54 protein-coding genes and 3 pseudogenes (1 of these 57 only partly in view) are annotated in these 56304 nt (G+C 68.6%); 33 read left to right on the forward strand and 24 right to left on the reverse strand.

The genetic code is table 11. From position 1 onward, the window contains the following. Nucleotides 1–152: 152 nt before the first annotated feature. The 3 genes from ACFSXZ_RS29320 to ACFSXZ_RS29330 all read right to left on the reverse strand — a co-directional run bounded on the left by ACFSXZ_RS29320 (nt 153) and on the right by ACFSXZ_RS29330 (nt 1685). Nucleotides 153–428 (reverse strand): hypothetical protein, encoded by a 276-nt coding sequence (locus ACFSXZ_RS29320; RefSeq protein ID WP_378268492.1) that lies wholly within the window; start codon nt 426–428, stop codon nt 153–155. Nucleotides 429–516: 88 nt separating this feature from the next. Continuing rightward, entirely contained in the window at nt 517–939 is a 423-nt protein-coding gene (locus tag ACFSXZ_RS29325; RefSeq protein ID WP_378268494.1) for a pyridoxamine 5'-phosphate oxidase family protein, read from the reverse strand. Continuing rightward, nucleotides 939–1685, reverse strand: coding sequence for a sigma 54 modulation/S30EA ribosomal C-terminal domain-containing protein (locus tag ACFSXZ_RS29330; RefSeq protein ID WP_378268496.1), 747 nt, complete (start codon nt 1683–1685; stop codon nt 939–941). The genes ACFSXZ_RS29325 and ACFSXZ_RS29330 overlap by 1 nt, the downstream gene beginning before the upstream one ends. A 279-nt stretch (nt 1686–1964) precedes the next feature. Between ACFSXZ_RS29330 and ACFSXZ_RS29335 the strand changes: the two genes are divergently transcribed. The 7 genes from ACFSXZ_RS29335 to ACFSXZ_RS29365 all read left to right on the forward strand — a co-directional run bounded on the left by ACFSXZ_RS29335 (nt 1965) and on the right by ACFSXZ_RS29365 (nt 9484). Continuing rightward, nucleotides 1965–2336, forward strand: coding sequence for an ArsR/SmtB family transcription factor (locus tag ACFSXZ_RS29335; RefSeq protein WP_378268498.1), 372 nt, complete (start codon nt 1965–1967; stop codon nt 2334–2336). Between the two features lie 91 nt (nt 2337–2427). Further along, the gene (locus tag ACFSXZ_RS29340) at nt 2428–2904 is read left to right on the forward strand and encodes an NADH-quinone oxidoreductase subunit B family protein (RefSeq protein ID WP_378268500.1); all 477 of its coding nucleotides are present in this window, start codon (nt 2428–2430) and stop codon (nt 2902–2904) included. After that, nucleotides 2901–4901 carry a proton-conducting transporter transmembrane domain-containing protein gene (locus tag ACFSXZ_RS29345; RefSeq protein ID WP_378268501.1) on the forward strand — a complete coding sequence of 667 codons (2001 nt, stop codon included), beginning with the start codon at nt 2901–2903 and terminating at the stop codon, nt 4899–4901. Before ACFSXZ_RS29340 ends, ACFSXZ_RS29345 begins: the two co-directional genes overlap by 4 nt. Beyond that, nucleotides 4898–5848: a respiratory chain complex I subunit 1 family protein gene (locus tag ACFSXZ_RS29350; RefSeq protein WP_378268503.1), complete on the forward strand. Its 951-nt coding sequence runs from the start codon at nt 4898–4900 to the stop codon at nt 5846–5848. Before ACFSXZ_RS29345 ends, ACFSXZ_RS29350 begins: the two co-directional genes overlap by 4 nt. Nucleotides 5849–5859: 11 nt before the next feature. Continuing rightward, nucleotides 5860–6522 (forward strand): hypothetical protein, encoded by a 663-nt coding sequence (locus ACFSXZ_RS29355; RefSeq protein ID WP_378268504.1) that lies wholly within the window; start codon nt 5860–5862, stop codon nt 6520–6522. After that, nucleotides 6522–7988 carry a proton-conducting transporter transmembrane domain-containing protein gene (locus tag ACFSXZ_RS29360; RefSeq protein ID WP_378268506.1) on the forward strand — a complete coding sequence of 489 codons (1467 nt, stop codon included), beginning with the start codon at nt 6522–6524 and terminating at the stop codon, nt 7986–7988. The genes ACFSXZ_RS29355 and ACFSXZ_RS29360 overlap by 1 nt, the downstream gene beginning before the upstream one ends. Further along, nucleotides 7985–9484, forward strand: a complete 1500-nt coding sequence (locus ACFSXZ_RS29365) for a hydrogenase large subunit (protein ID WP_378268507.1) — start codon at nt 7985–7987, stop codon at nt 9482–9484. The genes ACFSXZ_RS29360 and ACFSXZ_RS29365 overlap by 4 nt, the downstream gene beginning before the upstream one ends. A 39-nt stretch (nt 9485–9523) precedes the next feature. On the opposite strand, the gene ACFSXZ_RS29370 is transcribed toward ACFSXZ_RS29365, so the two are convergent. Further along, on the reverse strand, nt 9524–10969 hold the full coding sequence (locus ACFSXZ_RS29370) for an amidohydrolase family protein (RefSeq protein WP_378268509.1): 1446 nt from the start codon (nt 10967–10969) through the stop codon (nt 9524–9526). Between the two features lie 148 nt (nt 10970–11117). Here ACFSXZ_RS29370 and ACFSXZ_RS29375 point away from each other — a divergent pair, with 148 nt between their 5' ends. Further along, complete coding sequence (locus tag ACFSXZ_RS29375) at nt 11118–11882, forward strand: IclR family transcriptional regulator (RefSeq protein WP_378268510.1); 765 nt, start codon at nt 11118–11120, stop codon at nt 11880–11882. Nucleotides 11883–11937: 55 nt separating this feature from the next. Here ACFSXZ_RS29375 and ACFSXZ_RS29380 read toward each other — a convergent pair whose 3' ends face one another. Further along, nucleotides 11938–12408, reverse strand: coding sequence for a MarR family winged helix-turn-helix transcriptional regulator (locus ACFSXZ_RS29380; protein ID WP_378268511.1), 471 nt, complete (start codon nt 12406–12408; stop codon nt 11938–11940). An 87-nt stretch (nt 12409–12495) separates the two neighbouring features. Here ACFSXZ_RS29380 and ACFSXZ_RS29385 point away from each other — a divergent pair, with 87 nt between their 5' ends. Then, complete coding sequence (locus tag ACFSXZ_RS29385; RefSeq protein WP_378268513.1) at nt 12496–13386, forward strand: alpha/beta fold hydrolase; 891 nt, start codon at nt 12496–12498, stop codon at nt 13384–13386. Here ACFSXZ_RS29385 and ACFSXZ_RS29390 read toward each other — a convergent pair. Further along, nucleotides 13383–14921 (reverse strand): nitrilase-related carbon-nitrogen hydrolase, encoded by a 1539-nt coding sequence (locus ACFSXZ_RS29390; RefSeq protein WP_378268515.1) that lies wholly within the window; start codon nt 14919–14921, stop codon nt 13383–13385. The genes ACFSXZ_RS29385 and ACFSXZ_RS29390 overlap by 4 nt on opposite strands. Nucleotides 14922–15049: 128 nt before the next feature. On the opposite strand from ACFSXZ_RS29390, the gene ACFSXZ_RS29395 reads away from it, so the two are divergent. Further along, nucleotides 15050–16069 (forward strand): AraC family transcriptional regulator, encoded by a 1020-nt coding sequence (locus ACFSXZ_RS29395; RefSeq protein WP_378268516.1) that lies wholly within the window; start codon nt 15050–15052, stop codon nt 16067–16069. A gap of 409 nt (nt 16070–16478) precedes the next feature. On the opposite strand, the pseudogene ACFSXZ_RS29400 reads toward ACFSXZ_RS29395, so the two are convergent. Together ACFSXZ_RS29400 and ACFSXZ_RS29405 are read right to left on the reverse strand one after the other, a co-directional pair. Further along, nucleotides 16479–16682: pseudogene (locus tag ACFSXZ_RS29400) on the reverse strand (hypothetical protein); the annotation flags it as partial. A gap of 64 nt (nt 16683–16746) precedes the next feature. Further along, nucleotides 16747–17811, reverse strand: coding sequence for a helix-turn-helix domain-containing protein (locus ACFSXZ_RS29405; protein WP_378268518.1), 1065 nt, complete (start codon nt 17809–17811; stop codon nt 16747–16749). Between the two features lie 312 nt (nt 17812–18123). Here ACFSXZ_RS29405 and ACFSXZ_RS29410 point away from each other — a divergent pair, with 312 nt between their 5' ends. After that, nucleotides 18124–19803: an alkaline phosphatase PhoX gene (locus tag ACFSXZ_RS29410; RefSeq protein WP_378268520.1), complete on the forward strand. Its 1680-nt coding sequence runs from the start codon at nt 18124–18126 to the stop codon at nt 19801–19803. 85 nt (nt 19804–19888) lie between these two features. Here the strand turns inward: ACFSXZ_RS29410 and ACFSXZ_RS29415 are convergent, their stop codons facing one another. Both ACFSXZ_RS29415 and ACFSXZ_RS29420 read right to left on the reverse strand, forming a co-directional pair. Next, nucleotides 19889–20728 carry an SDR family NAD(P)-dependent oxidoreductase gene (locus tag ACFSXZ_RS29415; RefSeq protein WP_378268522.1) on the reverse strand — a complete coding sequence of 280 codons (840 nt, stop codon included), beginning with the start codon at nt 20726–20728 and terminating at the stop codon, nt 19889–19891. Beyond that, entirely contained in the window at nt 20725–21411 is a 687-nt protein-coding gene (locus ACFSXZ_RS29420; protein ID WP_378268523.1) for an NAD(P)-dependent oxidoreductase, read from the reverse strand. Before ACFSXZ_RS29420 ends, ACFSXZ_RS29415 begins: the two co-directional genes overlap by 4 nt. 62 nt (nt 21412–21473) lie before the next feature. On the opposite strand from ACFSXZ_RS29420, the gene ACFSXZ_RS29425 reads away from it, so the two are divergent. Both ACFSXZ_RS29425 and ACFSXZ_RS29430 read left to right on the forward strand, forming a co-directional pair. Then, nucleotides 21474–22052: a TetR/AcrR family transcriptional regulator gene (locus tag ACFSXZ_RS29425; RefSeq protein WP_378268525.1), complete on the forward strand. Its 579-nt coding sequence runs from the start codon at nt 21474–21476 to the stop codon at nt 22050–22052. A gap of 185 nt (nt 22053–22237) precedes the next feature. After that, nucleotides 22238–22969, forward strand: a complete 732-nt coding sequence (locus tag ACFSXZ_RS29430; RefSeq protein WP_378268527.1) for a DJ-1/PfpI family protein — start codon at nt 22238–22240, stop codon at nt 22967–22969. A gap of 38 nt (nt 22970–23007) precedes the next feature. Here ACFSXZ_RS29430 and ACFSXZ_RS29435 read toward each other — a convergent pair whose 3' ends face one another. Then, a complete protein-coding gene (locus ACFSXZ_RS29435) occupies nt 23008–23700 on the reverse strand; it encodes a serine hydrolase (protein ID WP_378268528.1) in 693 nt (230 codons plus the stop codon). A 121-nt stretch (nt 23701–23821) separates the two neighbouring features. Beyond that, entirely contained in the window at nt 23822–24892 is a 1071-nt protein-coding gene (locus ACFSXZ_RS29440) for an aldo/keto reductase (RefSeq protein WP_378268530.1), read from the reverse strand. 243 nt (nt 24893–25135) lie between these two features. Here ACFSXZ_RS29440 and ACFSXZ_RS29445 point away from each other — a divergent pair, with 243 nt between their 5' ends. The 5 genes and pseudogenes from ACFSXZ_RS29445 to ACFSXZ_RS29465 all read left to right on the forward strand — a co-directional run bounded on the left by ACFSXZ_RS29445 (nt 25136) and on the right by ACFSXZ_RS29465 (nt 28304). Beyond that, the gene (locus ACFSXZ_RS29445; protein WP_378268532.1) at nt 25136–25630 is read left to right on the forward strand and encodes an Lrp/AsnC family transcriptional regulator; all 495 of its coding nucleotides are present in this window, start codon (nt 25136–25138) and stop codon (nt 25628–25630) included. Nucleotides 25631–25805: 175 nt separating this feature from the next. Further along, a complete protein-coding gene (locus ACFSXZ_RS29450; protein WP_378268533.1) occupies nt 25806–26273 on the forward strand; it encodes a DUF2000 domain-containing protein in 468 nt (155 codons plus the stop codon). 319 nt (nt 26274–26592) lie between these two features. Continuing rightward, a pseudogene (locus ACFSXZ_RS29455) lies at nt 26593–27009 on the forward strand (alpha/beta hydrolase); the annotation flags it as partial. After that, a complete protein-coding gene (locus tag ACFSXZ_RS29460) occupies nt 26993–27436 on the forward strand; it encodes a dioxygenase family protein (protein ID WP_378268535.1) in 444 nt (147 codons plus the stop codon). The pseudogene ACFSXZ_RS29455 and the gene ACFSXZ_RS29460, both read left to right, overlap by 17 nt. A gap of 67 nt (nt 27437–27503) precedes the next feature. Further along, nucleotides 27504–28304 carry an alpha/beta fold hydrolase gene (locus ACFSXZ_RS29465; protein ID WP_378268537.1) on the forward strand — a complete coding sequence of 267 codons (801 nt, stop codon included), beginning with the start codon at nt 27504–27506 and terminating at the stop codon, nt 28302–28304. 25 nt (nt 28305–28329) lie between these two features. Here the strand turns inward: ACFSXZ_RS29465 and ACFSXZ_RS29470 are convergent, their stop codons facing one another. Continuing rightward, nucleotides 28330–28797: a MarR family winged helix-turn-helix transcriptional regulator gene (locus ACFSXZ_RS29470; RefSeq protein ID WP_378268539.1), complete on the reverse strand. Its 468-nt coding sequence runs from the start codon at nt 28795–28797 to the stop codon at nt 28330–28332. A gap of 132 nt (nt 28798–28929) precedes the next feature. On the opposite strand from ACFSXZ_RS29470, the gene ACFSXZ_RS29475 reads away from it, so the two are divergent. After that, nucleotides 28930–29877, forward strand: a complete 948-nt coding sequence (locus tag ACFSXZ_RS29475) for an NADP-dependent oxidoreductase (protein ID WP_378268540.1) — start codon at nt 28930–28932, stop codon at nt 29875–29877. Nucleotides 29878–30102: 225 nt separating this feature from the next. After that, nucleotides 30103–31095 (forward strand): amidohydrolase family protein, encoded by a 993-nt coding sequence (locus ACFSXZ_RS29480; protein ID WP_378268541.1) that lies wholly within the window; start codon nt 30103–30105, stop codon nt 31093–31095. 143 nt (nt 31096–31238) lie between these two features. On the opposite strand, the gene ACFSXZ_RS29485 is transcribed toward ACFSXZ_RS29480, so the two are convergent. Continuing rightward, nucleotides 31239–31526, reverse strand: a complete 288-nt coding sequence (locus ACFSXZ_RS29485; RefSeq protein WP_378268542.1) for a hypothetical protein — start codon at nt 31524–31526, stop codon at nt 31239–31241. Nucleotides 31527–31568: 42 nt separating this feature from the next. Continuing rightward, nucleotides 31569–31910 (reverse strand): antibiotic biosynthesis monooxygenase family protein, encoded by a 342-nt coding sequence (locus ACFSXZ_RS29490; RefSeq protein WP_378268543.1) that lies wholly within the window; start codon nt 31908–31910, stop codon nt 31569–31571. Nucleotides 31911–32151: 241 nt separating this feature from the next. Here ACFSXZ_RS29490 and ACFSXZ_RS29495 point away from each other — a divergent pair, with 241 nt between their 5' ends. Next, on the forward strand, nt 32152–32970 hold the full coding sequence (locus tag ACFSXZ_RS29495) for a TetR/AcrR family transcriptional regulator (protein ID WP_378268544.1): 819 nt from the start codon (nt 32152–32154) through the stop codon (nt 32968–32970). 102 nt (nt 32971–33072) lie between these two features. Here ACFSXZ_RS29495 and ACFSXZ_RS29500 read toward each other — a convergent pair whose 3' ends face one another. Then, complete coding sequence (locus ACFSXZ_RS29500) at nt 33073–33789, reverse strand: TetR/AcrR family transcriptional regulator (RefSeq protein ID WP_378268546.1); 717 nt, start codon at nt 33787–33789, stop codon at nt 33073–33075. A 98-nt stretch (nt 33790–33887) separates the two neighbouring features. On the opposite strand from ACFSXZ_RS29500, the gene ACFSXZ_RS29505 reads away from it, so the two are divergent. From ACFSXZ_RS29505 to ACFSXZ_RS29520, 4 genes and pseudogenes are all read left to right on the forward strand, one after another. Next, entirely contained in the window at nt 33888–34622 is a 735-nt protein-coding gene (locus ACFSXZ_RS29505) for an SDR family oxidoreductase (RefSeq protein WP_378268548.1), read from the forward strand. Nucleotides 34623–34654: 32 nt separating this feature from the next. Next, nucleotides 34655–34939: pseudogene (locus ACFSXZ_RS29510) on the forward strand (SDR family NAD(P)-dependent oxidoreductase); the annotation flags it as partial. Nucleotides 34940–35010: 71 nt separating this feature from the next. After that, nucleotides 35011–35352: a hypothetical protein gene (locus tag ACFSXZ_RS29515; RefSeq protein WP_378268683.1), complete on the forward strand. Its 342-nt coding sequence runs from the start codon at nt 35011–35013 to the stop codon at nt 35350–35352. Nucleotides 35353–35389: 37 nt separating this feature from the next. Continuing rightward, nucleotides 35390–35596, forward strand: a complete 207-nt coding sequence (locus ACFSXZ_RS29520; RefSeq protein WP_378268677.1) for a tautomerase family protein — start codon at nt 35390–35392, stop codon at nt 35594–35596. A gap of 91 nt (nt 35597–35687) precedes the next feature. On the opposite strand, the gene ACFSXZ_RS29525 is transcribed toward ACFSXZ_RS29520, so the two are convergent. The 3 genes from ACFSXZ_RS29525 to ACFSXZ_RS29535 all read right to left on the reverse strand — a co-directional run bounded on the left by ACFSXZ_RS29525 (nt 35688) and on the right by ACFSXZ_RS29535 (nt 38053). Continuing rightward, the gene (locus ACFSXZ_RS29525; RefSeq protein ID WP_378268550.1) at nt 35688–36284 is read right to left on the reverse strand and encodes a helix-turn-helix transcriptional regulator; all 597 of its coding nucleotides are present in this window, start codon (nt 36282–36284) and stop codon (nt 35688–35690) included. Nucleotides 36285–36321: 37 nt separating this feature from the next. Next, nucleotides 36322–37095: a YqjF family protein gene (locus ACFSXZ_RS29530; RefSeq protein ID WP_378268551.1), complete on the reverse strand. Its 774-nt coding sequence runs from the start codon at nt 37093–37095 to the stop codon at nt 36322–36324. A 121-nt stretch (nt 37096–37216) separates the two neighbouring features. Then, a complete protein-coding gene (locus ACFSXZ_RS29535; protein WP_378268552.1) occupies nt 37217–38053 on the reverse strand; it encodes a helix-turn-helix transcriptional regulator in 837 nt (278 codons plus the stop codon). 138 nt (nt 38054–38191) lie between these two features. Here ACFSXZ_RS29535 and ACFSXZ_RS29540 point away from each other — a divergent pair, with 138 nt between their 5' ends. Continuing rightward, a complete protein-coding gene (locus tag ACFSXZ_RS29540) occupies nt 38192–38953 on the forward strand; it encodes an SDR family NAD(P)-dependent oxidoreductase (RefSeq protein ID WP_378268554.1) in 762 nt (253 codons plus the stop codon). Between the two features lie 13 nt (nt 38954–38966). Here the strand turns inward: ACFSXZ_RS29540 and ACFSXZ_RS29545 are convergent, their stop codons facing one another. The 5 genes from ACFSXZ_RS29545 to ACFSXZ_RS29565 form a co-directional block, all read right to left on the reverse strand. After that, the gene (locus ACFSXZ_RS29545; RefSeq protein WP_378268555.1) at nt 38967–40514 is read right to left on the reverse strand and encodes a hypothetical protein; all 1548 of its coding nucleotides are present in this window, start codon (nt 40512–40514) and stop codon (nt 38967–38969) included. Between the two features lie 221 nt (nt 40515–40735). Next, nucleotides 40736–40849, reverse strand: coding sequence for a toxin-antitoxin system, antitoxin component, PHD family protein (locus tag ACFSXZ_RS29550; RefSeq protein WP_378268557.1), 114 nt, complete (start codon nt 40847–40849; stop codon nt 40736–40738). A 29-nt stretch (nt 40850–40878) separates the two neighbouring features. Next, nucleotides 40879–41358 carry a hypothetical protein gene (locus ACFSXZ_RS29555; RefSeq protein WP_378268559.1) on the reverse strand — a complete coding sequence of 160 codons (480 nt, stop codon included), beginning with the start codon at nt 41356–41358 and terminating at the stop codon, nt 40879–40881. 21 nt (nt 41359–41379) lie between these two features. Continuing rightward, complete coding sequence (locus ACFSXZ_RS29560) at nt 41380–45831, reverse strand: DUF6531 domain-containing protein (protein ID WP_378268560.1); 4452 nt, start codon at nt 45829–45831, stop codon at nt 41380–41382. Between the two features lie 160 nt (nt 45832–45991). Next, nucleotides 45992–46846: a hypothetical protein gene (locus ACFSXZ_RS29565; protein ID WP_378268561.1), complete on the reverse strand. Its 855-nt coding sequence runs from the start codon at nt 46844–46846 to the stop codon at nt 45992–45994. Nucleotides 46847–47114: 268 nt separating this feature from the next. On the opposite strand from ACFSXZ_RS29565, the gene ACFSXZ_RS29570 reads away from it, so the two are divergent. The 7 genes from ACFSXZ_RS29570 to ACFSXZ_RS29600 all read left to right on the forward strand — a co-directional run. Beyond that, nucleotides 47115–48086, forward strand: a complete 972-nt coding sequence (locus ACFSXZ_RS29570) for a hypothetical protein (RefSeq protein WP_378268563.1) — start codon at nt 47115–47117, stop codon at nt 48084–48086. 143 nt (nt 48087–48229) lie between these two features. Further along, nucleotides 48230–48358, forward strand: coding sequence for a hypothetical protein (locus tag ACFSXZ_RS29575; protein ID WP_378268564.1), 129 nt, complete (start codon nt 48230–48232; stop codon nt 48356–48358). Nucleotides 48359–48555: 197 nt separating this feature from the next. Then, nucleotides 48556–51342, forward strand: a complete 2787-nt coding sequence (locus tag ACFSXZ_RS29580; RefSeq protein ID WP_378268565.1) for a lantibiotic dehydratase — start codon at nt 48556–48558, stop codon at nt 51340–51342. Then, the gene (locus ACFSXZ_RS29585) at nt 51339–52568 is read left to right on the forward strand and encodes a lanthionine synthetase C family protein (RefSeq protein ID WP_378268566.1); all 1230 of its coding nucleotides are present in this window, start codon (nt 51339–51341) and stop codon (nt 52566–52568) included. The genes ACFSXZ_RS29580 and ACFSXZ_RS29585 overlap by 4 nt, the downstream gene beginning before the upstream one ends. Continuing rightward, a complete protein-coding gene (locus ACFSXZ_RS29590) occupies nt 52565–53782 on the forward strand; it encodes an MFS transporter (protein ID WP_378268567.1) in 1218 nt (405 codons plus the stop codon). Before ACFSXZ_RS29585 ends, ACFSXZ_RS29590 begins: the two co-directional genes overlap by 4 nt. Nucleotides 53783–54310: 528 nt before the next feature. Then, complete coding sequence (locus ACFSXZ_RS29595; protein ID WP_378268569.1) at nt 54311–54646, forward strand: hypothetical protein; 336 nt, start codon at nt 54311–54313, stop codon at nt 54644–54646. A 229-nt stretch (nt 54647–54875) separates the two neighbouring features. Beyond that, on the forward strand, nt 54876–56304 hold the start of the coding sequence (locus tag ACFSXZ_RS29600) for a Pls/PosA family non-ribosomal peptide synthetase (protein WP_378268570.1). 2642 nt of this gene lie beyond the right edge of the window; only the first 1429 of its 4071 coding nucleotides appear in the window; its start codon is at nt 54876–54878; its stop codon lies beyond the right edge, outside the window.

Genomic DNA, 56304 nt, shown 5'->3' on the forward strand with positions numbered 1-56304 from the left:
ACCACCACGACGCCATGATCCACTACGGAGCAAGCGAGTGCCGTTGCAGTACTAGGCGACTTGAACCGCCCGTGGACCGCCGTTGCGGCAGGCCGGGGACTTCCCGAAACGGACCGGACCGCAAGCGCCGATCACGTCACGAGCTCTTCCACTCAGCGGCCCGGCCGAGGGAAGGTCCGGGTCGCGAGAACCGCGCAGGCCACTGCCAGCGGCAACTCGGCGAAGACGGCCATCAACACCGCCAGCTTGAAGTCCGGACCCGGGGCAGCCGTCATGGTGTCGAACCAGGCGTCGACCAGCAGCAGGGTCGAGGTCGCGGCGGAGGTCAGGCAGGCCCGGCAGTCGCCGCGCCTGAGGAGTAGTCCGGTGGAACAGGCACTATGCCCCGGTGCTCCACGGCGGACCACGTCCGACCGTGAAGTGTCCACCCGGACGCGGTCAGCGTTTGCGTTCGCTCTCTGGTCAGACGGCGAGCACTGTCGGCAAACAACGGCAGATGTTTGCCAGGACGGCCAACTACTCAGCGGGTAACCGGCCCTCGGTGCCGTCGGTGAGGGTGAAACCGGTGACGAATTCCGGATGGATACGCAGGACGCGGTCCATGGCGTGATCGACCCACGGGCGCAAGATCCGTTCGTAGCGGGTGATCGCGTCGGGATCGGTCACGGCGCGCGCGATGCCGGTGACGATCACACTCCAGCCGGTGTGAGTGAGAGGGTCGATGTCGTCCGCCTCGTAGGCGACGACGGTGTTGACGCTGGAGTTCAGCGCCGCACCGGCGTGACTGCGGATGATGACGTCGCCGTCGTCGATGACGTGGTTGATGGGGCGGATGGCGGGCAGTGCGTGTTCGGTGAACACGATGCGCCCGAAGCCGACCCCGGCGAGGAGTTTCAGGGCGTCGTCGCGGTCCAGTTGTGTCAGGTGCCGAGTGTTCATCAGTCGGTGGATGTCCTATCCGCGGCCGTAAGCAGGCCGTAGTGGCCGTCGTAGCGGAGGTAGAGCACGCTGCCCCGTCCGGTTTCGATGTCGTGGAAGAACCGATAGGGCATCTCGGTGGTGTCCAAGCGCCCGGCGGCCTGCCCGGGGGTCAGCCGGGGTACGCCGTGCACGTCGACCGTCCACGGCATCGACACCGGCGGTGCCGGTGGTCGCAGGCCGGACAGCCGGGCGAGCCGGTAGCCGGTGGGCCCGATCCGGTAGACGAGGCTGTCCTGCCCCGTGTCGGTGTCGACGAAGAGGTGGAAGGCGTAGTCCATCACGTCCATGGTCAGCGCGGCCTCGTCGGGACGGCAGCGGCTCAGCGGGTAGCGCTTGTGGCGCACGATCTTGCGCCGCGCGGGCGGGACCGACACCGCGAGCGGGTGGTCGTGAGGACGGCGGCCATCCGGCCACGGGCGTGGCGTCGCCGGGTGGGCCAGTCTTGTCAGCTGGTCACCCAGCCGGGCGCGCAGGAGCACGGCGGCTTCACGGAAGAACGCCGCGGCCGCCTGCGCCCGGATGGCCTGTCCATCGAAGGTCATGTTGGCCTGGGCGAGCGCGGGCCTGGCCGCGCTGGTCTGCCGGAAGGTGGTCAGCCGCACCCGCACCGAGTCGATCTCGCCGGTCAGGCGCCGCGTGAAGGACGCTATTCGCCGCTGCACGTACTCGCGTGCGCCATCGAGCACCTCTCCCACGGTCTGCACGGCAATGTCCGGAGCCGCCGCGCTCGTCCCTCCACCCCAGTACTTGCATAGTTTCGAAATTTATAAGTCACGCACGCAATCGTGGTGGAGTGCGAACGGGGAGGCAAAGGGTAGAAGGTCACTTTCGGTGTGATCGGACGTCACGCGTCCGCGCCGCCGTCCGATCCGGCCGTGAAGACGTGGGCGATGTCACCCGGGTTACGCGGTCGCGATCTTTCGGACTTGCTAAAGTTGGCAACTGTTGAATCGTCGCCCAGGCGCGGTCCCGGAGGAGTGTCGGTGAGCAGGCCCCTGTATCAGCTGAAGGCGGAGTTCTTCAAGACGCTGGGCCACCCCGCCCGGATCCGGGTCCTGGAGCTGCTGTCCGAGCGGGAGCACGCGGTGGCCGAAATGCTGCCGGAGGTGGGCGTGGAGCCGGCGAACCTGTCTCAGCAGCTGGCGGTGCTGCGCCGTACCGGCCTCGTCACCACCCGCAAGGAGGGCTCCAGCGTGTATTACTCGCTGACCAGCCCGTATGTGGCGGAGCTTCTGGCGGTGGCGCGCAAGATCCTCACCGGGGTGCTGTCCGGACAGGTGGAGTTGCTGGACGACCTGCGCACGCCGGTGCCCGCGGCACGGGGCCGCAAAGGCTCTGATGCCCGGGGGACCTAGGGCCGCGGCCGCGCGCTGATTCCTTCTCGTCGCCCGGTGGGGCGACATCGCCCTGTCATGTCGGAATTGCTGGAGTAGGTGGTGGTCGGTTTTGTGGCGAAAGATCCGCCGCACCGGGCGGGTGGCCGAACCCGCGCCGGAGCGGCCGGCCGGCGACCGGCCGGAGGCCGCCGTGACGCTGGGCGGGTCGGTGCAGGTGCGGCATGTCGATGCCGGCTCGTGCAACGGGTGTGAGGTGGAGATCGGTTCGGCGTTCGGGCCGGTGTACGACGCCGAGCGGTACGGTGCCCGGTTGGTCGCCTCGCCGCGGCATGCCGACGCGCTGCTGGTGACCGGGCCGGTGACCCGGAACATGGCTGAGCCGTTGCGGCGCACCTACGACGCGGTGCCCGGCCCCAAAGTGGTGGTCGCCGTCGGCGACTGCGCCCGCGACTGCGGGGCGTTCGCCGGGGCCTACGGGCTGGCCGGGCCGGTGTCGGAGGTGGTGCCGGTCGACGTGGAGATCGCCGGATGCCCGCCGAGACCCGAGGCGATCGTCGAGGGATTGCGGAAGCTGACCGGGCGATGAACCTGGCGGCGACGGCCCTCGGCGCGGCCGGGGCGATCGGGGTGGCGAGCGCGCTGGTGAGCGTGGCGGTCCCGCGCCGGACACGCTCGGCGGTGGCCGGTGCCGGGACCGCGCTGGCCGGTGTGGCCGGACTCGTCGCCGGAATCGCGGCGCTGGCCGGTGCGTCGTTTTCCGTTACCTGGACAGGGGTTTTGCCGCTGTCGGGAGTGTCGTTCACGCTCGACGCGCTGGGTGGGCTTTTCGTCGCGGTGACCGGCGGGGTGGCGGTCGCCGCCGGGATCTACGGGATCGGTTATGCCCGGCACGGTCTGGATTCCCGGCCCGTGCAGGCGGTGTTCCCGCTGTTCGTGGCGGCGATGATGGCCGTGCCCGCGGCGGCGAGCGTGGGCACGTTCCTGGTGTGCTGGGAACTGATGGCACTGGCGTCGCTGCTGCTGGTGCTGGCCGAACAGGCGCGGCGTCCCGAGGTGGCGTCGGCAGGCCGTTGGTACGCGGTGATGACCCACCTCGGGTTCGTGACCGTCCTGGTCGGGTTGCTGGTGTTCACGGCGCACGCGCGCGGTGACGCGTTCACGGCGCTGCGCCAGGCACATCTGTCACCGGCCACGAGTGGCATCGTGTTCGCGCTGACGTTGGCGGGCTTCTCCTCGAAGGCGGGGATCGCACCGTTGCACGCGTGGTTGCCGCGGGCGCATCCGGAGGCGCCCAGTCCAGTGTCGGCGTTGATGTCGGCGGCGATGGTGAACCTCGGGGTGTACGGCATCGTGCGGGTCGGGTTCGATCTGCTCGGTGGCGGACCCCGCTGGTGGTGGCTCCTGGTGCTCGCCCTGGGTGTCGTGTCGGCCGTGTACGGGATCCTGCAGGCGGCGATGAACACCGACCTCAAACGCCTGCTCGGTTATTCCACCACCGAAAACCTCGGCCTGGTCCTGGTGGGTGTGGGAGCGGCCGGGTTGTTCGCCTCGTCCGGCCAGCGCGTGCTGGCCGGGGTGGCGCTGGCGGCGGCACTGCTGCACGTGGTGAACCATGCCGCGTTCAAAACGTTGCTGTTCCTGGCGGCCGGGTCGGTGGTGCACGCCACCGCCACCCGCGATCTCGACGGCCTGGGTGGGCTGAGGTGGCGAATGCCGGTGACCACAGCGCTTTTCGGGCTGGGTGCGCTGGCCGCGTCGGCCTTGCCGCCGGGCACGGCGTTCGTGTCGGAATGGTTGCTGCTGCAGGCATTGGTCCACGGCCTGCCCGCCTCCGGGGTGCCGACCGCGATCGCGATGCCGGTCGCGGTGGCGGCGGTGGCGTTGACCGCCGGCCTCGCGGTGGCCACGTTCGTGAAGGCGTTCGGTGTCGGGTTCCTCGCCAAACCACGCAGTGTGGGCGCCGAACGGGCTCATGAGAGTCCGGCGAGCATGCTGGCCGGGATGGGCGTGGCGGCGGTGGCCTGTCTGGTCCTGGCGGTACTGCCCACAGCGGTGTTGCCGGCGGTGGGGGCCGCGGCGGGATTCGGTGACCCGGCCGTTCGCGACGCGGTCACTCTGCGCCTGGCGGGAGTCGCGGGGTCGGTCTCGCCCTTGCTGCTGGCGGCCGGGCTGCTGGTCGCGACCGTGGCGGTGCTCGGCGTGACGCGGGCACTGGTGGCGCGCAGGGCCCGGCGCGTGGCGCGAGTGTGGGACTGCGGGGCCGGTCCGATGTCGGCGCGGATGGAATACACCGCGACCTCGTTCGCCGAACCGTTGCAGCGGGTGTTCGACAACGTGGTGCGGCCGGAGACCGACGTGGACGTGGACCATCACGAGGAGTCGCGCTATTTGGTGGCGGCCGTGGAGTATCGCCGCCGGGTACCCGACCGGATCGAGCGGCGCCTGTATACGCCGGTGCTGGCCGCGGCCCGCGCCTGGGGCGAGGCGGGACGCCGGCTGGCGAACGGGAGCGTGCACCGCTACCTCGGCTACGGTTTCTCGACGGTGTGCGCCGTGCTGATCCTGCTGGCGGTGACCCGGTGAGCGCGCTCGGCATAGCCGGCGGGATCGTTCAGCCGCTGCTGCTGGTGGGCGGGTCGCCGCTGCTGGTCGGGGTGATGCGGCAGACGCGGGCGAAACTCGAGGGCCGCGCCGGCGCCGGTGTCCTCCAGCCCTGGCGTGATCTGCGCAAACTGTTGCTGCACAAGGAATCCATGACCCCGCGCGGCACGAGCGAGGTGTTCCGGTACGCGCCGCTGGTGCTGATGGCGACCACCCTGGTGGTCGCCGTGGTCGTCCCGTTCGTGACGACCGCCTCGGCCGTGGACCCGGTGGCCGACCTGTTCGCGGTGGTCGCCCTGCTGGCTCTCGGGGCGGTGGCGCTCGCGCTGGCGGGGCTGGACACCGGCACCGCGTTCGGGGGGATGGGCGCCAGCCGGGAGACCACGATTCTCGCGCTGGTCGAACCCACCCTGCTGGTCGCGATCTTCGCGCTGTCGGTGCGAGCCGGCTCGACCAACCTGGCCGCGATCGTGTCGTCCACGCTGCGTGATCCGGTGCGGGTGATCTCCCCGGTCAGCCTGCTGGCGGCGGTCGCGCTCATCGTGGTGATCGTCGCCGAGACCGGGCGGTTGCCGGTGGACAATCCCTCGACCCACCTGGAACTGACCATGGTGCACGAGGCAATGGTCCTCGAGTACGCCGGGCCGGATCTGGCGCTGGTCGAACTCGCCTCGGCGATGCGGCTGTCGGTGTTTCTCGGCCTGCTGGCGAACCTGTTCGCACCATGGGGTGTCGCCACCACGGCGGCCCCGGTCGCGTTGCTGGCCGGGGTGGTCGCGCTGGTGGTCAAGGTCGGGGTGCTGGGCGTGGTGCTGGCCGGGAGTGAGGTGTTCCTGGCGAAACTCCGGCTGTTCCGGGTGCCCGAACTGCTGGCCGGGTCGTTCCTGTTGTCGTTGCTCGCCGTCGCGGCCTCGTTCTTCCTGGCCTGAAGGAGAACTTCGTGAACGAAACCGCGTATGTGCAGTTGCTGGACCTGGCGTGCGGAGCGTTGCTCCTGACCGCGGTGCTGATCCTGTGGCGGCGGGAACTGGCCGTCATCATCCGGGTGTTCGCCCTGCAGGGTCTCGCGCTCGCGACCCTCGTCGCCGTGCTGGCCGCGCGGGAGGGGACGGCCGATCTGTGGGCGGTCGCGGCCGGGATTCTCGTGCTGCGCGCGGGGGTGCTGCCCTGGCTGCTGCGCAGGGCGCTCGCCGGTTCCGGCGATGCCGGGCGCGAGACCCGCCCACTGGTCAACGTCGCCACGTCGCTGCTCACGGCCGCGGCGCTGACGCTGCTGGCCTATGCGGTGTCCCGGCCGCTGGTCGAACTGGCCCCGTCCCCGGCGACGCAGGCGATCCCGGTCGGGGTGACGGTGGTGCTGATCGGCTTCCTCGTGCTGGTCACCCGCCGCCGGGCACTGTCCCAGCTGGTGGGGTTCCTGTTGCTGGACAACGGGATCACCGCGGTCGGGTTCCTCACCACCACGAGTGCCGGGCTGGTCGTAGAGGCCGGGGTGTCGCTGGACGTGCTGCTGGCGGTTCTGGTGCTGCAGATCCTGACCACCCGGATCCGGGAAACCTTCGGCGACACCGACCTGGACGAGTTGCGGGAGTTGCACGACTGATGACGCTCCTGACCCTGATACCCGTGGCGGTACCCGTGCTGGCCGCGCTCGCCTACGCCGCTTTCGGCTGGGGGCGGGCGACCGCGTGGATCAGCGCCACCGGCGCCGCCACGATGCTGGCCGCGGCGATCACCCTCGCCGTCCACAGTGGACAGGCCGGAGCGTCGGCCGTGGCGGGTGGGGTGCTGCGGGTGGACGCGTTGTCGGCGTTCATGCTGATCGTCATCGGCGCGGTCGCCCTGCTCGCCACCGCGGCCACCCCCGCCTACTTCCGGGGCGAGATCGGGGCGCGCCGCGCGACGGCACGCACGGCGGCGCGGCACAGCGTGCTGGTGCAACTGTTCCTCGCGGCGATGAGCCTGGCGGTGCTGGCCGCCGACCTCGGGGTGCTGTGGGTGGCGATCGAGGCCACCACCCTGATCACCGCGTTCCTGGTCGGGCAACGCCGCACCAAGGCCGCCGTCGAGGCCGCGTGGAAATACGTGGTGGTCTGCTCCACCGGCATCGCCCTGGCGTTGCTGGGCACCCTGCTGCTCAACTACGCCGCGCACGGCACCGGCCTGAACCTGGCCGCGCTCACGGAGAACGCCCACGGTCTGGACCCCGGGGTGGCGCGGATCGCGGTCGCCCTGCTCATTCTCGGCTTCGGCACCAAAGCCGGCCTCGCGCCGCTGCACGCCTGGCTGCCCGACGCGCACTCCCAGGCGCCCGCACCGGTGTCGGCGCTGATGTCCGGAGTGCTGCTCTCGGTCGCGCTCTACGCGATCATGCGGGTCAAGGTCATCGCCGATCCCGTGCTGGGCCACGGATTCGTCCGCGCCCTGCTCGCCGTGATGGCGTTGGCGTCCCTGGCACTGGCCGCGTCACTGATGCTCGCGCAACGCGACTACAAGCGGATGCTGGCCTATTCCAGCATCGAACACCTCGGCCTGGCCGCCCTGGGCGTCGCGATCGGCAGCCCCCTCGCCATCATGGCCGCGCTCTTGCACGTGCTCGGCCACGGGCTCACCAAGGCCGTCCTGTTCCTGGGGGCGGGCCGCATCCTCCAGTCCACCGGCACCAGCAGGATCTCCGATGTCCGCGGTCTCGCCACACGCGGGCCGCTGCTGGCAGGCTGTGTCGGACTCGGCGTGCTGGCGCTGATCGGGCTGCCCCCGTTCAGCCTGTTCGCCAGCGAACTCGGCCTCGTCCGCGCGGGCTTCGGCGCCGGCCTCGGCTGGGTCACGGCCGCCGCGCTGCTGCTGGTGCTGGTGATCGCCGCCGCGCTGATCGGCCACTCCAGCCGCATGCTGCTCGGCCGCTCGCCCGAGGGCCCCGGGGCCGCCACCGCCCCGGTCCGCGTGACCACCGTGCTCGCGCTGACCCTGATCAGCGGGTTGGTCGCCTGCGCCGCGCTCGGCATCGCGGCGGGACCACTGAACACTTTGTTGCAAGACGCCGCCAACCTCCTCACGGGAGCGCCATGACCGACACCATCGAAGCCGATCGCGTCGCCTTCACGCTCGCCCCCGAAGAACTCCCCGAACGCGCGAAATCCTTGCTGGCACAGGGATTCCGGGTCGCGCTCGTCGCCGGTCACGACGACGGCGACCGGCTCCGCCCGGTCTACCTGTTCACCGCTGCCCACCCCGACCGGCGCGTCGAACTCCACGTTCCGTTGCCCAAAGCGGAGCCGCGCGTGCCCAGCCTGGCCGGCCTGTCCTTTCCGGCCGGCCGGTTCGAACGCGAGATGCGCGACCTGTACGGCATCGTGCCCGAGAACCACCCGCTGCCACGGCGGCTGGTGCGGCACTTCCACTGGCCCAAAGGCTGGTACCCCATGCTCGACGACACCGGGGAGCCGCCTGCCCTCGGCGATGTCGACGGCCCGTACCCGTTTCGCACCGTGGAGGGCGACGGGGTGTACGAGATCCCGGTCGGCCCCGTGCACGCGGGCATGATCGAACCGGGGCATTTCCGGTTCTCGGTGGTCGGCGAGACGATCCTCAACCTCAAGGCCCGCCTGTGGTTCGTCCACAAAGGAATCGAGAAGCTGTTCCCCGGTCGCCGCCCCGCCGACGCCGTCGAGTTGGCCGAACGAATCAGCGGGGACACCGCCGTCGGCCACACGCTCGCCTTCTGTCTCGCCGTCGAGGACGCGCACGGGCTGGCCGTACCCGAGGACGCGCAACGGATCCGGGCGATCCTGCTGGAGCTGGAACGCCTCTACAACCACATCACCGACCTGGGCGCGCTGTGCAACGACGTCGGTTACGGCATCCTCAACGCCCACGCCCAGCGAGTGCGTGAACAACTCCTGCGCCACAACGACCACGTCACCGGTCACCGGTTGCTTCGCGGCGCCATCCACCCTGGCGGCGCACGCCTCCGGCACCGGCCCGATCTGGAGCACCTCCGTCGGATCGGCGGCGATGTCGCCGAGATCGCCGGGTTGGCGCTGTCCAACAGCGTGGTGCGCGACCGGTTCACCGGCACCGCCGTGCTCACCCGGCAGCAGGCGACCGACCTCGGCACCCTCGGCTATGTGGCCCGCGCCAGCGGCCTCACCCTCGACTCTCGCAACGACCACGCCTTCCTCGACTCTGGATTCGGCCCGGTCGTCCACGCGCGCACCGACGGCGACGTGCTCTCTCGCTTCCTCGTCCGCGCCGAAGAAATCCAGCACGGCATCGCCCTCATCGCCCACCTCGCCGCCCAGGTGCGGGAATTCGACGTCACCGCGGCGCGCGAACTCGCCGCTCCGGTATCCGCCTCCGGGGTCGGTATCGCCGAGGGGTGGCGCGGCACCATCGTCCACCGCGTCGAACTCGCGCCCGACGGCATCCTGACCCGCGTCAAGATCGTCGACCCCAGCTTCTTCAACTGGCCCGCCCTGCCCGTCGCGCTGGCCGACACCATCGTTCCCGACTTCCCCCTCACCAACAAGAGCTTCAACCTGTCCTACGCCGGCAACGATCTATAACGGCGCCGGTCCGGTGAGTGGTAATAAGCCCGGACAGCTCTAGTGGGCGCCGGGCTGGGCGGCGATGCGGTCGAGGACGGTGTCGAGTTCGGCGCGGGACCACCAGGCGCCGTTCCGCATGACGCCGGCGATCTGGTGCAGTGCGGTGTGGTCGCGCAGCGGGTCCTCATCGAGGAGAACCAGGTCGGCCGCCATGCCGGCGGCGACTCGGCCGAAGGCGTCTTCGGCGCCCAGGAACCGGGCCGGTTCGGTCGTGGCCATCCGTAGGATGGTCAGGGGGCCGAGTCCGGCTTGGGCGAGGTAGTCGAATTCGTCGTGCAGGGCGAATCCGGGGATGACTGCCGCGGCCCCGCACGAGTCGGTACCTGCGATCATCGGAACCCCGGCGTCGGCGAAGGTCTTGGTCATCCGCAGTTGCACATCCCAGTGGCGACGCAGGATGTGGCGGGTGAGGTCGGGCAGCTTGGCGAACTCCGTTGCCGACTTGTCCCAGGCGCGTAGTTCGTCGGAGGCCATGTAGCGGCGCCGGGGGTCTTCAGTGTGTTCGGGTGAGTCGGCGAACTGCTGGGTATGCATCCGGATCAGGGTCGGGCACTGCCAGACGGTGTGCTCGGCGAACACGGCCGCGAGTTCTTCGGCCTTCTCCTGGTTGTAGGAGTCGTCGGCGAGGTCGTAGGCGTGCGCTTCCCGTTCGGAGGTGGCCGTCGCGGGGTTGAGCACCATTCCTTTGAGGAGCCGGTTCTGCACCGTGCCGGAACCAGGAATCTTGATCCTGGGGATGGGCGGAAGCTTGCGGCTGACGTTCTCGGCACGCACGTCGGCTTCACGAGAGGACGCCGCCGCGAACATCGTGACCCCCGGCCCGAGGTGCTCGATCGACCACACCCCGCCGCGGGCGGCCTCTCGGGGGTCCAGGTCGGCCGGCAGATGGCCGCCCAGCCTGATGCCGAGCCGGTTTGCCTCCCGTAAAGCGGCCATGAAGGTGGCGCCGGTCGTGACTCCGGCTTTGACGAAGTCAGCGCCATCGCGATGCTGTTCCCGGACGGTCTGTATCGCACCGTCGACCGTGCTTGCGTTCAGGGGAGTGAGCAAGTCACCGGCCGTCGCCAGCAGAGCCGGCGCACCCGTCGGCTCAGGCAGTTCGCCTTCGCGGCGCGCCTTCAGCAGCGCCCTACTGCCCGACATCTGACGGAAGCCGACGACGCCGTTGGCAAGCATCAGTGCGTAGGCACCGTCGACATCCTCGGGTGTGTTGAGGGCATGCAGGTGCATGTCCCTGAACGCCGGAATGACGAACCGGCCATGTCCCTCGACCACATGCACACCCGCAGTCGGGACACCGGTCGCCGTCACCGCGCTCAGGTGATTTCCTTCGACCAGGACGTCCTGCCTGGGGGTTCGGCTTCCGTCCATCGGGTCGATGACGGTGACGTCGCTGATCACCACCCGGCCGTGGACCGAGGACGGTTCGACGTACCTGCTCATGGTGCTCCCTCGCGTGGCGTCTGCGGTCGGCACAGCCCACCGTAGAAGTGCCGCCCGTACACTGGCATCGGTGATTTCGATCAATGAAACACAGAGGTCCGGCGGCGGTGGAAAGAGGCGTGGAGGGAAACCGGCCGAGGGCCGGCCAGTGATCGACCGGGCCTTCGCGCTGCTCAGCGCTTTCGACAGTGACCACCGCGCGTTGACTCTCGCCGAACTCGCCCAGCGAAGCGGTATTCCCCGCAGCAGCGCCCTGCGGCTTGCCGGGTCCTTGGTGCGGGTGGGTGCGCTGGAACGCCTCGAGGACGGTCGCTACGTTGTCGGATTGCGGCTGCTGGAGACGGCGTCGCTGGCTCCACGGGGCCACGGGTTGCGCGCCGTGGCCATGCCCTACATGGAAGACCTCTTCCACGTGACCCGTCAGCACGTCCTGCTCGCCGTGCGCGACCAGGGGGAGGCATTACTGGTCGAGCGGCTTTCAGCGCTGGACGCGGATCCGGTTCGTTACCGCGTGGGCGGACGGCTTCCGCTGACCTGCACCGGTGTTGGACTGGTACTGCTCGCCTTCGCGCCGACCGCTGTCCAGACGCAGGCCATCGACACCTACCGGCCCGGCCAGGGCGACGACCACATCCGCGACGGAAGCGACCTCCGCCGCATGCTTGCCGAGGTCCGGCGTGGTGATTGCGCCATCGGTCGCCAAAGCCACCCCTGGCCGGTGTGTACGGTGGCCGCGCCGATCCGGAACGCCGACCAAGTGGTCGCGGCGCTCTCGGTCGTCGTACCCAGCGCGAACCATCCCGATACCGCCTACGGGCCGGCGATCCGGGCGACAGCCCTCGCGATCTCACGCCGGCTCACCGAAGACAGCGGGCGGGCCGTGCCCTCGGTCTGTCCGAGCGAGTGCCGGTGAAGGCAACCGGCCGGCATTGCGATTGGATCGGGAACTCGGACTTCGCCAGGAGTTCCTAGCCGAGGTCCTGCGCGACCCAGCCGGGTGCTTCGAGCCGGACCGGTGAGTCTCCGACGAGAGCGGTCAGTTGCGCTTCGAGGACGGCCAGTTCCTCCTTGCCGAGCTGTGATTCACACTCAGCGCGCAGGTTGTCGAAGATCGCCTCGCCTTCGCGCATGACGGCGAAGCCGAGTGGCGTCACCTTGATCCGCTTCCGGCGCGCGTCGGCCGGGTCCGTGTCGCGGGCGACGTAGCCGCGCTCGAGGAGGGTCGCGATCGTCTTGGCCGCGGCCTGTTTCGAGACCGACATCCGGCGGCCGAGTTCGGAGGCGTTGTCGGCTCCGGAATCGATGGCCCGCATGGCGAAATCGTGGACCGGCCGCACGTCGTCGTAGCCGCGGGCGGCCAGTTCGCGGATCGCGGCGTCCACGAGTTTGCGGTAACTCCCGAGAAACAGCAGCGCGAGTTCGGCACCGGAACGAGACATGCGTCCAGGCTACGGGGGCGCCACTGGACATAGACAACCAGGTTGTCTATGCTTGGACAACCTGGTTGTCTAACTCTGGAGAACGTCGTGGACATCACTACCGCGAGCCCCGCCGTCGAGGGGATCACGCATCACACCGCCGCCGTCAACGGGACCGAGCTTCACTACGTGTCCGCGGGCGCGACGGGATCACCGGTCCTGCTGGTCCACGGGTTTCCGGAGACCTGGTGGGCGTTCCACAAGCTCATTCCGCTTCTTGCCGGGCGCCATCGCGTCTTCGCCGTCGATCTGCGGGGTTTCGGTGACTCGGACAACGCCGAAGGCGACTACGGCAGCGCCACGTCGGCGGAGGACCTCCATCACCTCATCGCCCACCTCGATGTCGGTCCGGTCCATCTCACCGGCCAGGACATCAGCGGCGGGACGGTTTTCCGGCTCGCCGCCACCCACCCGGAAGACGTCCGCAGCTTCACGGCGATCGAGATGGGACTGGCCGGCTTCGGCCTCGAAGCGCTCGCTGATGTCACTCATGGTGGGTCCTGGCACATCGGCGTTCTCGCCACGGCGGGCATTCCCGAACTGCTGCTCACCGGCCGCGAACGCGAACTGCTCGGTGAGTGGGCGTTCCCGGCGATGACCGCCGTGCGGGGATCGATCACCGACGAGGACATCGACGAGTTCGCCCGCACCTATGCGCGCCCGCACGGCTGGCGCGGAGCGGTGGGTCTCTACCAGTCGATGCTCTCGGAAGGCGAAGAAATCAAGGCACTCGCGAAGTCCCGGCCGTTGACCGTGCCGGTCCTCGCGGTCGGCGCGGGCGGCGGTCCCTTCACCGCGACGACCATAGCCCAGGTCGCCGCGGGCGAAGTCACCTCGGTGCAACTCGACGGAGTGGGCCACTACGCGGCTCTGGAAGCGCCGGAGCGTCTCGCGGCCGCGATCCTCGATTTCCTGAAGGGCGTCGACGCGGACTCCTAGTGGTCACGCCGCCGGATGGCCAATCCGATCGCCACCAGGGTCAGCGCCGCGCACAGCCAGGAGAAGACGTCACCGATGGCCCGGTACACCGTTGTCGCGCCCCTGGTCGGCACATCCGTTATCCACGGCGCGTTGTCTCCGGTCGTGGTGTCCTGTTGCGACAACACGTGCCCTTGACGGTCGAAGGCCTGCGAGGAGCCGTTCAGGTCCGACCGGACCAGCGCATAGCCGTTTTCGATCGCGCGCAGGCTCGCCATCTGGGTGTGGATACGGCCCATCTCGGGCCAGTCACCACCAGGGACGAGCATGATGTCCGTCGCGACCCGCACCGAGGCGGGAAAGTCGGCGTCGTAGCAGATGATGTTCGACAGTCGGCCGTAGGGAGTGTCCACCACCGGAACCGGCCCGGTTCCGGGGACGTATCGCTCGAGACCGGGAATCGGACGGTGCTTCTGATAAGTCCACAACACTTTGCCGTCTGGGCCGAGCAGAACCGTCTGATCGCGCCCGTAGGCCGGCGCGTCAGGGGTGTAGACGTTCGCCGCGACGTCAAGGTAGATGCCTTCCTGCTGAGCGAGCGCTCCCGCCTGAGCGAGGAAAGCCGGTTCGTCCTCGGCGCGCATTCTTGCCGAGTTCTCCGACCAGAACACGATTTTCGCGCCTGACCGAGCTGCTTTCCGGGTGTCGGCGAAGAGTTGGCCGTTGATCGCGTCAGAGGCCGCGCGCACCTTCCCCACGTCCAGTTTGGACACACCTTCGAGATCGGTCGGAGCGGTGCCGAGGATCCGTTGAGCCGATGACAAGGTAGCGGAACTCGGGTTGATGCCCGCGATGCGCACGGTCGGCGAGGCCGGCGCGGGAGCGAAGGAAAGCCACGCCTGTCCGAGAACGATGACGGTGGCGAGTACGGCGGCGACGATGGTGGCCGGCTTGGCACTGGGCCACGACCTTCCGTGCTCCCAGAAATGGTTGACGGCGGTGGCGACAAGACCGACGAGGAACGTGATCACGTAGGGGCCGAAGACGGAGATTATCTGGAGCAGAGCCAAGTTCTCGTGCTGGGTGACCGCCAGCAACCCATAGGCCGTACCGAACGGGTTGAAGCGGCCGAGCAGATACGCGACCGTGGTCAGCGCGACGGGAAAGGTCAGCAGCCTGCCGATCCATCCCAGCCGTGGCGACACGACCCGGTCCGTGAGATAGGGCAACACGACCACGGCGCTGACAAGCACGATGCCGGCGGCCACCAAGGGCGTCACCGGAACCGCGAGTTGCACGGTCCAGAACATGCCGCCGGCGATGAGCACCAGCAACACCGGCGTCAGGCCACGAAGGGGCCGGCTGACCCGGAGGAACCTCAGCAGGAAAACCGGGAAGACCCAGACGGCCAGGGCGACATCCCATCGGCCGCCCACGGCGAACAGATGCAGGACCAACCCGAGGACAAGCCAAAGATATCGCCGGTGAGGCGAGAGCCTGAGCGCTGGTTTGTCGTCGGCCCCAAGGACAGAACCAGGAAGGTTCGTGTTGAGCATGCCGTGAACGCTAGGGACGGCTCGCGGTCTTTCCGAGAACCGTACCGAGCGCATATGAAGACCGCCGCGAGCAAGGGGCGATCCGTACTCACCCGCTGCGCTGGCCGACCTGGGGCTATATTGCGGGAGTGAGCGCTACGGTGCTGCCGGGCGACATCGTCCGCCGGTTGGCGCGTGTCGGCGAGCGACGGGGGTTGGACGTCGCCTCGTTGCTGCGCCGGACAGGTATCCCCGTCGACGGGGCAGGTCGTCCGCTCACCACGCGAACCACGTCGGCGCAAGTGGCCGAACTGACGCAGGAACTGTGGATCCTGACCGGGGACGAGCTGTTCGGCCTTGGCCCGGCCGCGCCGCTGGGTCTGTTCCAGCTCGTGATGCGCTCGGTGGTCCACGCGCCCGACCTTCAGGCCGCGCTCCAGCGGTTGGCCGAAGCCGGCCAGGTGCACCCCGGCATGCCCGGCCTCGGGGTGTCCGTCGATGACGGGCTCGTTCACGTCGAAATCGACATCAGCCGGCTCGATGACCCCGACCACCTCGGTGCCGAACTCCTTGCCGCGCTCGTGCATCGCATGCTGGGCTGGCTTGTCGGGCGCCGGATCGCCTTGCGGGACTTGCGGCTGCCGTGGCCCGCGCCGTCGTACGCCGCGGACTACGAGCGCGTTTTCGGCCGTCACCCGGGTTTCGACGCCGAACGGCTCAGCCTGGCTTTCGACGAGCGCCTTCTGACCTCGCCCCTGGTCCGGGACGAAGACGAACTCGCGGACTACCTCCGGGATCAGCCGAACGTCTGGTTCACGACCCGCGACTACGGGTCGTCGACGGGTGACCGCGTCCGCAGAATCCTCGAGCGAGGGCTTCGGGGGCACTGGCCCTCCCCGGACACCATCGCCGCACAACTCAACGTGAGCACCCAGCACCTCCGCAGGCTGTTACGGGGCGAGCACACCTCGATCGGGCAGATCAAGGAGGACCTCCTCCGCGATGCCGCCATCGCGAGCCTGGCCCGCGGCGAGGAGACGATCACGGTTCTTGCCCGGCGCCTGGGGTTTTCCGAAGCCAGCGCTTTCCGTCGCGCGTTCCGGCGCTGGACGGGGCAGTCACCCGGGGCTTATCGCGGCGCCGGACATCGGGAGCCGTCGGTGGGGTGACTGATTGCCGTTCCGGGGTGATGGTCCAGACCCAGTCCGATCGGGACGGGCGTCCGTTGGCCAGCCACCATTCGAAGGCGGCCTCGGCTTCGTCCCACAGACGACGCGGACCGAATTGACGCACGGTCGACGCGGGGCCGGACAGGATCGTCGCCCACGACCCCGACAGCGGGTCCTTGAGCCATGCCCGGGCATCCCCGTCGTCGTGGTCGATGTCGTAACGGCACGAGGGCAACGCCACCGACAACGCCCACCGCGCATGCGGATCCGCGAGCGCCTCGACCGGGTCGATGTCGCTGAGCCGCGTCTCGCCGCGGTCATCGGCCCAGTCCACACCGGCGGCCGACGGTGTCCGCTGCGCACGGAGTTCCATGAACCCCACACCCATCGGCGCCGCGTGGCCGATCGCGGTGCCGTCCGCGTTCACTTCGAACACCACCAGCGGGCCCGAGGACAACGCGGCGCGCATCGGTGCCACGATCGCTCCGCCCGGACGGGTCTGCTCCACCCACGCATACGGCAGGTGTCCCATCTGGACGGACGCGGTCGAGATGATCCGGTCGAACGGGGCCAGATCCGGGCCGCTCTGCCGCTCTGCCGATGCTCCGAGGATCGACCGCCGATCACATCGGGTGAAGGAGGCGAGCTATGCGGATAGGAAGACGCATAGGCGCGGCTCAGCTCAGGATGTGGAGGCGTTCGTCAAGCCGTGCACTCTTGGCGTCCGGTGTGCTTTCGAGCAGGCGCCTCGCTTCCGTGGTGTCACCGGCTTTGACCAGTGCTTCCGCCAGGTAGGTGGTGTAGAGACCGCGTTCGCGGGCACGGTTCGGGTCGTACCGGTCCAGGGCCGCACCCAGCAGGTCGATCGCGGCGCCCGGCTGATTCAACTCGACCATGCAGCGACCACGCATAACCGTGATCTCGTCCTGATCGAGCCAATATGCCCACGACGGGGCGGGCTCGGTCGCGCCGGTGAACACCTCGTCGACCTGGTCCAGTATCCGGAGGGCGCCCTCGGCGTCGCCGACCCGCGCGTGTGCCCACGCGAGCCGATCGAGCAGGAGCGCACGTCCGATCCCTTCGGCGCGTGTCGCCACCGAGGAGGCCAGCAAGACCGCCTCGGCCCGGTCGGCCATGTTGTCTGCGTTCGCCATCTGGTAGGAAAGGCTGGACAGCGCGGACGCGCCGAGGTCGCGCCGGTCAGCCTCGTGTGCGGCTTTGGCAGCGTCGAGATAATGCCGCGTCGCGGTGTCGCGCTTGCCCGCGTCCGAAGCGATCCATCCACCGATCTGACCCAGTTCGGACAAGTTCGGCAGTGCCACCGGCTCGTCGCGGCAGGCGTGATCGGCGGCATCGAGGATGCGACGGATTGCCGCATACAGCTCGCGACCTCCTACGTAGTCGTCCAGCCGCTGAAACTGGTGGGTGTGCTCGGCGATCGTCGCGGCCAGGTCAGGCGTCGTGTCATAGATGAACGCGGCCGTCTCGCGCAGCAGGGCGGTCTGCTCGTGCCCGATCGCGGTGTCCTCCGGGTCGACACTGGGGAGCAGTGCCAGCAGCGCGCCGTTGGCGTGCAGCAACTCGTCGAGCCGGGCGGCGATGTCGGGCTCGACAGCTTGGAGGCCGGTTTCGTAGCGCGAGAGTGTCGACTGGGAGATGTGGGCGTGCCGGGCAAGAACGGGTTGGGATAGTCCGGCGTCCTGGCGGAATTGCCGAAGCATCGTCCCGAAGGTTGCGGTCATCGGTGCCTCATTCGCCAAGTCGGTCTCTTCGCGTTGCCCCGGTGATGAGCTGGGGGCATTCCTCCGCAAAGAGGTAAAGCCCAGGATAGTGAACCAGCGTGAGATCGGCCCTGGAGCACGCACGACACCGCGCTCCAACGCGCTCCTGTGAGGCGCTTTCCTACTGCGCCCGGTTTGCCGTGCTTTCACACGGAAAGTCCCGATTGTTGGGCTTCTGTACCCGGACGCTTCACCGGGGCGTCCGTTCCCGGTGTCCTTCCCGGCCTTGACTCTCCCTGACTTCGTCATTCAATTCTTGGAGGCTTTGAGATCATGAGGTCGAGCAGACGGCTGGTGGCCAGAGTCGCGGTCGCCGGTGCGGTCGGGTCCGTGACCCTGGCCGGCGTGGTGGCTGTGGGCGCGTGGGCGCAGGGCGCGGACGGGCACGATGCGCATGATCGCCCGGGGGCGGCCGGCCTCCGGCTGACCGACGTGCCCGCCAATCCCAAGGCCGTGGGACTCACCAGCCCCAACGTGCTGTCACCGGAACTGGTCGAGCAGGCGATGGCCCAGGGCTCGATGAAGCTCGAGAACCCGACCGCGGACGTGCCGTACTACGGCTACCGCGGGGACGGCCCGCTGCTGCCCGCGCCGGGAGATCTTCCGGCCGCCGGTCACACGGTCGAGGCATCGAAGACCGAGCCGGACAAGAACACCTACCTGGTGCTGCACGGGCAGCGCGGCGCGGACCCGCACTACGACTACGGGACGCACTTCGTGTTCCAGGGCCACGAGGCCGGAAAGACCGGCTACATCACCCGCATCAACCTCGACGCGGACGCGGCGCACCGCGTGACCCTGCTGGCCACGAAGACCACCAACGGCACCCCGCTGCCCGTGTTCGACGGTTCGACCTGGGACCCGTGGGCGCAGCGCTTGCTGTTCACCGCCGAAAACGGCAACCAGGGCGGGGTGTGGCAGGCCACGGCCGGCCCGGACTCGCAGGTCGAAGACATCTCGGCGGCGCTGGGCCGTGGCGGGTACGAAGGCATCCAGAACGACTCGGCGGGCAACGTCTGGGTGGTCGAGGACTCCGGCGGGGCGACGGTGCCCGGCGACAAGGCGAAGCTGCCGAACAGCTTCGTGTACCGGTTCGTGCCGGCCGACAAGGGCGACCTCAAGCACGGCAAGTTGCAGGCGCTGCAGGTGGTCTCGCGCCGCAGCGGTCAGCCGATCGGGTTCCAGCCGATCGACGCCGCGCACCCCAGCGGCGGGGCGTTCTCCGACGACATGAAGGACCTGCACACCTACGGTCTGTCGTTCGACACCCGGTGGGTGACCATCCATGACACCGCGACGGACGCCTCCGGCCAGGCCTTCGATGCCAACGCGCTGGCCAAGGCGGCGAAGGCGACACCGTTCAAGCGTCCGGAAAACGGCCAGTTCCGGCCGGGCACCGGCTTCCGTGAGTTCTACTTCGACGAGACCGGTGACACCAACGCCGACAGCACCGCCAACAACGGCTTCGGCGGCTGGGGCAGCGTCCTCAAGCTGGCCCAGACCGACCCGAAGGCGGACACCGGCACCCTGTCCCTGGTCTACAACGGAGACAAGGCCCATACTGGTCTGGACAACGTCACCTTCCTCGACGCGGACCACATCGCCTTCGTGGAAGACGCCGGCGACACCCTGCACACCCAGCGGTCCGCGCTGGACTCCGCGTACGCGTTCGATCTTCGCACGGACTATTCCCACGGTGCCCAGCCGGTGCGGTTCCTCGCTGAAGGACGGGACCCGTCGGCCACTCTCGATTCCGCCTTGTCCGCCTACAGCGGTTTCCAGAACGACGGCGACAACGAGATCACGGGAATCCACATGTCCAACGGTGACCCGACGCCCCGGGGCATCCTCGGCGCGCTGACGCCCACCCCGCTGGCGGACGGCTGGCGGTTGTTCTGGACCCAGCAGCACGGAGACAACGTGACCTGGGAAATCCTGCCCGCCCGTCGCTGAGGGGTTCGTCCCACTCACAGGCCACCTCGCCTCGCGCGGGGTGGCCTGCTTCGTCAGCGGAATGCCGTGGTGAAGCCAGTTCCCGTCACGAGCGATCGAGGGCGTGGCCGAGCCGTGCGTTCGCGTCCGCCCACACGGCGTCGGCGAGCCGCGGGTCGAGGGCGAGCGGGTTGGGTGCCGCGGGAATCGTGTGGTGGAAATAGCCGCCGGCGATGGGGTCGGTGGTGGTGGCCAGGTGCACCAGCCTTTCCGCGGCCGTGTGGGGGGAGGCCAGGAACGGTGCGGAGACCACCTTGGCGACCGCACCGAGGGTGCCGAGGTAGCGGCCGAAGTCGGTGGCGACTATGCCGGGGTGGAAGTCGGCGATCGGCACATCGGGCCGACGGGTGGCGTAGGCGCGGTGCAGCAGCAGCGCGGCGAGTTTGGCACGGGCGTAACGCCGGTGCGGGGTGAGTCCCCGGACGTCGTCGAGTTGTGCGCCGACGCGTGCCGCGTCGAGTGTCGCGCCTTTGTGCGAGCGCGACGACGTGGAGACGATGCGCCCGTTTCCGGCTTGCAGAGCGGGAGTGAGCAAGGTGATCAGCAGAATCGGAGCCAGTGCGTTGACCTGGTAGTTGGGTTCGACGCCGTCTTCGGTCGCGGTGGTGGCGGGGATGGCCCCGCCCGCATTGCCGGCCAGCACGTGGATGACCGGATGGGCCTCGCGTAGTTCGGAGGCGAGGCGGCGCACGTCGGCCAGTCGTGCGAAGTCGGCCACGTGCGCCGACGCGCCGATTTCCTCGGCCACCGCGTGGGTTCGTCGCGGGGATCGGCCTACCACCGCGACCGTGGCGCCACGGGCGGCGAAGATGCGGGCGGCCGCGGCACCGGTGCCGGAGCTCGATCCGGTCACCACGATCGTGCGCCCGGCAAGGTCCCCGGTCATGATCGGGCACCGGGTGCGGATGTGGGGCCGCTGACCACGACGGCCTGTTTCGAGTAGGCGCCGGTGAGCGCCAGTTCCAGCAGGATGCCGGCCAGGTCCGCGCGGCGGACCCGGTAGGTGGCGGGCCGGGTCAGCGCCGCGGACACGGTGGCCTGCCCGGTGCGCGGACCCACCGTGAGGGCACCGAAATGACACACCGTCCAGTCCAAACCGGACGATGTCAGTGCGTCCGAGGCCCGGCCGAGGTCGGCGAAATCGGTGCGCAGCAGCGTCGCGCCCAGCAGCCGGATCGGCAGCGGCGCCATGGGTGCGGTCGCACCGCTGCCATAGCTGAGCATGATGACCACGCGCGACACGCCGGCCTTGTCCAGAACCGCGGTCAGGGTCCGGGTCGCCCGGCCGAGGATCTTCGGCTGCCGCCCGTCTCTGATCGACAACGCGTTGCCCAGCGCGGAAATCACGGCATCGTGTCCTTTCGCTGCCGCCGCCAGGGCCGCGACATCCCCGATGGGATCCCCCACCACGGTCTCGAGCAACGGATGCGCCGGAAGGGCCGATGTCCGCCGCACGAACGCGGTGACCTGGTGGTCGGCCGCCAGTGCCTGAGCCACGACCTCCCGGCCGGTTCCCCCGGTGGCACCCAGCACGAGGACTCGGCGCCCGCTGGTGCTTCGGTCCGACAACGTGCACTCCTCGCTAAGAGACGTTTTGTCTCGTAGTTTCCGAGAGTGTCATACTGACATCTATGCGGCAAGATGTCTCACAGTCCCGATCGGATCCTGACCCGCGCTTCGTCCGCAGCCAGGTGGCGATCCGGGAGGCGGCCGCGGCACTGTTGAGCCGCGAGGGGCCCGGTGCCGTGACGCACCAACGAGTCGCGGCCGAGGCGCAGGTCGCGCGTGCCACCGTGTACCGCCACTGGCCGCGTGTCGAGCAACTGTTACTCGACGCGGTGCTCGCGACCGAACTTCCCTTCTTCCGTGATCCGACCAGTCCGGTCCGGGATTGGCTTCGGACCAGCCTGCGTGCGCTCGCCGACGACCTGACCGAGCCCGCCGTGCGGGCGACAACGCTGACCCTGATGCAGCGGTCCCAGTGGGACGAGGACCTTGCCGGCCACCGCGACGGGTTCCTTGCCGAACTCGAGCAGCGGCTCGATGCCGCGTTCACCCTCGCCGCGGACGCCGGGGAGATCTCCGGACCGCGCGATCCACGCGCCGCGGCGGCGGCACTGATCGGCCCGCTGATCTACCTCGCCGTGCTGCGGACGGCGCCGGTTCCGGAGAGCCTGATCGACGATCTGGTCGACCAGGCCCTCCGATGACACATCGCGGTGATGGAGGTGTCGGATCGGCCAGCTCCGATGATGCCGGGACCATTTTGTCCATCGCCGGTTCGCATCGGCCGACCTGCTGGCGAGAATCCGTTGGAACCTGGCAATCCAGGAAATTCCTCGGGTGGAGCACCGCCGATAGCGTCGGTGCTCCACCTCCCAGTAAGGAAGACAGCATGTCCGAACCCGGCACGATGAAACTCGATTTGGACGGCGATTTGAAGCCCGTCGAGATGGCCATTCTGGTGGCTCCCGGTTACAACCCGGTCGACATCATCGGCCCGCACACCGCACTCGGCATCATTCCCGGTGTGCGCCTGCACCTGGTGTGGAAGAACCTCGACGAGGTCATGGGTTTTCCGACCTTTCCCACCCGGCCGACCACCACGTTCGACGACTGCCCCCGTGATCTCGACATCCTTTACGCCGGAGCGGTCCCCGCCGAGGTGTTCGAAGACACCGAAACCCTGGAATTCCTGGCCGACCGCGGCAGCCGCGCCCGCTGGGTGGCCGGGTCCTGCGCCGGTTCGCTGCTCCTGGGCGCCGCGGGCCTGTTGCGCGGTTACCGCGCCACCACCAACTTCCTGGGGGTGGACCTGCTTCCGTACTTCGGCGCCACCTATGTGCCCGGGAATGTCGTCGAAGATCGGAACCGTATCACCGCCGGCCCCGCCACCGGGGGTTTCGAGATCGCTTTCCGGCTCATTCAGGACATCTACGGGGACGACATGGCGCGCGAAGCCATTCTGCAGGCCGAGTATTCCCCCGAACCGCTGTTCGACGTCGGGACGCCGGAAAAGGCGGGGCCCGAGCTCACCTCCTTGGCACGCGCGCACGCCATGGCGCTGACCGAACCGCTCTCGCAAGTCGCCAAGCGAGCCGCCGAACGCCTCGCCATCGCCGTCTGAAAAGAACAAAAGGCAACGGCCGTGAAGCCCGCGGCTACTCAGGCACGCTTTTCGCCGTCGAGGGCGTGGTAGATGGCGGTGAGGTAGGCCGCGGCCCGTGGTGAGCCCAGGATGTCGGCTCCCATGTTGTTCATGACGTAGCTGATCGTGACGCGCCGGTCGAGGTCCATGATCGCCATCGAGCCGCCCCACCCACCCCAGAACGCGATGCGGCCCTCGGGGATCCAGGCGGCGGTACGGGGGTGGGGCAGCGCGAATCCGTTGCCCCACCTCAGATGGAGTCCGTTGACAAGGTCGGTGCCGTTGGACTGCTCGTCGAAGATGAGGTCGATGGTGCCGGGTTTGAGGAGCCGGCCGTGCGCGGCGGCGCCCGCGCGGGCGATGGGGGAGAGGATTTCGGCCACCGACTGGGCGTTCCCGTGCCCGTTGGCGGCACCCAGTTCGGCCGCGCGCCAGGCCGGGGTGTCGGCCACGTCCGCGCTGAAGGAGGGGCCGGTGAAGGTCTTGTAGGCGACGGTGTCGTGATCGAGTGCCGAGGGATCGAAGTCGAGCGTCGGCGTGATGACGTCGGCCACGCGGCCGTGGTCGCTGGTGCGCAGCCCGATCTGGAAATCGGCGCCCAGCGGCGCGGCGAGGTGCCGGTGGACGAATTCCCGCAGCGACGGGCCGGTCACGCGGTACACCAGTTCGCCGATGAGATGGCCGTAGTTGAGCACGTGGTAGCCGGACACCTAGCCTGGCCGCCACCAGGGCGCTTGCGCGGCCATCTTGGCCGCGGCGGCGCGCACGTCATAGACACTACCTGGCCGAACTCCGGCAGCGCGCGACCAGGTAGCGACATCACCTACCTGCTCACTGGTGTCCTTTGTGGACGGTTGTCTTGCCGAAGATGAGCTGGTGCACCATCGGCCTGGCCAGGAACCGGTGAGGGAAGATCAGGTTCGGGGCGCTGGCCTGGTCGAGCCGGGCCCGCTGTTCCTCGCTCAGGCGCACCGCGAGCGCGTCCAGGTTGTCCTCGGCCTGCCGCAGGGTGCGGGCACCGATGATGGTCGACGCGACGGCCGGATTGAGCAGGGTCCACGCGATCGCGACCTGTGACGCCGGAACCCCGATCTCGTCCGCCACCTCGCGGACCGCTCCGGCGACCGCCAGTGCCCGTTCGTTGAGGTGGCCCGACGAGGCGATGACACCCTTGCGGGACCCCGGCACCCCGCCGCCCGCCGCCGCGGCCAGATCGGTCGTCCCGTATTTGCCGGTCAAAATGCCCCCGCCCAGCGGAGACCACGGCACCACACCGAGGCCGAGCCCGGCGGCCATCGGAATCAGCTCGTGCTCCACGGTTCGCTCGACGAGGCTGTACTCGATTTCCAGCGCCACCAGCGGTGACCAGCCGCGCAGGTCGGCCAGTGTCTGCATCTGCGCCACTCGCCAGGCCGGGGTGTTGGAGATGCCCAGATAGACGACCTTGCCGGCGCGCACCAGGTCGTCGAGGCCGCGCATCACCTCCTCCGGTGCGGTGGTGAAGTCCCAGCCGTGGAGATACAGCAGGTCGATGCGGTCGGTGTCGAGCTGCCGGAGACTTGTCTCGACGGAACGGAGGAGATTGAGCCGGTGGTTGCCTCCGGAGTTCGGGTTTTCCGGGTCTCGCGCCATGGTGAACTTCGTCGCTACGACGATCCGGTCGCGTTTGTCCTTCAGGAAGGAGCCCAGCAGCCGCTCCGCCGAACCGTCCGTGTAGTTGACGGAGGTGTCGACGAAGTTCCCGCCGCGATCGACGTAGGTGTCGAAAATCCGCCGGGACTCGCCGTCGTCGGCGCCCCAACCCCAGTCCGCGCCGAAGGTCATCGTTCCCAGCGACAGCGGTGACACCCGTAGCCCGGACCGGCCGAGAAGCCGGTAGTGGTCCAAGGAAAGATCAGCCATGACGCCATCGTGCGCGCGTCCCCGATCGGCGGTCAGGACGTGGTCTTCCTGGGTGCGCCGCACCCCCTACCGGCATGCGGTGAATGCTTCACTGTGCCGTTCGTTACCAATCCGACGGAGGCCACGGCGGAAATGGATCTATCCAAGCAGGTGTCCGCCTACTTTCGGTCGGATTGGTAACGTGGCCGGAAGTTTCCCGGTCACGGCGTTCCGCCGCATTTTCTACGGTCTATAGTGCGACCCATGGACGTTGATGCGGTCGACCAGGTGTTGTTGCGCGAGTTGCAGAACGATGCCCGGCAGACCAACCGTGACCTCGCCGCCAAGGTCGGCGTTTCGCCGTCCACCTCGCTGGAGCGGGTGCGGTTGCTGCGCGAGCACGGCGTGATCACCGGCTATCACGCGGCGGTGGACCTCAACGCCATCGGGCGGCCGGTCCAGGCTCTCATCGCGGTCCGCATCCGTCCCCCCGCGCGCGCGATCATCGAGGGGTTCCGGGAATGGGCGGCACGGCTGCCGGAGACGATCGGGCTGTTCGTCACGTCCGGCGCCCACGACTTCCTCCTCCACATCGCCGTTCCGGACCTCGACGGTGTCTACGCGTTCGTCATCGACCGTCTCACCGAACGCCGCGAAGTGGCCGATGTGCAGACCACGATGGTCTACGAGCACGTCCAGTCCCGCCGGATCGATCCCGTCGACGCCGGGCCCCGCCGACCGGTACGGCGGGCCCGCTGACGCCCGCTGCCGTCCGGACATCCGGGCACTGATCGACGGGTCTTCCCGCACAAAGTTCGGTTCCCGTCGCCGACGGCCGGGTGGACTGTTCATAAGTTCGGATGATCCGCTGCTTGGCCATACGTTCGTCTACTCTGCTGGGCGAGAACCGTATTAACCAACAGAGGACAAGGCAATGCCCGAAGGTATCGGCTTCGCGCCGGAAGAGATCGATCAGTCCGCCCCGACCCGTGCCGCCCGGCTGAAGTGGGTGGTCGTCGTCGACCGGGACCTTCCGGCCGGTCGTGCCGTCAACGCCGCGGTCTGCGTGGCGGCGGCGACTTCGCGCGAGGTGACCGGGCTTCTCGGTGACGACGCCGTGGACGCGGATGGGGGCACCCATCCCGGACTGCCCTGGGCGGGCTGCACGATTCTGGCCGCGGACACCGCCACCCTTTCGAAAATCCGTGCCAAGGCGGCTTCCTCGCTCGGCACCTTCGTGGCCGACATGCCCGCGGCCGCCCAGCACACGCGCGTCTACGCCGATTACCTCGGCACGGTCAAGGAAACGGCGGCTGATGACGTCGAGTACTACGCCGTGAGCATCGTGGGACCCCGCAACCGGGTCGACAAGATCGTCGGCAAGCTCCCGCTGCTGTCCTGACCCAGGTGCTGCTCCGCAATGACGCGAGTCATATCGAGGTGTTGCTGGATAAAGAATCGTCGCCGCCAATATTCCGGCACCAATTCGGCGGAATGGTGCCCGGCATGAGGTTAGGCATCCGGGTCTTCGGTGGGCAACCATTGCTCGTGCTAGAACAAGCGTGACGGCCGCGCCCGAGCCGTTTCGTTGACTTTCGCGGCACTGACGATGAATGGTTCGCAGTGAAGAAAGTCTCGAAGCGACGGTGCCCGAGGCCGGCCGATCCGGCGGCGCGGCGCCGACGCCCCGATCCGGAGGCGAACATGGGAGGACTGGACCAATGCGTGCTCCAGCGGTGGATCCGGGAGTGCGGGAGGACTTGGAGGCGATACCGGCCGTGGTGAACCTGACCGCGGAGACGCTTCCGGCGGCTCGTGCGGCGAGTCCGCCGTGCCCCGCGTTCTCGGGCGAGGTCGGGCACTCGGATCTGACGATTCCCGGCGACCCCGCCGTCCGGCTGAGGATTCATCGCCGCCGGGACGCCACGGGGTCGTTGCCGTGCATCCTCTCCATCCACGGGGGCGGCTTCGTGCTGGGAAACGCCGCCGTGGACGACGCGCTGTTCGAGAACTGGTGCCGGAAATTCGACTGTGTCGGGGTCTCGGTCGACTACCGGCTCGCCCCGGAGACGCCCTATCCGGGGCCGCTGAACGACTGCTACCGCGGGCTGCGCTGGATGCGTGAACGGTCGGCCGAATTCGGGATCGACCCGGCCCGCGTCGGCGTGTTCGGGGTCAGCGCGGGCGGCGGCCCAGTACAACCTCCGGGCCAGGGTCGTCGCCGACGGCGACGGGCACTACGAGTTCCGCACCGTCATGCCCGGCCTGGAAGCCTTCGGCTTCAAGCCGGACAGCCCGCTCACCGCCCTCACCGAGGTGCTGCGGCTACCCGGCGACCGGCCCTTGCACATTCACTCCATCGTTTCCGCCGAGGGATTTCTGCCCCTGACCACCCAGATCTACTTCGACGGCGATCCACTCGTCCACGGCGTGATCGAAGGCTCCATCCCGGCCGCCGCGGTCAAGACCACCACCCTGCACGAGGACCCGGACGACTTCCGCGCCCGCGGCCTCGACCAGCCCTACCGCACCCTCACCTACGACTACGTCCTCCGGTCGGCGTGACCGGTCACCACCACACTCGCTCAGCCCGCCGCCCGGGAACGGACAACAGCTGAAGGAGCGTTTCCCCATGACGGAAGTCCGTGAGGGCAAGGCCGCGATACCGGGCGGGGAGCTGTGGTACTGGGACACCGGAGGTGACGGGCCGCCGGTTGTCCTGCTCCATGCCGGGACCGGGTCGGCGCTCAGCTGGCCGGACCAGCGGGCGGCCTTCGCCGAGGCCGGTTATCGCGTGGTCGGCTACTCGCGGCGAGGCCACTACCGCTCATCGGCGGCGTCGCCGGAGGCGCCGGGCAGTGGCGCCGACGACCTCGCCGCGCTCGCGAGCGTGCTGGACCTCGGGCCGTTCCACGCGGTCGCCGTCGCGGCCGGCGGCATCTTCGCGGCCGACTTCGCCCTCGGGCACCCGGCCGCCCTGCGCAGCCTGGTCATCGCGGGCAGCGTCATGGGAATAGCCGATGCGGACTGGCAGGCACGCCTGGGGGCGTTGCGGTTTCCCGGGTTCAGGGACCTGCCGCATGACTTTCTCGAACTGGGGCCGACCTACCGGGCGGAGAACCCGGACGGGCTCGCGGAGTGGCGCCGGATCCACGAGCTGGCCTACAACGGCGGCGAGATGGTCGTCCAGGACATTTCGAACGAGATCACCTGGGCAAGCCTGGGAGGGCTCGCGCCGCCGGTGCTGCTGATCGTCGGCGGCGCCGACCTGTACGTGCCGCCACCGGTGATGCGGGAGGCCGCCGCCCGCATTCCCGGTGCCCAGCTGGTGGTGATGCCCGATGCCGGCCATTGCGCGCAATGGGAACAGCCGGAGGAGTTCAACCGCGCCGTGCTCGGCTTCATCGGCCGTGTGGAGGCGGCGCGGACCTGACGCCACCGACGCGCACCGACGCGACTTATCGCGCGCGGTCGCCGGTGTCGCCGATCCGGTTTCCGATCGCGGCCAGCTGCGCGACCTGTGCCTTGGTGATCCGGTCGAACACCAGACGTCGTACTTCGTTGACGTGTCCGGGCGCGCTCGCCACCACCTTGTCCCGTCCCGACTCGGTCAGGGTCACCAGGACGCACCGGCCGTCCCCGGGGTCGGTGTGGCGGTTCACCCAACCTCGCTTCTCCAGCCGGCCGACCACCTGGGAGAGCCGGGGGAGCGCCGCTCCCGCGGCGGCGGCGAGGTCACTCATCCGCATCGTGCGGTCCGGGGCATCGGAGAGGCCCGACAGCACGATGTACTCGAAGTGCGTGATGCCGGAGTCGCGCAGGATCTGCGAGTTCAGGGCGGGTAACAGGCGTGTCAGCACGCTCGTCAGGGCCGTCCACGCCTCCTTCTCCTGCTGGTTCAGCCAGTTCGGTTCGGTGCCCACCATGGCGTCAGCCTACCCGACGTGCTTCACGTGTGAACCAAAACTCTGCGAAATTACTTGCGCCATGAACTATCGGATGGCTAGCTTTTAGTTCAGGCGTGAAGTTTTGGCGCCACTCGGCAACTGGAGATCACCATGCGCGCTCTGCACGTTCCCGCCCCCGGAGACCAGCCCACTCTCGGCGACCTCCCGGTCCCGGAAGCCGGCGAGGGCACCGTCCTGATCCGCGTCAAGGCGGCGGGGCTCAACCCGCTCGACAACATCCTCGCGGCCGGCGCGATGTCCGGCACGATTCCGCACGAATACCCGCTCGTCGTGGGGCGCGACGCTTCCGGCATCGTCGAGGCCGTCGGCGCCGGAGTCGACCACGTGCGCGTCGGTGACCAGGTCTACGGTCACGTGCTCCTGGCCCCGCCGATCCAGGCCGGTACGGTCGCCGAGTACGCCGTGCTGCCGGCCGCCAGTGTCGAGGTTCTGCCCGAGGGCTTGGACTTCGTCACCGCCGCGGCGCTTCCGCTCGCCTCCGCCGCGGCCTCGGCGGCCGTCGACGCCCTCAGCGACACCGTCGGTGCCGGGAGCGTGGTCCTGGTCAACGGTGCGTCCGGCGGGGTCGGTTCCTATGTGGTGCAACTCCTTGCCGCCCAGCGGGTCGAGGTCGTGGCCACCGGTACCGCTGCCGATGCCGAGCGGCTCCGCGAACTGGGTGCCGCCAAGACCGTCGACTTCACCGCCGGGCCGGTGGCCGACCAGATCCTCGCCCACTACACCGACGGCGTCGACGCCCTGGTCAACCTCGCGGGCAACACCGCCGAGCAGATCCCGCTCGGCGCGGTCAAGAAGGGCGGCGTGGTCTCCTTCACCACCATGGGGCCCGACGAGGAAACCCTCGCCGGCGCCGGCCTGGTCGGCCGCAAGGTGATGGCCCGCGCCACCCGCGAGGTCACCGCCCCGATCGCGGCGAAGGTGGCGGACGGCTCCATGCGGGTCAGCGTCGCCGAGGTCCTCGATCTCGACCATGCCGCCGAAGGACTCGCCACCCTCGCCACGGGCGGTGCCCGGGGCAAGATCGTGATCGCGCTCTGACCCCGGCCCGGCACCGACACCACGAACCCTTGGGGTCGAAATGAATGCTCCCGCCGATCCCGCGGTCGCCTACGACCGGTTCGTGCGCGAGCCCTTTCATCACCCTCGGGGTCGCCACCGACGCCGAAGTGCCTGTCCGGACAACGATCGAAGGCTACCGTTTCGGGCTGTCCAAGCGGTCCTTCCAAGTCGCTTGAGCCGAGCCATCTCGGGAAATGAGGTCCATTGACGAGGATCTACGCTCTGGAAGAGCACATGGCGACCACTGAGGTGATGGAGGCGTGGAAGCGGCAGGATCCGGGGTTCGGCGAGCCGATGATGCAGTGGGCCGTCGCGAGTGACATCACTCCGGCGCTGGTGGATCTCGACGAGGGCCGCCTGGCCGCCATGGACGACGCCGGGATCGATGTCGCGGTCCTGTCCCTGTCGACGCCAGGCTTGCAGAACTTGTCCGCGGCCGAGGCCGTGGCCTTGCAGGCGCCCACGAACGACGCCATCGCCGCTGCCGTGGCGCGCCACCCCGAGCGCCTTCAGGGCTTCGCCACGCTCGCGACGCCCGCTCCGGCGGAGGCCGCCGCCGAACTGCGGCGCGCGGTCGCCGAATTGGGGCTCAACGGGGCGATGGTCAACGCGCGTTCGGGCGATCGTGGTGTGGACGCGAGCGAATTCTGGGATATCTACGAGGCGGCCGCGGATTTGCGCGCACCGATCTATCTCCACCCGCGTGCTCCGCTGCCGGTGATCAACCAGGCGTACTACGGCGGGTTCGGCGGCTCCGTGAACGATTTGCTGGCGACCGGAGCGATCGGCTGGCACTACGACGCGGGGCTGACCCTGGTGCGGATGATCACCTCGGGGCTGTTCGACCGTTTTCCCGATCTCCAGCTGATTCTCGGGCACTGGGGCGAGGTCGTCCTGTTCTACCTCGACCGCATCGGTGTGCTGGACGCGGTCACGCACCTTCAGCGCCCGTTCGCGGAGTACTTCCGTTCGAACGTCCACATCACGCCCGGTGGCATCTCCAGCCACAAGTATCTGCGGTGGAGTGTGGAGACCGTGGGGGCGGAACGCGTCATGTACGCCTCCGACTATCCGTTCAACCGGGAGCGTGACGGCTCCGCGCGGCGTTTCGTCGAGGAAGCGCCGGCCGGCATCACCGAACGCGAGAGTTTTGCTTTCCGTAACTGGGAAACGATCGTCGCGGGCATCCGACGCTGACGGTTCGCCGTCCGTTTCCGAGCGAAGGCGGCGAGGGGACGGTCCAGCCAGCGGGTCTCGTGCTGACCGGACCGTCCTTCCCCCCGTGCCGAGGCCGGTGCCCTAGGAATAGCGCGCCCCAGCGGCTTGGCCTGCGATCGATGTCACGCCGTCTTGCGCGCGCCGGCGAAGGCGATCGTCATGATTCCCGCCTTGGCCTTGCCGGTGATCGTGTCGCCTTCGATTGTGGCCGTGGCCTTGATCTTCACTTTGAACGGCGAAGTGAGATGGGCCTTGAAGCTGAGATCCTTCCCATCGGTGTGCCCTTCCTGAAGTTCGGCGTTGTCGAATGTTCCGGTCAGCGACTCGCCGTCGGTCTTGAACACCAGGTCGGCCTGTCGTTCCCCGCCGGGGGTCTTGAACTTGATGGTCCACGCGCCGTCTACGGCCATTGTCGTGCCTTTCCCTTGGTTGTCGTGAAGTCGTGCGGGGGATCAGGCCTTCGCCTGCGGGTCTTCGGTCACGTGCACGACGGTGTAGAGGTTGGGGTGGGGAGTGAGGGAGGACCACCCTCCTCCTACGTGGTCCTCGCGGGGTTCCGAGAAGAACTTCTCGATCGCGGCCTGCCAGTCCTCGACCGAGTCCCAGCGGGCGATGTTGACCACGGGGTATTCGGCATCGGGGTCGAGGGAACGGTGCAGCCGGGTGCCGCGGAAGCCCTTCGCGTCCCGGGACGCCATGGTGCTGCGCTCCCAGTCGGCCACGAACTTGTCGACCATCTCGGCGGGCATGGAGAACAGGTTGATCAGCACGAGTGGCTCGTCCTGCACGGTCATGATGGCTCCCTCTCGAATAGCGTGGACACAAGGTGAACGGGTATGCCGTGACCTTCCCCGGATGACCGGAAGATCTTGTGCGGCTGTGGTGATCCCTCTCCGGCGTTCCCTGAACTCGCCGTGGCAGTAACTTTACTGCGACTGAATGTTCTGGCGCAAGTGTGTCCTGTGCCACGAAAAATCCTGTCACTGAAAATTTTTTGTTGCTGAATCCGGGGCCGGGCTGGCTTACACTGAAGCCGTGCGAGTGAAGACTGTGGACTGGGCGTCCGGGGCCGGCGAGGCCGAAACCGAGGGGCTGCGTGAGCGCAAGAAGCGCCAGTTGCGGCAGCGGTTGACCGACACCGCCACCGCGATGTTCCTCGAGCGTGGTTTCGAGGCGGTTCCCGTCGCGGAGATCGCCAGGGCCTGCGACGTGTCCGAAAAGACGGTCTTCAACTACTTTCCCACCAAGGAGTCGCTGGTTCTGGACCAGTCCGAGACCACGATGGCCGCGCTGCGTACCGGGCTGGCCGACCGCGACATCGGCCCCGTGGAGGCGGCCGTGCGGATCCTGGGCACGGAGTTGAACGCCATGACGTCCTGGCTGGCCACCCACGACGATCCCGCCGAGGCCAGTGTGCAGATCGGCCGGTTCACCGCCATGATCCAGACCACCCCCGCGCTGCGGGCGTATCAGCACGAGATGTCCGTGCGGCTGGTGGCCGTCGCCGCCGAGGTGCTGGCCGAGCGGGCGGGGACGAGCGCCGAGGATCCCGAAGCGCAGATCGCCGCGACCGCACTGGTGGGGCTCTGGCAGGTCCAGTTCGCCAGTCTGCGCACCCATCTGGACGGCAGGCGCACACCGAGTCAGGTCGAACGCGCGGTCAGCGCCGACGTCCGGAAGGCGGCTCGCCTGATCGATGCCGGACTGGCGACGTTCGCCGTCCCCCGGAAAGCTTCCGCGAGTTCCCCCGGGCAACGCAGGAAGCCCCCAGCGAAGACGGCTTCCGGCGACAAGCGGACGCCCCGCGCGTCGGCGGCCACCACGGGCGCCGCCCGGCGGCGCAACCCGAAGTAGAAACGGTTTCCTCCCGGCCGTCTGGGCGCAAGCGTAGCCAGCCGGGTCTTCGGCGGGCAATCGCCGCTTGTGCTAGCACGAGCACACCGGTCGTCGCCGGTGCTAGTGCTCTTCGGGCGCGGTGGCACCGGCGATGCGTTCGAGCCAGCGATCGAGCAGTGCGGTCTCGGCGGGCTCAAGGGTGGCGGTGCCGGTGAGGGAGAGCTGGGCGCGGAGACGGACAGCCGCGGCGCCGACCGGATCGGTCCGCACCGGCGGCCCGGATTCGGTGAGGACCGTGCCGAATACCGCGTCCCGCATCCGGTGGGACAGCTTCGCGTCGAAGAGGTCCGGTTGCGCGATCAGGTTGAGCGCCACGCCCACGTTGGCCGACAGGATCAGCTGCGCCGCGACCTTCGGTTCCACTGTCAGCGCGCCTACGGCCGCGCAGCGGACGAGTCCGTCTTCCAGTAGTTCGAACACGCGCCGCCTCGCCGCCGAGTTCGATCGCGGGCGGGGCGCGAACATCAGCTGGTAGAGCGCGGGGTTCCGGCGGGCGAAGTCCATGTGGTTGTCCCAGCCCGCCAGCAAGTCGGCCACCGGGTCCGTGGTCCGCGGCTGGGCCGCCTTGCTCGCCGCATACCGCTCGAAGCCGTGTTCGGCGACCGCGTCGAGGAGACCTTCCTTGTCCCCGAACAGGCGGTAGAGCACCGGCTGGGTGACCCCGGCGGCGTCGCACACCGCCCGGGTGGAGATGTCGTTGCCGGCGGAGGCGGCGAGTTGCCGTTCCGCCGCGGTGATCATCGCGCTACGGAGGTCCGTCGAGTCGGTCACGGTCACGAATCAATGATAGCGGACGTTGCTAGCGATGATTTGGTCGTGCTAGCGTGTCGTATCGGTGATACGACGAAGCAATATCGATGATTCGGAGTCTGTTCATGAATGCTCAACGAGTGGCCGTCGTGACCGGCGGCTCACGAGGCATCGGGCGCGCGATCGCGACGACGCTGGCCGCACGGGGCTTCGCGGTCGTCGTCGGTTACACGCGAGACGCGGGAGCCGCGAAGGACGTAGTCGGCGAGATCGTCGCCGCCGACGGTGCCGCGGTCACCGCCCAGGTCGACGTCGCCGAAGCGGAGGCGGTCGAGGCGATGTTCGGCACGGCGCAAGACACCTTCGGGGGTGTGGACGTGGTCGTCAACTCGGCGGGCCGGATGACGTTGTCCCCGATCGCCGAACTCGACCTCGACGACCTCGACCGGTTGCACCGCACGAACATCCGGGGCACCTTCGTGATGGCCCGCGAGGCGGCACGGCGGGTCCGGTCCGGCGGCGCGATCGTGAACCTGTCGACGTCCGTGGTGGGGCTCGGGTTTCCCACCTACGGCGCCTACGTGGCGAGCAAGGGCGCGGTCGAAGCCATGACCATGGTCCTGGCCCGCGAGTTGCGCGGACGCGACATCACGGTCAACGCGGTGGCGCCCGGGCCCACCGCGACCGAACTGTTCTTCGAGGGCAAGGACGAGGAGACCGTCCAGCGGCTGGCCAAGCAGCCGCCGCTGGAGCGCCTCGGCACCCCGCAGGACATCGCGGAGGTGGTGGCGTTCCTCGCCGGCCCCACCGGTCGCTGGGTCAACGGTCAGGTGATCCGCGCGAACGGGGGAATCGTCTGATGGCCACGCCGGACCCGGCCACGGAAAAGGTCATGGTGGTGACGGGCGCGTCGAGCGGTTTCGGCAGGCTGATCGCGATCTCCCTGGCGCGCGCCGGTCACCGGGTCGTGGCGGGGATGCGCGATACCTCCGGGCGCAACAAGTCTTCCGCCGCAGCGCTCCGGCAACTGGGTGAGCAGGAAGAGTCGGCGTTGTCCGTGGTGGATCTGGACGTCCAGGCACAGGAATCCGTGGACGCCGCGATCGAGTCGGTGCTCGCCCGGCACGGCCGGATCGACGGTGTCGTCCACAACGCGGGGCACATGGTGCTCGGTCCCGCCGAGGCGTTCACGCCGGAGCAGATCGACTCCGTTTTCGATGTCGTTTCGGAATCGACACCTCGATCGTCGTGCCCGGCGCCTTCACCTCGGGCACCAACCATTTCACCAACGCCGGGAAACCCGGCGACCCGCACCGGGAAAGCGCTTACAACGCACTCTACGGTGAATTGCGCGACCAGATCGGCGACCGCCTCGCGGCGCTCATCCCGCCGGAGGCCGATGTCTGGTCGGTCGCCGACGAGGTCGTTCGCATTGTCGGCCTGCCCCAAGGAGACCGGCCGTTCCGCACCCATGTGGACCCCAGCCGGGACGGCAGCGAAGTCGTCTCCGTCGTGGCCGACCGGATCCGGCACGATTTCTTCCACCGGATCGGCATCCCAGACCTGCTGCCGCGCAACGCGGCGCTGTAGGAAAAATCGAAACAACGAAGAGAAGGAAAGAGGAACCATGCCGTTCGCCAACCTGAAGGTGCCCGCGGACACTTTGACTCCCGAGTCCAAGAAGAAGCTGATCGACATCGTGACCGATGCCTATGCCGGGATCTACGGCGAAGAGGCCCGCTCCGGCACCCTTGTCGTCATCGACGAGGTGCCGGACGGAGGCTGGAGCATCGGCGGGCACATCCTGACCGCGGAAATGCTGGGGCGCCACTGACCCTCGCCGATCCTCGGGCGTTGCCGGGCCGGATATCCCGGCAACGCCCGAGGACTCGAGCGTGACGGGCTTGGACGGTGTCGTCGCGGTATCAGGAAATGTACGCACTCGGCGTTGCCACCCGGTGCGGTGAGATCTGCTCGAATGTCACCTGCTTGCGAAACCGCCCGGGCGCGACGCCGAATTTGCGGCGGAACGCGTTCGCGAAGGTGTATTCGCTGGAGTAACCCACCCGGCGCGCTACCGCCGTCAACGGCGCGGCGGTTTCGCGGAGGAGCCGCGCGCTGTAGGTGAGACGCCAGTCGATCAGGTAGGTCATCGGCGGCTTGCCCACCAGAGTGGTGAACTGCCGCTTGAAAGCGGTTTGGGACATACCCGCGGTTCGGCTGAGTTCCCGCACTGTCCAGGGCAGCTGCGGGTTGGCGTGTATCTGACCCAACACCGCGTCGATACCCGGGTCGGTGACTTCGGGCCAGGTGCCGGTGCGGATCCGGCTCCGGCCGTGTCGTAAGGCGTGGACCAGCACGAGATCGATGAGCGCTGTTCGCGTCACCGCGGTTCCGGGCAGATCCTGGGCGACGTCGATGGGAAAGGGCACGCTGCTGTTCACGACCGGAGGCGCGGCGGTCGAGCCCCATCCCGGCCGTGCGGTGTCGGTGGCGGCGCCATACCCGCCGCGATCAGCCACTCGTCGTACTCCGTTAGGCAGTGTTTCAAAGGCGGTGTCACCGCAGGCATTTCGCGGTCAGGCCGGAAAAGGTTTCCGCCACTTCGACCGCGGGAAAGCCGAACCGCACGGTCACGCCGGGTGAGTACAGGACGCTGACGGGAGGCCCCGCCGGGCGCGCGATTCCCGCTGCCTCGACCAGGTTTTCGTCGAGCGCGAGCAGCTTTGCCCGGTGCAGCGGCCATTCCCCGTGCTCGTTCGGCAGATACACCGTGCGCCCGCGCCATCGCACGTGCAGACCCCATCGCGCGGTGAGGAAGTGTTCGAGTGGGCTGGGGTCCCCGAGGCGTTCTCGCACGGAGACCAGTGCCCGCGCCGACGCGGACCGCGCTCCGAACCACCGCCTTTGCGAGGTGTAGGCCACGTTGTCGCGGCGCCGGCTCAGCCTCATCTTCGACCAACTGTAGGGCAGGCGGGCACCGAACCGGCCCACGAGTACCGGCGGAAGACGTTCCGCGTCCAGGGACCGGAACACGACGCCGCGACGGCCCGATTTGTCGACCGAATAGAGCCGGACGTTGGTCTCGCAGAAGGTGCGCAGGTAGGGCAGCCCTGGTTCGCCGGGAAGCCGGACCCGCTCCATTTTGAACAATACGAGTCCGACGTAGGTCACGCCGTCGGCGGTGTCGGGCCAGGTGCCGTCGGGGAAGAACTTCGTGACGCGGGCCGGATCCACCGGCCAGTGCAGGAACGTGACGTCGTTCCAGTTCTGGAGAAGGGTCGCGCGGCGCACCGGCCTCGGCGACAGCTGGGTGACCGCTTCGGGAATCAAGCGCCGATCACCGTCGCGCGGCTCGTGGCGACATCGTCGCTCATGGCCCGACGATACGGCACCGTCCGCCCGAGCCGGGCGCTTTGTCTGCCCTGTCACAGAGTGACGTTCGCGATGTCCCTCACGCGTCCGCGTCGGCGTCTTCGGTCGCGATCAGGCTGCCGAGGAGCGAGAGCGCTTCGGCTGAGGCGGTGCCGGGTTCGGCGTGGTAGACCACCAGCTGCTGCCCAGGCGCCGAGCGGACGTCGAAGGTCTGCATGCGCAGGGTCAGTTCGCCGACGTCGGGGTGGATGAACGTCTTGACCTCGGCGTTCTTGCCGCGGGCGTCGTTGCGGTCCCAGAGTTCGGCGAATTCCGGGCCGGCGGCGCGGAGTTGGCGCACGATGTCGGCGACTCGCGGGTCGTCGGGCGCCGCGCCCGCGGCGGCACGGAATCCGGCGACGGTGTTGACCGCCGCGGTGCGCCAGTCCTTGTAGAAGGCCGGGGCGGCGTCGTCGAGGAAGATGTTGAGCAGCAGGTTGTCCGAGTAGGTGAACGGCCGCCACAATGCCGCGCCGAGGCGGTTGCGGGCGAGGACGTCGTAGGTTCGGCCGAGCAGCAGCGTCGGGTTGCTGGGCCAGCCGTCCATGAGCTGGAGCAGATCGGGGTCGATCCGCTCCGGGCGGGCCGCGGTGCGCAGCCGGGGGGTGAATCCGGCGATGCGGAACAGATGCTGGTAGGCGTCGTCGTCGAGGTGGAGCGCGTCGGCGATGGCGCTGAGCACCTGCGTCGAAGGGTGCCTTTCCCGTCCCTGTTCGAGCCGGATGTAGTAGTCGACACTCAGGCCGGCGAGGGTGGCGACTTCCTCACGGCGGAGTCCGGTGACCCGTCGCCGGCTGCTGGTGGGCAGGCCGACCTGGTCCGGAGTGACCTGGTTACGGCGGGCCCGCAGGAACTCGCCGAACGCCATCGAACTCATGTTTCGAGTGTAGGTCGCGATGACGGCGGTGCGGGTGGGTGCGGTGCACCCAGGGTGGCCGCGCCCTGAATGTCCCGCCGGATCGTCGGCATCGTTGTCACCGCAAGCCTGAACAGCACTATCGAGAGGACACTTTTCGTGTCGACCCCGAGTTCTGCTTTCGCCTCGCTGGATCTCACCGGGAAGGTCGCCGTCGTCACGGGCGCGGCCCGCGGCATCGGCCTCGCCTGCGCGCGGCTCCTCCAGTCCCGCGGCGCGAAGGTCGTCGTCAGCGACCGGTCGGAGTCTGTGCGGCGGCAGGAGACCGACGATGTCGCCACGCTGGTCGGTGACGTGTCGGACGAGGCCGTCGCGCGGGACACGATGGCCGTCGCGGTCGAGCGTTTCGGCGGGCTGGACATCCTGGTGAACAACGCGGGACAGACGCTCAACAAGCTCATCACCGATACCAGCGTCGAGGAGTTCGATCGCATCCTGAAGGTCAACGCGCAGGGCAATTTCGTTCATGCCCGTGAGGCGTTCCGCGTCATGCGGGACACGGGCGGCGGCTCGATCATTTCGGTCGCGTCCGTGTCGTCGCTTGTCGCGTTCGAAACCCAGACCGCTTACGCCGCCTCCAAGGGAGCGCTGGTCCAGATGACGCGAGTGCTCGCGATCGAAGGCGGTAAGCACAATATTCGCAGCAATGCCGTCATTCCCGGTGTCATCGACACCGACATCATGGAAGGTGTCGTGGACAACGGGCGCGAGATGCTCGCGAGTTTCGGCCCGGCCCACCCCATCGGCCGCATCGGCCGCGCGGACGAGGTCGCCGAAGCCGTGGCCTTCCTCGCGGCACCGGCCGCCGGCTTCGTCACCGGCGCGCTCCTGGCTGTCGACGGCGGCTGGACGGCCCAGTGACCCTGCTTCCCCGTTACCGGGGCAGGTTGGCGGCGGCGGCCTCGGCGGTGCTGGTGGCCAGGTCACACCGCTGATCGGAACGCCAAGGCGCGTCGAAGGCGACGACCAGGAGTTCGACGATCGGCGAGCCGGTATCGGAATACTGGCGGTAGACGACGTCGACTTCGCACGTGTCCTGGTCGGCGGCCGCGTCGACGAACGCCTGGCGTCCCGCGATCCGTACCGGTGTGCCGTTGTCGGCGTTCAAAGGCTGGTTGCGGTCGAACCGGACCAGCAGGGAACCGGGTGTGGTGGTGCTGTGCCAGCGGCACGACCACCGGCCGAAACCGGCATCGGGGTGCACCGCGTCGACGCCGGGATACCGGGCCAGCGCGTTGGTGTCCAGCAGGGCGCAGGCGTCGGAATGGATCAGCGAGGAGGGGTCCGGTGCGGGGCGTCGCGGGATCTTCTGTCCGCCGGAGAGCCGGTCGACCGCGCTCTTGGTGGCCGTGTCGGCGATCGCGCACAGGTCCGCCTGGCCGTTGTCCGTTTGGTGCGCGGTGAGCCGGACGCGGTAACCGTCGGCCAGGGTGAGGGTCCGGACGCATTCGCCGCCGTCCAAGGGTTCTCGCTGGATACCCACGGCACCCACGGTTTCCGGCAGGGGAACCTCGCGGGGGACGGGGTTCGCCAGTTCCACCTTGAGGTCGACTTTGCTGTCGGACCCGGATCGCACGATCACGTCGCATCTGCCGAAGCCACCGTAGGCCGCGTCGCGCTCGGCCTCGCCGAACCTGGTGAGTGATGGGGCATCGGTGAGGGCACACGGGTCGGCCTCTCGGGGGTCCCCGATCACGCTGACGGGATCAGCGGGCCACAGAGCGACCGTCGCGCACACCGCGACCGACACGACCGCCGCGGCGACGGCGATCCAGGCGGTGCGCCTGCGGGTCAACCATGGCCGGACATGACCAGGGACGTACACCCAGGCGCGGGTTCTGGTCTCCTTCTCACGAACCGCGACGCGGCTCAGCCGGTCTCCCTCTACCGCGAAGGGCCCCTGCGTGCGCACGGCCTGGTAGACGTCGTCGGAGATCAAGGCCGCGACGGTGATGTCACGCGGCGATTCGGCGAGGGCCTTGCGGAGTGATTTGGCGTCGAGCAACCTTTTGAGCACGGTGAACGGCAGACTGGTGAGAACCTCGTCACCGTCCACGGGAACGTCACCCGCGTGAATCGCCACTCGCAGCCGGAAACGGGCACCCTCGTCCGTGCTGTCGTTGTGCGCGCGCAGCTCCCGGGCGAGCGTGGCGAGTAGCGGGTTCAGCAAGGATCGCTTGGGGCAGAAGGGCGGCGTGATCACGGCCATCCCGTCGCCGGTGTCCTGTTTCGCGCACGAAGACCAGTCGATCCCGCTGGCGAGGAAAGCGCTTTCCAAGCACGCCGACAGCGCCTTCTTCATTTCGACGCGATCGACGTCGTGCCGCCGCGGGTCGCTCGACGACTCGATATCGACGGCCAGCAGCGCACGATGTTGCCAGCTGAGCTCGGTCAGCTTCGGCCGCCGCTCTGTCTCCGGCATTACCTCACCCCATCGCATTTCGTACTTCTGGCGCGGAAGGCTAGACCACGCGCGCGTCACCGCACACGACAGCCTGTGTCCGTCGCCGATTTCGCGGCCGGCCATGCCGAAAAGTTCACCCAAAAGTGGGACAGAGGCTGCCCATGTTCTTGATCGAAAGACTGCTGCCGGATTTACCCCGAGATGCGTATCGAGCATCAGCCGACGCGGTGTCCCCCTTCTCACGCCGCGAGTTCGGCCTCGGGAAGCGGCTCGGAGAACGAGTCCGGAACGTGGTAAGGAACGAAGCCGAGTTCCCGTTCCGGTGGCTCTCGCACCGGGATCAACCGGTCCACAGGGACGTCTCTACTTCTCGCCCGAGCTGTCACCTCCACGGGAGCAGGCCTTCGAAGGCGAACAGCGCCCGGTACAGCGGGACGATATCGGTGTCCTCCAGCCTGAACCGGGTGCTCGTCTCCAACTCCTCCGTGGTGAGGATTCTGAAGCCATGCCTGGTGACGAGCTGGAAAACCGCTCGTTCGTCATCGTTCGCGCAGTCCTCGAGGCGTGAAACGACCTGGAGCGGTGCGTCCGGATCGGAGCCTGTGACGGCGAGCAACGTCGCGTACGGGCCGACCATCGACAATTTGAGCGACAGCACCCGTTTGCCGGTGATCAGAAAGGTGAACGACACGTCACAGTTGACATCGGTGTCGTCCTCCACCGGGAATCGAAGAGCCAGTTCGTCGAACAGCGGACGGTAAGGATTTCTGTCGACGACACCGCGGACGAATCCCCAGTCCGGTTCGTCGGGGGAACCGTACGCGCGCACGATACATTCGCGGAAGGCACTGAGTTCGCCCATGCTCCTCGCCGATCCCTTTCGTCAGGGGTACTCGCGGCCCTTCGGGTGGGCGTGCACCCGGCCCGAGGAATCCATGTGTACCCGCACCGTGGTCTGCCATCCGCCATTGGGGCCCCGGCCGACCGGAACACCGTGATCGTAATCGCGGACACCGGGACGGCCCGGCACCGGTGTGCCGTGCTGCCAGGCATGCTGGGCGTACGCGTCGGCTTCGGCACGGCTGTTGAAATACGAGGTCGGCGTGTTGTTCGCGATGCGCTTGTTGTACTCCGAGGTCCCGTAGACGTGCTGGTCCTGCTTCTGCCGGGAGACCGGCGGCGGATTGGACTGCGACGAGGAGGACCCGCTGCTCCCACCAGGACCGCAGCCGCTCGCGGGGGTAGCGGTGAGCCCGAGCGGGTCCGTCCACAGTGTAGGGTTGTCGACATAACTGTGGGGTGCCGGACCGGCGGCCAGTCCGAGCGGGTCGCCGCTGGCGTACCGGGCGACGCTCGCGTCGTAGTAGCGGTAGTAGTTGTAATTCAGGCCCGTTTCGAAATCATGGTACTGACCGGGCTGGCGCAGCGGCGTGTACGCCGCGTTCCGGAGGCTCGTCGTCTCGCCCCACAGCGTCGTGCGAGCCTGCCAGGCCACGTTCCCGGACGAATCGAGGAGTTCGGCCGGGGCGCCCACCAGGTCGGTCACGATCGAATAGAACTGACGGTCCACCCATTCTTGCGAAGCCTCGCGCGACGGCATGCGCTCGAGTTGCGCCAAGGGCCGGAACGTGCCGGGCGTCCACTCCCACGTCGTCGCCTGCCCGGCCGAATGGATCTGCTCGGCGAGCACCATGTCGTCCCAGCTGAAGTCGACTCGCTCCGCGACCGAGCCGTCGGGGGTCAGCCGCTCCTTCGCGATGCGCCTGCCCAGCGGGTCGTAACGGTACCGCCAGTGGCTCCCGTCCGGGGTGATCACCGCGACCAGCCTGTCGTCGTGGTTCCAGCGATAGTGCCAGGTGTCCGGCTTGCGGGACAGGCGTTTCCGCTGCCGTAGCACCAGACGGCCCTGCGCGTCGTGCTGATACAGCACGTTGCCCGCCTGGCGGATCAGAGTTCCGCCGTAGACGCGCGTTCCCTGGGCCTCCGGCTCGGCGGAGTATTGCGGCCAGGAAGCGGTGACGACATTTCCGGCGTTGTCGTAGGCGTACCGCTCTTCCCAGCCGGCCCCGCGGACCGCGGTCACCCGGCCGGCCAGGTCGAGATCGAACCTCCGCGAACCGAGCAGCCGGTCGTCGATCGCGGAAACCGCCCCGTCCGGCCGGTAGTGGTAGCGGCGCTGCTGGACGAGGTCCGCTCGCCGCGCCCCGGTCCGGCCGGTCACCGTGCTGACCGTTTGCGAAGTCAGCCGGTGGTTCATGTCCCAGGCGTGCGTCAGGATCGTCCCGGTGTCCAGCAGTCGCTCGACCTCGCGGCCCGCGTGGTCGTATCCGAAGAACACGGTGTGGCCCGCCGTGCGCAGGTTCACCGGGCGTCCGTCGGCGTCGTATTCCCAGCGGCTTTCCGCTCCCGTCGGCGTGCGCCGGTAGATCCGGTTGCCCGCGGCGTCGTAGCGCGAGATCATCCTCCGGCCGTTGACGGTCTCGGCGATCACCCGGCCCAGCACGTCGCGCTCGACGAGCATTTCCGCGTCGGGGCTCCCCGCGCGAACCATGCGCTCCGCCGCGTCGAATTCGAAGGTCACGACCTCATCGGCCGATCGCCGCTCGACCACGTTTCCGAGTGCGTCACGAACGAACACGACCGATTCCCCGGCGCCGTTCGTCCGCTGGATCAGTTGACCGGCCCCATCGTGGGTGTAACTGGTCGGTCTGCCGTTGAAGTCCACCTCGCGCACCAGGCGGCCGGCGGCGTCGTATTCGTATCGCCAGACCAGGCCACGCGGGTCGCGCACGGAGATCAGCCGCAACTCCGTGTCGTAATCGAATTCGAGCCGGGCGCCGTCCGGCTTGATCTCCGCGCTGGGCAACTCGAAATGGGTGGTCTCGGTGCGGGTCACCTGGCCGAGCGCGTCGACGTATTCGGTCTGGTTTCCCTCGGCGTCATACCGCCACCGCTCGGTGGTGCCGTCCGGTGCGCTTCGGTGAAGGAGCCTGCCCTCGACGGTCCAGCCGAATCCGGTCACTCCGCCGACGGGATCCGTGATCGCCGTGATCCGGCCGAACTGGTCCCGGTCGAAGGTCGTCACACCGCCGAGTGGTTCGGTCAACCGCACCGGCAGCCCCGCCGCGTCGGTTTCGATGCGCCGCACATTGCCGAGCGGATCCACGACCGATTCCAGGGCTCCTCGGTCGTCGCGCCCGTAACGGGTTTCGGCGCCGCCCGGATCCGTGACCGAGATGAGGTTCCCCCGGTCGTCATAGCCGTATCGCCAGACGGCGCCGTCGGGCTCCACTCGCACGATCGGCAGCCGGAACTCGTTGTATTCCGCCAGTTCCTGCGTCCCGTCCGGTCTGGTGAGGGTGGTCAGGTTGCCGGCCTCGTCATAGCGATAGCGGGTGACCCGCCCGAGCTGGTCGGTGCGTGAGATCAACCGGTCGTGACCGTCCCATTCCTGCGTCGTCTCACCGCCGAGCGGGTCGACCTGGCGCACCAGCTGGTGGAGTTCGTTGAACTGGTGTGTGGTGACGTGACCGAGTGAATCCGTCTCCACGGTGATCCGGTTTTCCGCATCGTATTCGAAGGTGCCGGTGAGGGCGTTTCCCGATCCCTCGGTCCGGACACAGCGGCCCGATCCGTCGTAGCCGTAGCCGTACCACTGTCCCGTGCGGTCGACCCAGCGGACGATACGCCCGGAATCGTCGTATTCGAAGGTCAACGGCCTGTTCGAGGAATTCAGAACGGCGACGAGCCGCCGGTCGCCGGAATAGACGTACTGGGCCAGCGTGATGTCGTCCCCGTTTTCCTGGCGCATGCGCAGGCCGGTGACCAAGCCGTTTTCACTGTCCACTCCCAGGCGGTAACCACCGGAATGGCGGACTTCCGTGACGACGCCGGTGGTGTCGTACTCGAAGTCGATCCGGTTGCCGTTGCGATCGCCGATCGTCGCGATCCTGGCCACGTTCCGGTCTTCCGGCGGGAAGTACAGGGTCCGCCCGGTTTCCGGTTGCCGGATGGCGTAACCACCGTCCGGTGTGCGCGACAGCGGCCAGCGTGCCCCCTCCTCGGCATGAACCTCGCCTCCTCCGGACGGTGGCAGGGGATAGACCAGGATGACGCCGGACGGCCCCGCGTAACAGGCGCCGCGCTCGTCGAACTCCAGCCGCTGGTCGAGCGTCGACGCCCAGGACGGGCCGAACAGCCGCCCGGAGCGGTAGGACGACACGTGCACTCGTTCCAGCACCAGCGGCAGCACGCCCGGCAGGTCGGCATCCGTTTGCACCAGGAACATCTCCCCGGTGGCGGCGTCGATCGGTTCCTTCCGCCCGCACCGGCCGACCGGCTCGTTCGCCCGGTCCTTCGGGTTTTCCGCGTCCTGCCGAAGCGAATTGCCGGAGTCCGACGAAGTGGGCCTGCCCGCGGCATCCGTGCCTGTCGCGGTACCGGCGTCGGGTGCGTCGGCCGCGTCTGACGCGTGCGTGCTGGTTCCCGAGGTGCCCGGATCGCCGTTGAGATGCGGTTCGTCGATGGCGGAGGAGGCGTGGGTGCTGCCGTCGCCTGCGAGGTGGGGTTCTTCGCCGGGGCGGCCGTGGAGTTCGGCCATGACCTTTTTGATGGCGGCGAAGATTTCTTCGAGTTTGCTCATCATCGGCCGGAGCTTCTCGACCGAGTTGATGAGCTTCTTGATGACACCGGTGATCTTTTCGATCCAGGCGGAGACCTGTTCGACGACCTGAGCCACCACCACGGGGGTTCCCAGGCCCAGCGAGCAGACCTCTTCGAGGGCGTCCTGGATGAAGTCGCCGACGGCCTGGGTGACCATGTCGCGGACCAGGCCGCGGACCGCGCCGGTGATGACGCCGACGATCTGCACCACCGTGGAGATGGTTTCGGCGCAGGTGGAGGCCGCGTTGATGTGGTCGATCTTGTTCTTGAGGTTGGCCCGGTAGGTGTCGGCGGCCTGACCGGTCCAGTTGGCGGTGTCCTTCTCGACCGTGCTCGCCAGGTCCTGCGCGGCCTTCTTGACCGACTCGGCGACGTTCTTCCAGGTCTGGGAGTAGGCGGCGATCTGATCGGCATCACCCGCGAGGTGGTTGAGGGCGTCCTGCAAGGGTTGGACGTGTTCGATGAGCCAGTTCAGGCCGTAGGAGATCAGCGTGCCGACCGGGTTCATCGCCATGGTCAGCAGATCCATACCCGTGCCGAAGGCGGCAAGCCCGCCCTCGATCCACGACCCGGACTGCACCCCGTCGTAGACACCGGCCGCGTCGTCGAGCACGCTGATCCCGGAATGCCACGTGGTGGAGTCCTGCTTCGACGCCACCAGAGGATTGCTCACGACAAGCACCTCTTCGAGTCCGGCATACGCGACCCACCACCCTGCCCGCCGACGACGTTCTCGGCACATGGGACGCCACGGGCAAGCCATTGGTTCCCCGATGTCCCGAAAGCGCACTCGACTGGGGCCTCTGGGTCACCTGCTCAGCCGAACTCCCGGTTCACCCGGACTTGGTCGAGGGAGCGCCACTGCCTCCGGCTTGGACACCGGTGATCGCGAAACGCTCGACATCGGTGAGGTGCCCGCCGGTCGACACGGCGATGGTCAGCACACTGCCCGCCGGGGCGCTGAACGGCACGCGCGCCGACCACGGCGTGTTCTGGCCACCTGCCGGGATACCGCCGGTTTCGCCGACCTGCCCGCGACGGAGTTCGAAGATCCGCACGTGGATGTTCTCGTCGACACCGGTGATACGGCCTCCGGCGGTCACCGGAGAGCCGACCACCGAACCGTAGGCGGGCTGGGGCACGGTGAGCGTGCTGTCCTCGGTGCCGACGACCTCCCACGGCGCGTCAGCTCCCGAGCCGAGTTTCGCCAGGTGCACTACGGCCGCGGTCGCGGTGCCGCCGTTGGGCAACGCGTAGCCGACGCCGATCCAGGCTTCGTTTCCCGCCGTGCGACGGCTGGTCGTCAGGTTGACGGCCGCATACCTGAGGTAGCCCTGCGTGAACGACTCGGCGGTCAGCGCCGGGTCGAGGTGCCACGGCTGGTGGCCTCCCTCGCGGAAACTTTGTTGCCACGCCGCTGCCGCGTCGGCGTCCGGAAACGGCCACAGCGGCTGGTAGGGAAACGCGGCAGGGGTCTGGGCCGGCGACGTTTGGGCCGGCGACGTCTGGCCCGGCGACGAACTTGGTGGCGGGACGCCCGGTGATCCTTGCGGAGGCCGGTCGGAACGCCACCACGAGGCGACAAGGATTCCCGTGACGACGAGCACCACCGCGCCGATCACGGTGATCCAGCGCAGACGATGTCCTCGTGGCCGGGTAGGCGGAGATGGTTCGGTCCTGACGGTCATGGCGGCATCACCTCGGCCCCCAGCCTGTCCGGGAGCCGGCCGCTCACGCAGAGACCGAAGTCCCACCCCGCGGGCCGGAAGGCCTCAATTCGAACCGGATTCCGGGCATGGCCGGAATTCGGTCGTGGTAACGAATCGAAAGCGCTATCGGTGAGGTGCTGCCGGGAAAGAGACCGGTCCTGGGTAGTGGGTTTCCAACGGAAATGTGCAGGCACGGTTTCGAATGCCCACTGGATCATCCCGGGCGGGACTGGGGGAGGATGTGTTCGTGCCTCGGACCTGGCTGGTTTCGATCGTTGGTGTGGTGTTGGTGCTGGCCGGTTGTTCGAGTCCGGTGCCGGGAACGGCGTCGGTGAATGACACCGAACTCAAGCGGTATCAGGCGGCGCGCGGGCCGTTGAACGTGCGTGATGCTCTCGGTGATCTCACCACGGTGGACTACTGCAGCGTGCTGGACCTCGCTCGCGCACAACAGGCCGGTGCCGCCGAGGTGGGGCCTCCCAAGTCGATGTGGAATCAGTGCGCGGCCGCGGCGAAGGTCGGTGGGCGGGACGCGGCATTGATCGTGGGCTTGCTCGTCGACGGGTCCGAGGAGCCGAGGGTTACCGACCTGTCGCGGAAGCTCGACCGCGGGCTGATGGCGCAGATGCCTCCGGGCGCGACACCGCATCGTTGCGTCCGGTATCTCGGCTTCCCGGACGGGCCGAGCTTGGAAGTGGACGTCTTCGACCCGGCCGCGGATACCTACGATCTGGCGGTGCTCACTCGGATGTGCGCGGTGACGAGCGCGCTGTTCGACGGGCTCACCGCGGACGCGCTGGCCAAGAAGGTCGCTCATTTCACGTTCGCGCCGGGCTCGCTGGGTACCACGGATGCCTGTTCGGTGCTGTCCGACGCTGCCGTGTCCGCCGAACTCGGGAAACCGGCCAGACGCCAGCCGATCTCCACCGGGCACCGCTGTGTCTGGAAGAGCGGAGCGATGTGGGTGGACCTCGACTTCGACGTGAGTGGCCCGATCCCGCCGGCGACGGACATCATCGGCGGCCGTCCCTCTGTCGTCGCCGCGAAGATTCCGACCGACTGCGGGGTGACCACAACGGTCGCGCCCTCCTCGCCGGGGTCGGGCGGAGGAGTCGAGATCGCCCTCCTGTACATGGTCGATCCCAGTGGCATCAAGGACCCGTGTGCGGTCGCGACCGCGTTGGCCGGCGCGGCCTGGCCTCGGTTGCCGCGCGCATAGTGTCCCTTCCGGGACAACCGATACGACGATTTTTCCGGTCCGGGACAAGTCGATAATCACTTTCTTGATCGACGCGATACGGCACCCTACCGTTGAGAATTCACAGTTCCATTCGCGTTTTACCGATCAAAGGAGGACATTCCATGCTTTCCGATGACACGCAGGAACTGCTCGACCTGGACGTGCGAGAGCTCGACCTGGTGGGTCCGGCCGACCAGGCGCCCACCCAGTCGGCCGCTGCGCGCACGATCACCACCTGCGCGGCCTGCTGAAAACGCCGATTACGACCGCGCAGAGCTCCATCGAGTGACGGGCGGGCCCATCGCCGCCGCTGGGTCCGCCCCGCCGTGCAAGCGTCCTCAGAAAGCTCACCGTGGACCCCTGCTACCGTTGTTCAGAGAGATTTCTGCTGCGTGCGCCCCTGTTGCCGAAATCGCGGCTTCGCGCCGCCTCGACGCCGGAGGAGGGGATGCGCGGGCGTATGGAGTCCGCGCTGCTGCGGGAGGCCGTCGCCATCGCGAGCCCGGCGTTGAGCGCGGCCATCGACAAGGCGCCGGCCGGACACGAGTCGGCATCGCGGCGCCTGCGCGGTGCGCTGGCTCGCTACCAACTGCGCATGGCCGGACGTCCCACCCCTTTCGGCCTGCTCGCCGGGGTGGCCGTCGGTCGGTTCGCCGACCACGCGGAGGCCGCGCTGGGCAGCGCGCACCGCAGGCATGTGCACCCGGACCGCGCCTGGCTGGCCGACTGGGCCGATGAGCTGGAGGCCGACACCGAGGTGCTGGCCCGCTTGGAGGTCACCACCAACAACCTGTGCTCGCGGCACGGCGACCGGGTCACGGTGCCCCACGGCACGCGGCGGTCCAGCGTGCGCGGGACGGCTGCCGTCGACCACGCGCTGCGCGCCGCGGCCTGTCCGATCCTGGTCGCCGATCTGGTCGACACCATCGCCGGAGAATTTCCGGGCCTGCGGCGCGGCGATATCGCCACCATGGTGGCGCGGTTGGTGCGGTTACGTTTCCTGCAAAGCACTTTGCGGCATGCCGAGGATCCGTTCGGCGAGGTGACCAAGGTGCTGCCCGCGGACTCACCGCACCGGAAACGGACCGCGTCGATCGCCGCGTTGATCGACGCCTACCAGCGCAGCCCGATCGGCGCGGGCGCCGCGGAACTGGCGGCCATCCGTCGCGCCACCGGAGCGGGCACTCCTGTTCACGTCGACCTGGCGCTGGACGCGCGGGTGCGGCTGCCGCACGGTGTGGCGCGCGAACTGGAGCGGGCCGCCGGTGCCGTGTGGCGACTGTCCACACAGGACAATACCCGCTCTGGCAACCTGATCGCGTACCACGGCAGATTCCTTGAGCGGTACGGGATGGGCGAGTCGGTCCCCGTGCTGGACCTGCTCGACCCGGATGTGGGCATCGGACCGCCCACGGGTTACGACCGACCATGGACGGCAGCGACCGGCCCGGATGACGGCCGTCAGCCGATGCTCAATCGCCTGCTGGCTCAGGCCATGGCCGATGGCGTCCGCGAAGTGGTGCTCGACGACGACCGGATCGCCCGGCTCTCCCCGCCCGGTGGCAGCCCGCCTGCCACCGCCGAACTGTTCGTCACCCTGCACGCCGTCTCGGCCGGTGCGTTGGAGCGCGGCGACTTCGAATTGGTCGTCGGCCCCCTGACCGGGACTCAGCAGGCGGGGGCCTCCCTCGGCCGGTTCGGCTACCTGCCCGAGGTGCGCGACCTGCTCGCCGACCTGGCCCCGGTGCGCGGCGACGACCGGATACCGGTGCAACTCACGCACATCACCACGCGGCCCAGAGACGCGAATCTGGTGCGGGATCCTCAGGTGCTGACCCATTCGCTGGCCGTCGGTCTGCCCGGCGAGGGTGACCAGGCGGGCGGACTGCGGTTGGCCGACATCGTGGTGGCCGCCGACGCACACCGGCTACGGCTGTACTCGGTGTCGCTGGGCCGCGAGATCGCCCCACGCCTCCTGCACGTGCTGGACCTCAGCGTGGCGGTACCGGAAGTGGTGCGGTTCCTGTGGGACGTGTCCCTGATGGGCGTGCGCACCCTGAAACCGTGGGGTTGGGCGGCGCTGCGGGACGCGCCGTTCCTGCCCGCGATCCGGTACGGGCGCACCGTGCTTTCGCCCGCGCGCTGGCAGGTCACCGCCGACGACGTGGGCACCGATGACGCGCTGGCGGCGTGGCAGGCGCGGTGGCGGATGCCCGACCGGGTGCGGCTGACGGACATGGACCAGCAGCTGTGCCTGGACCTGAGTGCGGAGGAGCATCGTGCACTGTTGCGCGGCGAGTTGCGCAAGCCGGGTATCGCGGTGTTGTACGAGGACCGCGCGCCAGGACTCGACCAGGGCTGGTTGCGCGGGCCTGAGGGCGTCCACGAGGCAGAACTGGTCGTGCCACTGATCGCCGTCGATCCGGTGGCTCGCCCGGCCAAGCCGCTCGCACCGCCGCGCGTGAGGTCCGCGGATCATCCGCCCGGCGGCGAGTGGGTGTCGGCGCACCTCCAGTGCTCGCCGCACCGGCAGCGCGAGGTGCTCGCCGAGCACCTGCGTCCCTGGCTGACCACAGTGGAATCCAAAGTGGACAGTTGGTTCTTCCTTCGCTACGAGGCCGAAGGCCAGCGACCGCATCTTCGCCTGCGTCTGCGCGGTGACGTACTCCCCGAGTTGCGCGACCAGGCCGCGGTGCTGGCGGACGCCAGGCTGGCCGGCGACTTTTCTCTGCACACCTACCGTCCCGAGGTGGAGCGCTACGGTGGCGAGCGGTTGATCGGCCTGGCCGAGCGGTTCTTCGCCGCCGACAGCCGGCTGGCGCTGCACAAGATCAGTACCGCTCAGGACACCATCACCGTCGCCGCGGACGTGGTGGCCCTGGTGAGCCGGTTCCACGGCGACCGGTGGCCGTCGTGGCTGCTGTCGGCCGTTCCCAAAAAGGAGGCCACGCACAAGGCGTTCGTCCGGCGACGCCGCGACGCGCTCGCGGCGATCACCCTCGACCCCATTCCCGCCGACCAGGAGTGGGCCGAACTCCTGACCCAGTACGGAAATGAAGCCCGCGCACTGGCCGCGACGCGGGACTGGGTTTCACCGGACGACATCCTGCGCGCTCTACTGCACATGCACTGCAACCGCAGGCTGGGTGCGGATCTCCAGGCGGAAGCCGAGGTGTATGCCATGGCCCGGGGCGCGGTGCAGGCGCACGTGGACCGGAGGCGAGCGACCCGGTGAGCGCCCAGGCGTGGCTGGCGGACTCCGCCGGAAGGCTCAGCCGTCCCGCCGAAGTGAAACTGGGCAACGGTGATTGGCCGAACCACCCGATGTCGCTGGCCGACGGGCACAGTGGGCTGGCCATGCTGTTCGCCCGGCTCAGCGACGATTCGCCGGAGTTGCGCAAGACAGCCCACGAGCACCTTTCCGCCTCCGCACGCGCACCGCGGCCCGGCGCGGAAAGCCTGTTCGACGGATTGCCGTCGCTGGGGTTCGCCGCGCGAAACATCGCCAGGGCCGACGGCGACTACGGGGGCTTGCTCGCCGCGATCGACCCCCACGTGCTGCGGCTGGCCGAAAACCTGCTCACCGCCGAGGAAACGCGCCTGCGTGAGGGCGAACCCGGCGCCAAGATGGCGTGCTACGACGTCACCTCCGGGCTGGCCGGGCTGGGCAGGTACCTGCTCGCCTGTGGTGCGGGAGCCCGTGCCGTGCTGGAACGGGTGCTGTGTTACCTGGTGCGGCTGACCGAACCGGTGTGGGTGCGCGGCCACCGGGTGCCGGGATGGTGGACGTCCGACCCGTCGATGCTGGCCGATCCGATGGCGCACCCCGACGGGCACTTCAACCTGGGCATGGCACACGGCGTCTCCGGCCCGCTGGCCCTGCTGGCGTTGAGCCACGGGCAGGGCGTCGTGGTCGACGGTCAGGAGGAGGCGATGCGCCGGATCGCCACCTGGCTGTTGTCCCGGCGGGGCACCGATTCCTACGGCCGGTACTGGCCCGCGTTGGTACCGCTGGAGCAGGAATTGACCGGTGCGGTGAACTGGTTGCCGCCGAGCCGGGTCGCCTGGTGCTACGGGGCACCAGGAGTGGCCCGCGCCGTGCAGTTGACCGCGACGGCGCTGGGGGAGCCCGCGTGGGCCGAGGAGGCCGCAAGCACGTTGCGGGCGGCGTTTTCGCGGCCGTGGGAGCGATTGGGGATCCGGGACGCCTCGCTGTGCCACGGATCCGCGGGTGTCCTGCACGCCACGACGCTCGTCCTGGGGAGGGAGGCGGACGTGCTGCCGATGCTGTGCGATCACCTGTTGTCCCAACGCGACGGGCACACCGTGGTCACCGTGCCACCGAACCGGCCTGGTTTTCTCGACGGGACGGCCGGGACTCTGCTGGCGCTGCACGACCATCTGAACCCGTCCTCGTCGGCCGCGCGCCTGCCGTGGAGCGCCGCCCTGTTGCTGGCGTGAGCACATCGGCGCGGGTCGTCCTGCTGGCCTCGGCGACCGCGATTTCCGCCCTGGGCAACGGATTCGGCCGGATCGCGGTGACGTTCGGGGTGCTGGGGCTGCCGGGGGTGACCGCGAAGGGATTGTCCTTCGTCCTGGTATGCCTGATGGTGCCGCAGATCCTGTTCGTTCTGTTCGGCGGGGTGATCGCCGACCGGGTGAGCCGGTTCCGCCTGCTGGCGTTCTCCGACGTCCTGTCCGCGCTGGCCTACTCCGGGCTCGCCGCCGGAGTGTGCCGGCACGCCCCGATCCCGGCGCTGGCCGGATGCGCCGCGGTGGCGGGCACCGCGTCCGCCCTGTCCCTGCCGGCGAGCAGCGGGCTGGTGCCCGAAGTCGCCGCGGCAGAACGGATCCAGCGGACGAACAGTCTCCTGATGGCGGCGACGCGGGGCGCCGACCTGCTGGGCACGGTACTGGGCGGCTCGGTGGTCGCGTGGCTGGGCGCGCCGTCGACGTTGTTGCTGGACGCGGTGAGCTTCGCGGCCAGCGCGGTGCTCATCGCCCTGTTGCGGCTACCCTCCCGGGCGCGGGCCGAAGCGACGTCTCTGCTCGGCGACTTACGGCTGGGGTGGCGGGAGTTCGCCGGCCGTCAGTGGTTGTGGGTGACGGTGGCCGCGCTGTCGCTGACCGCCGCGTCGCTCACGGCCGGCATCGGGGTGCTGGGGCCGATCGTGGCGCTGCGCAGTTGGGGCGGTCCGCAAGCCTGGTCACTGGTCGCCGGGGCGAGCACGCTGGGCATGCTGTGCGGTGCCGGTGTTTCGGCGCGGTTGCGGCCACAGCGCCCCGTGGTGGCCGGGCTCCTCATGATGTCGCTCCTCGCGGTGCCCCCGCTGCTGCTGGCCGCCAACGTGCCACCGTGGGCGGTGATGCCCGCGATGTTCTGTGCCGGGCTGGCCAACGACGTGTTCGGCGTGTTGTGGAACACGGCGATGCAGCGCGAAGTCCCCGAAGAGGTGCTGGCCAGGGTGGCGTCCTACGACTGGCTGGGCACCATGGTGCTCGCGCCGGTGGGTGTGCTGGTCGCGGCTCCGCTGAGCACCGCGTTCGGCCCTTCTCCCGTGCTGGTGGGATGCGCGGTTCTGGTCGCGGTGTCCACCGCGGCCGCGCTGGCTTCTCCTGGCGTGCGGCGACTGCGGCGTGTCACCGGCGTGTCCGAGATCACGACGGTTCTCTGATGCGCGACCAGCCGCGCGAAGCGCCGTCCATCTCCATTCCGGGACAATCGACACGACGAATTTTTCCTTGCCGGGACAATTGCCGGCCGACGGCACCATGATCGTGCGTTTCGGGGCGTGCCGTTGCGCCTTTCACCGGATATCGGCGCGCATGAGGCACCGTTATTCTCTGACCGCAATCCGACCTATCAAACCGGTTATTCATTTCACGGAGGTAGACGTCATGCGGATCGCCCGGAAGATCATCTTGGCCACCATCACCGCCGGTATCGTCATCGGGAGTCTCTCCGTCGGCACCGGCGCCGCCTCCGAGTAATACCCGCCCGCGCACCCCATTTGCGGCACGCGCATCTGCTTGCCGTAACCGCGGTGTTGTACGAGGCCCGCGCGCCAGGACTGGACCAGTCCCGGCGCGGTCACGGCGCTCTGCAGGACTTCGGGGCCGACAATGTTGATCAGAAGAAGACCGAGGGCGCAGGACCGCCGCGACGAATTCCTGCACTCCGGTGACCCTCTCCGCAGGACGCGGTGCGCGAGGCCTGCGCCGAGACAGCGGTGTCGCTGGGCAGCACCTCGATGGCCTCCGACCGCGGCGGTGCCGCTCAGCGCGGCTTTCACCTGGCCGTCGGCCACGGGCGCATCCTCGTGCTCGGACGACACAGAACCGGGCACCTCGACAAATGGGCCAACGCCCATCTGGCTCTGGCTTCCTGGCTGACCACGAGGGGCGACGACTCCGGCGCCGCGCACGTGGTCCGCGAGAGGGAGGAACACCTCGCCGCGATCGCTCCGTCGCGGGTCCCCGGCTTGGCGGCACACGCACGGCAGGTTCTGGCCTCCGCCAGGCAGTTCCCGGAAATGTAAGGTTCAGGAATTTCACCATCGTTCTTCGCGTTGCGCGCGATTCGGGCGTCGCGGAACGGGCGGAATCCGCTGGCAATGTGCCCGAGAGCGACACATCGGGTCGTGCCCACGCGCGTCAAGCGGAAATCAATAACAAGACAGTCAACCTTTGCCGGTTGCCCATGAAATATTCCGATCCGGTCACGCCGCCAGGCGGCGACTGGAGAAGAACATGGGAGAGGTGCACGGCGTGAGTGACACCGTTCATATCCGTCCGACATCGCCGGCTCACGATGTCAGGGTGATCCGTCACCCGGCCACCGGCCTGGAGACGCATCGCTCGGCGGACGAGCCGACAGTGATCACGCGAGGCGTGAAACCCTTGGCAGGGCACGGGTCTGGGCGTCTCCACCATTTTTTCGAGTCGGCTTGTGACGCGACCCCGGACGCGATCGCGCTGGAATGCGACGGCGAGCGAATCACCTATGGTGAGCTCGACAACCGGGCCAACCGGCTGGCGAACGGGCTGCGCGCCACCGGCCTGTGGACGGGCGCGCGGGCCGGTGTGCTGCTCAATCGCTCGGTGAACCTGTATGTCGCGCTGCTCGCGGTGCAGAAGGCCAATGCCACCCTCGTCCCGATCGACCCTGCCTCACCGGCGGACCGCGTGTCCTTCATCGCCGAGGACTCCGATCTGGCGCTGATTCTGTCCTCTTCGGACCTGTGCGAAATCCACGGTGCGGCGTCCTGCCCCGTGGTCGCCTTGGACGTCCTCGGCCCGGCACTGGCGACGGCCCCGGCGACCCGTCCGGCGCCCGGCGGCGGGACGGACCCGAGCTGCTACATCATCTACACGTCGGGCTCGACCGGGCGGCCGAAGGGGGTGGAGGTCGCGCAGTCGAGCATCTGCAATTACCTCGAAGTGGTGCCGGAAATCTACGGCATCCGCCCGTCGGACCGGGTCTACCAGGGCATGACGGTCGCCTTCGACTTCTCCATCGAGGAGATCTGGCTGACCTGGGCGAGCGGCGCCACCGTCGTCGCCGGGCCGCGTGACTCCCGGCGTATCGGCCCGGGGCTCGCGACCTTCCTGACCAGCAACGGAATCACCGTCCTGTACTGCGTACCGACCGTGCTCGCCACGATCGACCGCGAACTGCCCCTGGTGCGCGCGCTGGTGGTCGGCGGCGAGACCTGTCCGCCCGAACTGGTCGAGCGCTGGTCGAAGCCGTCCCGCCGGATGTTCAACACCTACGGGCCCACCGAGACGACCATCACCGCGACCTGGGTCGAATTGCGGCCGGGTCGTCCGGTCACCATCGGCCGCCCCCTGCCCACCTACCATGTCCGTCTGCTGGACGAAAACCAGCAGGCCGTCCCAGTGGGACAGATCGGCGAGATCTGCGTCGGTGGCGTCGGCGTCGCGCGCGGTTACGTCAACCGGCCCGAACTGACCGCCGAGCGTTTCCTCGCCGACGACTCGGTTCCGGGCGGCCGCCTGTATCGCACCGGAGATCTCGGCCGGCTGACCCCGGACGGTGAGATCGAATACCACGGCCGGGCGGACAGCGAGGTCAAGGTGCGCGGGCACCGGATCGACCTCGGCGAGATCGAGAGCGTGCTGCTCACCGATGACGAGGTCGGCGGTGCCGCGGTGGCCCTGCGATCGGAACCCGGCG

The sequence above is a fragment of the Amycolatopsis pigmentata genome (assembly GCF_042684065.1).
GTDB lineage: Bacteria > Actinomycetota > Actinomycetes > Mycobacteriales > Pseudonocardiaceae > Amycolatopsis_E > Amycolatopsis_E pigmentata.

Bases quoted from the DNA above. Each gene is read 5' to 3' on its own strand.
- ACFSXZ_RS29325 (WP_378268494.1), bottom strand. From the start codon at position 939: ATGAACACTCGGCACCTGACACAACTGGACCGCGACGACGCCCTGAAA.
- ACFSXZ_RS29345 (WP_378268501.1), top strand. From the start codon at position 2,901: ATGAACCTGGCGGCGACGGCCCTCGGCGCGGCCGGGGCGATCGGGGTG.
- ACFSXZ_RS29360 (WP_378268506.1), top strand. From the start codon at position 6,522: ATGACGCTCCTGACCCTGATACCCGTGGCGGTACCCGTGCTGGCCGCG.
- ACFSXZ_RS29365 (WP_378268507.1), top strand. From the start codon at position 7,985: ATGACCGACACCATCGAAGCCGATCGCGTCGCCTTCACGCTCGCCCCC.
- ACFSXZ_RS29370 (WP_378268509.1), bottom strand. From the start codon at position 10,969: ATGAGCAGGTACGTCGAACCGTCCTCGGTCCACGGCCGGGTGGTGATC.
- ACFSXZ_RS29380 (WP_378268511.1), bottom strand. From the start codon at position 12,408: ATGTCTCGTTCCGGTGCCGAACTCGCGCTGCTGTTTCTCGGGAGTTAC.
- ACFSXZ_RS29390 (WP_378268515.1), bottom strand. From the start codon at position 14,921: ATGCTCAACACGAACCTTCCTGGTTCTGTCCTTGGGGCCGACGACAAA.
- ACFSXZ_RS29405 (WP_378268518.1), bottom strand. From the start codon at position 17,811: ATGACCGCAACCTTCGGGACGATGCTTCGGCAATTCCGCCAGGACGCC.
- ACFSXZ_RS29410 (WP_378268520.1), top strand. From the start codon at position 18,124: ATGAGGTCGAGCAGACGGCTGGTGGCCAGAGTCGCGGTCGCCGGTGCG.
- ACFSXZ_RS29415 (WP_378268522.1), bottom strand. From the start codon at position 20,728: ATGACCGGGGACCTTGCCGGGCGCACGATCGTGGTGACCGGATCGAGC.
- ACFSXZ_RS29425 (WP_378268525.1), top strand. From the start codon at position 21,474: ATGCGGCAAGATGTCTCACAGTCCCGATCGGATCCTGACCCGCGCTTC.
- ACFSXZ_RS29430 (WP_378268527.1), top strand. From the start codon at position 22,238: ATGTCCGAACCCGGCACGATGAAACTCGATTTGGACGGCGATTTGAAG.
- ACFSXZ_RS29440 (WP_378268530.1), bottom strand. From the start codon at position 24,892: ATGGCTGATCTTTCCTTGGACCACTACCGGCTTCTCGGCCGGTCCGGG.
- ACFSXZ_RS29445 (WP_378268532.1), top strand. From the start codon at position 25,136: ATGGACGTTGATGCGGTCGACCAGGTGTTGTTGCGCGAGTTGCAGAAC.
- ACFSXZ_RS29450 (WP_378268533.1), top strand. From the start codon at position 25,806: ATGCCCGAAGGTATCGGCTTCGCGCCGGAAGAGATCGATCAGTCCGCC.
- ACFSXZ_RS29465 (WP_378268537.1), top strand. From the start codon at position 27,504: ATGACGGAAGTCCGTGAGGGCAAGGCCGCGATACCGGGCGGGGAGCTG.
- ACFSXZ_RS29470 (WP_378268539.1), bottom strand. From the start codon at position 28,797: ATGGTGGGCACCGAACCGAACTGGCTGAACCAGCAGGAGAAGGAGGCG.
- ACFSXZ_RS29475 (WP_378268540.1), top strand. From the start codon at position 28,930: ATGCGCGCTCTGCACGTTCCCGCCCCCGGAGACCAGCCCACTCTCGGC.
- ACFSXZ_RS29485 (WP_378268542.1), bottom strand. From the start codon at position 31,526: ATGGCCGTAGACGGCGCGTGGACCATCAAGTTCAAGACCCCCGGCGGG.
- ACFSXZ_RS29490 (WP_378268543.1), bottom strand. From the start codon at position 31,910: ATGACCGTGCAGGACGAGCCACTCGTGCTGATCAACCTGTTCTCCATG.
- ACFSXZ_RS29505 (WP_378268548.1), top strand. From the start codon at position 33,888: ATGAATGCTCAACGAGTGGCCGTCGTGACCGGCGGCTCACGAGGCATC.
- ACFSXZ_RS29520 (WP_378268677.1), top strand. From the start codon at position 35,390: ATGCCGTTCGCCAACCTGAAGGTGCCCGCGGACACTTTGACTCCCGAG.
- ACFSXZ_RS29535 (WP_378268552.1), bottom strand. From the start codon at position 38,053: ATGAGTTCGATGGCGTTCGGCGAGTTCCTGCGGGCCCGCCGTAACCAG.
- ACFSXZ_RS29545 (WP_378268555.1), bottom strand. From the start codon at position 40,514: ATGCCGGAGACAGAGCGGCGGCCGAAGCTGACCGAGCTCAGCTGGCAA.
- ACFSXZ_RS29555 (WP_378268559.1), bottom strand. From the start codon at position 41,358: ATGGGCGAACTCAGTGCCTTCCGCGAATGTATCGTGCGCGCGTACGGT.
- ACFSXZ_RS29565 (WP_378268561.1), bottom strand. From the start codon at position 46,846: ATGACCGTCAGGACCGAACCATCTCCGCCTACCCGGCCACGAGGACAT.
- ACFSXZ_RS29575 (WP_378268564.1), top strand. From the start codon at position 48,230: ATGCTTTCCGATGACACGCAGGAACTGCTCGACCTGGACGTGCGAGAG.
- ACFSXZ_RS29580 (WP_378268565.1), top strand. From the start codon at position 48,556: ATGCGCGGGCGTATGGAGTCCGCGCTGCTGCGGGAGGCCGTCGCCATC.